This window comes from Pseudoalteromonas sp. Ps84H-4 (assembly GCF_024124645.1).
In the GTDB taxonomy this organism is placed as follows: domain Bacteria; phylum Pseudomonadota; class Gammaproteobacteria; order Enterobacterales; family Alteromonadaceae; genus Pseudoalteromonas; species Pseudoalteromonas lipolytica_C.
This window is the reverse complement of the sequence record NZ_JAMXSK010000016.1, coordinates 57,510-114,295: the sequence shown is the minus strand read 5'-3', so window position 1 is coordinate 114,295 and position 56,786 is coordinate 57,510. Positions and strand designations below refer to the sequence as shown.

60 protein-coding genes (2 of these 60 cut by a window edge) are annotated in these 56,786 nt (G+C 41.9%); 38 read left to right on the top strand and 22 right to left on the bottom strand.

What is annotated here, in order from left to right:
- On the bottom strand, positions 1–475 hold the start of the coding sequence (locus tag NH454_RS14615) for a hypothetical protein (protein ID WP_135922938.1). Its footprint begins 524 nt before the window's first position; the window shows 475 of its 999 coding nt (coding positions 1–475); it begins with the start codon at positions 473–475; its stop codon lies off the left edge, out of view.
- Positions 476–677: 202 nt separating this feature from the next.
- Here NH454_RS14615 and fkpA point away from each other — a divergent pair, with 202 nt between their 5' ends.
- A complete protein-coding gene (gene fkpA, locus NH454_RS14610) occupies positions 678–1,433 on the top strand; it encodes an FKBP-type peptidyl-prolyl cis-trans isomerase (protein WP_135922937.1) in 756 nt (251 codons plus the stop codon).
- Positions 1,434–1,488: 55 nt separating this feature from the next.
- Here the strand turns inward: fkpA and NH454_RS14605 are convergent, their stop codons facing one another.
- Both NH454_RS14605 and rsd read right to left on the bottom strand, forming a co-directional pair.
- Positions 1,489–2,535 carry an LD-carboxypeptidase gene (locus NH454_RS14605; protein WP_235382600.1) on the bottom strand — a complete coding sequence of 349 codons (1,047 nt, stop codon included), beginning with the start codon at positions 2,533–2,535 and terminating at the stop codon, positions 1,489–1,491.
- Positions 2,536–2,744: 209 nt separating this feature from the next.
- Positions 2,745–3,215, bottom strand: a complete 471-nt coding sequence (gene rsd / locus NH454_RS14600) for a sigma D regulator (RefSeq protein WP_135922935.1) — start codon at positions 3,213–3,215, stop codon at positions 2,745–2,747.
- 607 nt (positions 3,216–3,822) lie between these two features.
- Between rsd and hemE the strand changes: the two genes are divergently transcribed.
- Positions 3,823–4,887, top strand: coding sequence for a uroporphyrinogen decarboxylase (gene hemE / locus NH454_RS14595; RefSeq protein ID WP_253039434.1), 1,065 nt, complete (start codon positions 3,823–3,825; stop codon positions 4,885–4,887).
- Positions 4,888–4,933: 46 nt separating this feature from the next.
- Here the strand turns inward: hemE and sthA are convergent, their stop codons facing one another.
- Together sthA and NH454_RS14585 are read right to left on the bottom strand one after the other, a co-directional pair.
- Positions 4,934–6,364 (bottom strand): Si-specific NAD(P)(+) transhydrogenase, encoded by a 1,431-nt coding sequence (gene sthA / locus NH454_RS14590; RefSeq protein ID WP_135922934.1) that lies wholly within the window; start codon positions 6,362–6,364, stop codon positions 4,934–4,936.
- A gap of 13 nt (positions 6,365–6,377) precedes the next feature.
- Positions 6,378–7,511, bottom strand: a complete 1,134-nt coding sequence (locus NH454_RS14585; protein ID WP_135922933.1) for a fatty acid desaturase — start codon at positions 7,509–7,511, stop codon at positions 6,378–6,380.
- 115 nt (positions 7,512–7,626) lie between these two features.
- On the opposite strand from NH454_RS14585, the gene fabR reads away from it, so the two are divergent.
- The 6 genes from fabR to NH454_RS14555 all read left to right on the top strand — a co-directional run bounded on the left by fabR (position 7,627) and on the right by NH454_RS14555 (position 14,287).
- Entirely contained in the window at positions 7,627–8,244 is a 618-nt protein-coding gene (gene fabR, locus NH454_RS14580; RefSeq protein ID WP_135922932.1) for an HTH-type transcriptional repressor FabR, read from the top strand.
- A gap of 371 nt (positions 8,245–8,615) precedes the next feature.
- Positions 8,616–10,163, top strand: coding sequence for a 2-isopropylmalate synthase (gene leuA, locus NH454_RS14575; protein WP_063702502.1), 1,548 nt, complete (start codon positions 8,616–8,618; stop codon positions 10,161–10,163).
- Positions 10,160–11,236, top strand: coding sequence for a 3-isopropylmalate dehydrogenase (gene leuB, locus NH454_RS14570; RefSeq protein ID WP_062568366.1), 1,077 nt, complete (start codon positions 10,160–10,162; stop codon positions 11,234–11,236). The genes leuA and leuB overlap by 4 nt, the downstream gene beginning before the upstream one ends.
- Before the next feature lie 58 nt (positions 11,237–11,294).
- Positions 11,295–12,695, top strand: coding sequence for a 3-isopropylmalate dehydratase large subunit (leuC, locus tag NH454_RS14565; RefSeq protein WP_063702498.1), 1,401 nt, complete (start codon positions 11,295–11,297; stop codon positions 12,693–12,695).
- Positions 12,695–13,294, top strand: coding sequence for a 3-isopropylmalate dehydratase small subunit (leuD, locus tag NH454_RS14560; RefSeq protein ID WP_135922929.1), 600 nt, complete (start codon positions 12,695–12,697; stop codon positions 13,292–13,294). Before leuC ends, leuD begins: the two co-directional genes overlap by 1 nt.
- A gap of 399 nt (positions 13,295–13,693) precedes the next feature.
- Positions 13,694–14,287: a hypothetical protein gene (locus NH454_RS14555; protein WP_253039432.1), complete on the top strand. Its 594-nt coding sequence runs from the start codon at positions 13,694–13,696 to the stop codon at positions 14,285–14,287.
- A gap of 2 nt (positions 14,288–14,289) precedes the next feature.
- Here the strand turns inward: NH454_RS14555 and NH454_RS14550 are convergent, their stop codons facing one another.
- Positions 14,290–14,655: a hypothetical protein gene (locus NH454_RS14550; protein ID WP_135922927.1), complete on the bottom strand. Its 366-nt coding sequence runs from the start codon at positions 14,653–14,655 to the stop codon at positions 14,290–14,292.
- A gap of 127 nt (positions 14,656–14,782) precedes the next feature.
- Between NH454_RS14550 and NH454_RS14545 the strand changes: the two genes are divergently transcribed.
- A complete protein-coding gene (locus tag NH454_RS14545; protein WP_135922926.1) occupies positions 14,783–15,229 on the top strand; it encodes a TerB family tellurite resistance protein in 447 nt (148 codons plus the stop codon).
- Positions 15,230–15,497: 268 nt separating this feature from the next.
- On the opposite strand, the gene NH454_RS14540 is transcribed toward NH454_RS14545, so the two are convergent.
- Positions 15,498–16,067: an NAD(P)H-dependent oxidoreductase gene (locus NH454_RS14540; protein ID WP_253039430.1), complete on the bottom strand. Its 570-nt coding sequence runs from the start codon at positions 16,065–16,067 to the stop codon at positions 15,498–15,500.
- Positions 16,068–16,182: 115 nt separating this feature from the next.
- Between NH454_RS14540 and NH454_RS14535 the strand changes: the two genes are divergently transcribed.
- On the top strand, positions 16,183–17,076 hold the full coding sequence (locus NH454_RS14535; RefSeq protein WP_138558513.1) for a LysR family transcriptional regulator: 894 nt from the start codon (positions 16,183–16,185) through the stop codon (positions 17,074–17,076).
- On the opposite strand, the gene norR is transcribed toward NH454_RS14535, so the two are convergent.
- On the bottom strand, positions 17,073–18,635 hold the full coding sequence (gene norR, locus NH454_RS14530) for a nitric oxide reductase transcriptional regulator NorR (RefSeq protein WP_253039428.1): 1,563 nt from the start codon (positions 18,633–18,635) through the stop codon (positions 17,073–17,075). The genes NH454_RS14535 and norR overlap by 4 nt on opposite strands.
- Positions 18,636–18,791: 156 nt before the next feature.
- Here norR and NH454_RS14525 point away from each other — a divergent pair, with 156 nt between their 5' ends.
- Positions 18,792–20,024 (top strand): NnrS family protein, encoded by a 1,233-nt coding sequence (locus NH454_RS14525; RefSeq protein WP_253039426.1) that lies wholly within the window; start codon positions 18,792–18,794, stop codon positions 20,022–20,024.
- Between the two features lie 20 nt (positions 20,025–20,044).
- Positions 20,045–21,208: an NO-inducible flavohemoprotein gene (gene hmpA / locus NH454_RS14520; protein ID WP_253039425.1), complete on the top strand. Its 1,164-nt coding sequence runs from the start codon at positions 20,045–20,047 to the stop codon at positions 21,206–21,208.
- A gap of 39 nt (positions 21,209–21,247) precedes the next feature.
- Here hmpA and NH454_RS14515 read toward each other — a convergent pair whose 3' ends face one another.
- The 3 genes from NH454_RS14515 to NH454_RS14505 form a co-directional block, all read right to left on the bottom strand.
- The gene (locus NH454_RS14515) at positions 21,248–21,622 is read right to left on the bottom strand and encodes a hypothetical protein (RefSeq protein ID WP_253039424.1); all 375 of its coding nucleotides are present in this window, start codon (positions 21,620–21,622) and stop codon (positions 21,248–21,250) included.
- Positions 21,612–23,237, bottom strand: coding sequence for a S41 family peptidase (locus NH454_RS14510; RefSeq protein ID WP_138558518.1), 1,626 nt, complete (start codon positions 23,235–23,237; stop codon positions 21,612–21,614). The genes NH454_RS14515 and NH454_RS14510 overlap by 11 nt, the downstream gene beginning before the upstream one ends.
- Positions 23,238–23,337: 100 nt before the next feature.
- Entirely contained in the window at positions 23,338–23,991 is a 654-nt protein-coding gene (locus tag NH454_RS14505; protein ID WP_199527100.1) for an endonuclease, read from the bottom strand.
- Positions 23,992–24,106: 115 nt separating this feature from the next.
- Here NH454_RS14505 and NH454_RS14500 point away from each other — a divergent pair, with 115 nt between their 5' ends.
- Positions 24,107–24,460, top strand: coding sequence for a VOC family protein (locus NH454_RS14500; protein WP_135922917.1), 354 nt, complete (start codon positions 24,107–24,109; stop codon positions 24,458–24,460).
- On the opposite strand, the gene NH454_RS14495 is transcribed toward NH454_RS14500, so the two are convergent.
- Entirely contained in the window at positions 24,435–25,160 is a 726-nt protein-coding gene (locus NH454_RS14495; RefSeq protein WP_235382602.1) for a hypothetical protein, read from the bottom strand. The two genes, NH454_RS14500 and NH454_RS14495, sit on opposite strands and share 26 nt — an antisense overlap.
- 158 nt (positions 25,161–25,318) lie before the next feature.
- Here NH454_RS14495 and NH454_RS14490 point away from each other — a divergent pair, with 158 nt between their 5' ends.
- A complete protein-coding gene (locus tag NH454_RS14490) occupies positions 25,319–25,699 on the top strand; it encodes a hypothetical protein (RefSeq protein ID WP_135922915.1) in 381 nt (126 codons plus the stop codon).
- Positions 25,700–25,706: 7 nt separating this feature from the next.
- Here the strand turns inward: NH454_RS14490 and NH454_RS14485 are convergent, their stop codons facing one another.
- Positions 25,707–26,144 carry a PaaI family thioesterase gene (locus NH454_RS14485; protein ID WP_135922914.1) on the bottom strand — a complete coding sequence of 146 codons (438 nt, stop codon included), beginning with the start codon at positions 26,142–26,144 and terminating at the stop codon, positions 25,707–25,709.
- 160 nt (positions 26,145–26,304) lie between these two features.
- Here NH454_RS14485 and lexA point away from each other — a divergent pair, with 160 nt between their 5' ends.
- The 5 genes from lexA to NH454_RS14460 all read left to right on the top strand — a co-directional run bounded on the left by lexA (position 26,305) and on the right by NH454_RS14460 (position 31,535).
- Entirely contained in the window at positions 26,305–26,922 is a 618-nt protein-coding gene (gene lexA, locus NH454_RS14480; protein ID WP_063702469.1) for a transcriptional repressor LexA, read from the top strand.
- Between the two features lie 437 nt (positions 26,923–27,359).
- Entirely contained in the window at positions 27,360–28,505 is a 1,146-nt protein-coding gene (coxB, locus tag NH454_RS14475; protein ID WP_253039423.1) for a cytochrome c oxidase subunit II, read from the top strand.
- Positions 28,502–30,094, top strand: coding sequence for a cytochrome c oxidase subunit I (ctaD, locus tag NH454_RS14470; RefSeq protein ID WP_135922912.1), 1,593 nt, complete (start codon positions 28,502–28,504; stop codon positions 30,092–30,094). Before coxB ends, ctaD begins: the two co-directional genes overlap by 4 nt.
- Positions 30,094–30,624, top strand: a complete 531-nt coding sequence (locus tag NH454_RS14465; protein WP_235382589.1) for a cytochrome c oxidase assembly protein — start codon at positions 30,094–30,096, stop codon at positions 30,622–30,624. The genes ctaD and NH454_RS14465 overlap by 1 nt, the downstream gene beginning before the upstream one ends.
- Positions 30,625–30,659: 35 nt before the next feature.
- Positions 30,660–31,535, top strand: a complete 876-nt coding sequence (locus tag NH454_RS14460; RefSeq protein ID WP_135922910.1) for a cytochrome c oxidase subunit 3 — start codon at positions 30,660–30,662, stop codon at positions 31,533–31,535.
- Here NH454_RS14460 and NH454_RS22445 read toward each other — a convergent pair.
- Complete coding sequence (locus tag NH454_RS22445; protein WP_366030945.1) at positions 31,435–31,746, bottom strand: DUF2909 domain-containing protein; 312 nt, start codon at positions 31,744–31,746, stop codon at positions 31,435–31,437. The genes NH454_RS14460 and NH454_RS22445 overlap by 101 nt on opposite strands.
- A gap of 14 nt (positions 31,747–31,760) precedes the next feature.
- Between NH454_RS22445 and NH454_RS14450 the strand changes: the two genes are divergently transcribed.
- The 13 genes from NH454_RS14450 to NH454_RS14390 all read left to right on the top strand — a co-directional run bounded on the left by NH454_RS14450 (position 31,761) and on the right by NH454_RS14390 (position 43,814).
- Entirely contained in the window at positions 31,761–32,510 is a 750-nt protein-coding gene (locus tag NH454_RS14450; protein WP_253039422.1) for an SURF1 family protein, read from the top strand.
- Positions 32,491–32,985 carry a transmembrane cytochrome oxidase associated protein gene (locus NH454_RS14445; protein WP_253039421.1) on the top strand — a complete coding sequence of 165 codons (495 nt, stop codon included), beginning with the start codon at positions 32,491–32,493 and terminating at the stop codon, positions 32,983–32,985. The genes NH454_RS14450 and NH454_RS14445 overlap by 20 nt, the downstream gene beginning before the upstream one ends.
- A gap of 20 nt (positions 32,986–33,005) precedes the next feature.
- Positions 33,006–33,995 (top strand): COX15/CtaA family protein, encoded by a 990-nt coding sequence (locus NH454_RS14440; RefSeq protein ID WP_135922906.1) that lies wholly within the window; start codon positions 33,006–33,008, stop codon positions 33,993–33,995.
- A gap of 9 nt (positions 33,996–34,004) precedes the next feature.
- Complete coding sequence (cyoE, locus tag NH454_RS14435; protein WP_253039420.1) at positions 34,005–34,913, top strand: heme o synthase; 909 nt, start codon at positions 34,005–34,007, stop codon at positions 34,911–34,913.
- On the top strand, positions 34,910–35,527 hold the full coding sequence (locus NH454_RS14430; protein WP_235382588.1) for an SCO family protein: 618 nt from the start codon (positions 34,910–34,912) through the stop codon (positions 35,525–35,527). The genes cyoE and NH454_RS14430 overlap by 4 nt, the downstream gene beginning before the upstream one ends.
- 168 nt (positions 35,528–35,695) lie before the next feature.
- The gene (locus NH454_RS14425) at positions 35,696–35,968 is read left to right on the top strand and encodes an STAS domain-containing protein (RefSeq protein ID WP_135922903.1); all 273 of its coding nucleotides are present in this window, start codon (positions 35,696–35,698) and stop codon (positions 35,966–35,968) included.
- A 9-nt stretch (positions 35,969–35,977) separates the two neighbouring features.
- On the top strand, positions 35,978–36,340 hold the full coding sequence (locus tag NH454_RS14420; RefSeq protein ID WP_135922902.1) for a response regulator: 363 nt from the start codon (positions 35,978–35,980) through the stop codon (positions 36,338–36,340).
- Positions 36,341–36,355: 15 nt separating this feature from the next.
- The gene (locus NH454_RS14415) at positions 36,356–38,434 is read left to right on the top strand and encodes a chemotaxis protein CheA (protein WP_235382587.1); all 2,079 of its coding nucleotides are present in this window, start codon (positions 36,356–36,358) and stop codon (positions 38,432–38,434) included.
- Positions 38,431–38,916, top strand: a complete 486-nt coding sequence (locus NH454_RS14410; protein ID WP_135922900.1) for a chemotaxis protein CheW — start codon at positions 38,431–38,433, stop codon at positions 38,914–38,916. Before NH454_RS14415 ends, NH454_RS14410 begins: the two co-directional genes overlap by 4 nt.
- A gap of 29 nt (positions 38,917–38,945) precedes the next feature.
- Positions 38,946–41,273, top strand: a complete 2,328-nt coding sequence (locus NH454_RS14405; RefSeq protein WP_253039419.1) for a methyl-accepting chemotaxis protein — start codon at positions 38,946–38,948, stop codon at positions 41,271–41,273.
- Positions 41,274–41,338: 65 nt separating this feature from the next.
- Positions 41,339–42,157, top strand: coding sequence for a protein-glutamate O-methyltransferase CheR (locus tag NH454_RS14400; protein WP_062564789.1), 819 nt, complete (start codon positions 41,339–41,341; stop codon positions 42,155–42,157).
- Positions 42,154–42,771, top strand: coding sequence for a chemoreceptor glutamine deamidase CheD (gene cheD, locus NH454_RS14395; RefSeq protein ID WP_063702436.1), 618 nt, complete (start codon positions 42,154–42,156; stop codon positions 42,769–42,771). The genes NH454_RS14400 and cheD overlap by 4 nt, the downstream gene beginning before the upstream one ends.
- A gap of 8 nt (positions 42,772–42,779) precedes the next feature.
- Positions 42,780–43,814, top strand: a complete 1,035-nt coding sequence (locus NH454_RS14390; protein ID WP_175083005.1) for a chemotaxis response regulator protein-glutamate methylesterase — start codon at positions 42,780–42,782, stop codon at positions 43,812–43,814.
- Here NH454_RS14390 and NH454_RS14385 read toward each other — a convergent pair.
- Entirely contained in the window at positions 43,801–44,832 is a 1,032-nt protein-coding gene (locus NH454_RS14385) for a polysaccharide deacetylase family protein (RefSeq protein WP_253039418.1), read from the bottom strand. The two genes, NH454_RS14390 and NH454_RS14385, sit on opposite strands and share 14 nt — an antisense overlap.
- Between NH454_RS14385 and dinF the strand changes: the two genes are divergently transcribed.
- Positions 44,809–46,143, top strand: a complete 1,335-nt coding sequence (dinF, locus tag NH454_RS14380) for an MATE family efflux transporter DinF (protein WP_175083004.1) — start codon at positions 44,809–44,811, stop codon at positions 46,141–46,143. The two genes, NH454_RS14385 and dinF, sit on opposite strands and share 24 nt — an antisense overlap.
- Before the next feature lies 1 nt (position 46,144).
- Here the strand turns inward: dinF and NH454_RS14375 are convergent, their stop codons facing one another.
- Positions 46,145–46,414, bottom strand: a complete 270-nt coding sequence (locus NH454_RS14375; protein WP_054554438.1) for a hypothetical protein — start codon at positions 46,412–46,414, stop codon at positions 46,145–46,147.
- A 14-nt stretch (positions 46,415–46,428) separates the two neighbouring features.
- Positions 46,429–47,004, bottom strand: coding sequence for a Fe-S biogenesis protein NfuA (nfuA, locus tag NH454_RS14370; RefSeq protein ID WP_054554437.1), 576 nt, complete (start codon positions 47,002–47,004; stop codon positions 46,429–46,431).
- A gap of 144 nt (positions 47,005–47,148) precedes the next feature.
- On the opposite strand from nfuA, the gene NH454_RS14365 reads away from it, so the two are divergent.
- Entirely contained in the window at positions 47,149–49,698 is a 2,550-nt protein-coding gene (locus tag NH454_RS14365) for a M14 metallopeptidase family protein (RefSeq protein ID WP_253039416.1), read from the top strand.
- A 6-nt stretch (positions 49,699–49,704) separates the two neighbouring features.
- Here NH454_RS14365 and NH454_RS14360 read toward each other — a convergent pair whose 3' ends face one another.
- The gene (locus NH454_RS14360; RefSeq protein ID WP_253039415.1) at positions 49,705–50,412 is read right to left on the bottom strand and encodes a phosphoribosyltransferase family protein; all 708 of its coding nucleotides are present in this window, start codon (positions 50,410–50,412) and stop codon (positions 49,705–49,707) included.
- 58 nt (positions 50,413–50,470) lie between these two features.
- On the opposite strand from NH454_RS14360, the gene bioH reads away from it, so the two are divergent.
- From bioH to NH454_RS14345, 3 genes are all read left to right on the top strand, one after another.
- The gene (gene bioH / locus NH454_RS14355) at positions 50,471–51,208 is read left to right on the top strand and encodes a pimeloyl-ACP methyl ester esterase BioH (RefSeq protein ID WP_135922891.1); all 738 of its coding nucleotides are present in this window, start codon (positions 50,471–50,473) and stop codon (positions 51,206–51,208) included.
- Between the two features lie 101 nt (positions 51,209–51,309).
- Positions 51,310–51,618 (top strand): hypothetical protein, encoded by a 309-nt coding sequence (locus tag NH454_RS14350; RefSeq protein WP_054554434.1) that lies wholly within the window; start codon positions 51,310–51,312, stop codon positions 51,616–51,618.
- Between the two features lie 5 nt (positions 51,619–51,623).
- Positions 51,624–52,481: a putative metalloprotease CJM1_0395 family protein gene (locus NH454_RS14345; protein WP_135922890.1), complete on the top strand. Its 858-nt coding sequence runs from the start codon at positions 51,624–51,626 to the stop codon at positions 52,479–52,481.
- 72 nt (positions 52,482–52,553) lie between these two features.
- Here NH454_RS14345 and NH454_RS14340 read toward each other — a convergent pair whose 3' ends face one another.
- The 4 genes from NH454_RS14340 to greB all read right to left on the bottom strand — a co-directional run bounded on the left by NH454_RS14340 (position 52,554) and on the right by greB (position 56,542).
- Complete coding sequence (locus NH454_RS14340; RefSeq protein WP_253039414.1) at positions 52,554–54,872, bottom strand: Tex family protein; 2,319 nt, start codon at positions 54,870–54,872, stop codon at positions 52,554–52,556.
- Positions 54,873–55,007: 135 nt separating this feature from the next.
- Positions 55,008–55,589 carry a hypothetical protein gene (locus NH454_RS14335; RefSeq protein WP_135922888.1) on the bottom strand — a complete coding sequence of 194 codons (582 nt, stop codon included), beginning with the start codon at positions 55,587–55,589 and terminating at the stop codon, positions 55,008–55,010.
- Positions 55,590–55,639: 50 nt separating this feature from the next.
- Complete coding sequence (locus NH454_RS14330; protein ID WP_135922887.1) at positions 55,640–55,945, bottom strand: hypothetical protein; 306 nt, start codon at positions 55,943–55,945, stop codon at positions 55,640–55,642.
- A 114-nt stretch (positions 55,946–56,059) separates the two neighbouring features.
- Positions 56,060–56,542, bottom strand: a complete 483-nt coding sequence (gene greB, locus NH454_RS14325; RefSeq protein WP_135922886.1) for a transcription elongation factor GreB — start codon at positions 56,540–56,542, stop codon at positions 56,060–56,062.
- A gap of 156 nt (positions 56,543–56,698) precedes the next feature.
- Here greB and ompR point away from each other — a divergent pair, with 156 nt between their 5' ends.
- Positions 56,699–56,786, top strand: partial view of a two-component system response regulator OmpR gene (gene ompR, locus NH454_RS14320; protein ID WP_063702407.1) — the 5' end (the start) only. Its footprint extends 632 nt past the window's final position; only the first 88 of its 720 coding nucleotides appear in the window; the start codon lies at positions 56,699–56,701; the stop codon falls past the right edge of the window.

Below are 56,786 nucleotides of genomic sequence, written 5' to 3'. Positions count from 1 at the left end.
CAAGGAACTCTATACGACGTCCGGTCTCTAAGTTCAGGTATACAACAACACCATCGGCGCGACCATATAAAACACTCTGGCCTTGATTACTAATTGCGATATCTCTGATTGTTGAGGCGTGTATTTTGTAATAACCTGAGTTTTCACCTGTGGCGATGTCCCATACAGCAAAGGTTGATTTTTCTGCGGTAACAGCATGACTGTTGTCATAGGAAATTGCCACGGTATGAACAAGGCTATCTTGGTTTTGCTGTTGGAACCATTGGTATTTTAATACGTGCTGTTGATTATCCCACAGCGCGACCCCATGGTGTATTGATGAGATTAAGCTGTATTTACCATCGTGCGAAAGTGCAGAGGCAAATGCTCCTTGTGCAGCATGCTCGTAGCGTGCTGTAGATTGCTCATGTTGTTCTGAGCAAGCAACAACCAAGCCAAGGCTCAGTAGATACAAAAAAGTACGAAATATCGACATATTACGGGTATTTCCCCTTAACTCTTAGTGATTGAGAGGTTAGACTAGGTCTCATGGAAGGCCTAGGTTGTTAGTCTAATCACTAGCTTATGCATTTGCATGACGTTTAGTTATTAGACAAGCAGCCTACCACGTAGGTCGTAACTCTTTAACTAGTAATAATACAATAATTGACAACTGCAAAGTGTGTCGGAGATATAAAATGAGAAAGACGATTAAATTGTCATTGATTGCAGCGTCAGTTTTAGCGCTTACAGCTTGTAATCAGGAAGCAAAAAAAGAGCAGCAAGCTGAGGTTAAACTAGAGACTGAAGCACAACAACAAGCATACGGTATTGGTGCATCTGTTGGTAACTTCTTAAACCAAGACCTAGCAGAAAAGAAAGAATTAGGTGTTGAGCTTGATGAAGCGCTACTTAAGCGCGGCTTTGAAGACGCACTTGCTGGTAATGCTAAGCTTGATGATGAAAAAATTCGTGAAGTGTTAACTGCGCTTGATCAAAGCATTCGCACTAAACAACAAGAAAAAGCGAAAGTAGAAGCTGAAAAGAGCAAAGCTGAAGGCGAAAAATTCTTAGCTGAAAACGCGAAGAAAGAAGGCGTTACAGTAACTGAGTCTGGCCTACAGTACGAAGTGATCACACAAGGTGAAGGTGAAAAGCCAGTAGCAACTGACGTTGTTAAAGTACACTACAAAGGTACTTTACTAGACGGCACTGAGTTCGATAGCTCTTACTCACGTAATGAACCAACTACGTTCCCACTTAACCGTGTGATCCCAGGTTGGACTGAAGGTTTACAATTAATGCCAGTTGGCTCTAAGTACAAGTTCACTATTCCATCTGAACTTGCATACGGTGAGCGTGATCTTGGTAAGATCCCAGCTAACTCAACGCTTGTTTTCGAAGTAGAATTACTTGAAATCCAAAGCGATGAAAAAGCAGTACCAGCTGAGTAATATTTAACTCAATAAAAAAGGGCCGAATGGCCCTTTTTTTATGCGCGAATTGGTATTAACTAAATGCCGCTTCTGTCATTTTTAATGTGCCACCATCTGCATCAAGCTCAACCAAAGTGCCAACAGGCAAGATAAATTGGCGCTTAATATGGCCAATCATAGCCCCACGATAAGCAGGAATCCCCAGCGGTTTAATATAGTCTGCAAAAATATCATCTAGGGTTAATGAACCATAACCACGACCTGGCCTACAGTCATTACAATCGCCAAATACAAAGCCTGCAATCTTATCAAGTGCGCCCATAAGTTTTAGTGTGCTCATCATTCTGTCAATTCGATAGGGTGCTTCGTCGATATCTTCTAAAAATAAAATTGCGCCGTCAAAATCGGGTAAATAGCTTGATCCCGCAAGTGCGGTCAGTACCGTTAAATTACCTCCAATTAACTGTCCTGTAGCCTTTCCTGAAGTAATTGTTTGGGTCAGGTATTGTGTGTTAACGAGCTCATCATCGGCTTTCGGCAAATTTTGAAAATGCATTAGTTTACGGGCTTCGAACATGTCTTTAAATTGCGCTACATGAAACGGATTCCAATCACTCGATGCATTGGGACCATGAAAGCTGATCAGCCCTGCTTTAGAGAGTAACGCGTTATGCAATGCTGTAATATCCGAATAGCCCATTAGAGGTTTTGGGTTGTTACGGATCATTGCGTAGTCGAGTAAAGGTAAAATACGGGCAGCCCCTGAGCCGCCGCGTAAACACAAAATAGCATCAACATCGTTATCACTAAATAAACTGTTTAAATCACCGGCTCGCATCGCATCAGTGCCTGCTAAATGCCCTCGTCTTGCCAAAATGTTTGGTGCAAGCTTAGCTTTGTAACCCAGTGCCTCTATAACGCCTTGTGCTAATAAAATATCAGCGTGCGCAGCAGTGGCGGCAGAGGGGCTACATATGCCAATTGTGCCGCCTTTAGGAAGAGCTTTTGGCTTAATTAATGTTTGGGTACTGCTATTCTGAGCAGCCATTAAGGGAGCGGATGTTAGACTTGCGCCAGCGGCAAGGATTGAAAGTGACTTTAAAAATGACCGTTTGTTCATAGCGAACCTCATGTTTTTATAATATGAGTATCGCATTGAAAGAATTATTTCAAATTTTTGTTACGAAATGGAATAGTTGATTCTTTTGGAGGATGAAGTTTTACCACCAATCAAGCCGTTTTTAGACTTATATGGCGCAAGGTATTTATGGTTGGGTGCAAATTACTAGTACTTTCAGCAGAGAAATGCTTCTCTGCTGTCATCGCAAATTAGCTTGTATGATTCGAATAAAGGTTATCGATTAACTCATCTTCTAATTCAAAGCGTAACTCAAGTGCCTCACCTAATGTAGACAAGTCTTTATCAAACTCATCAAGTAAGTCATCTTTGTCAACTTCAGCATATTTATCATTAAAGTCGAGAGCGACGTCAGTTGTTTCTGAAATACGCGGGTAAAGAGCATTTGCTAGGTTTTGGCTTTCAGGGCCTTTCTCTTTGCAGGCTTTTGCGATGTCGTCATATATTTCAAAGTGACCAGCAGAAAGATAATCCATTAGAATTTGACAAAAATTCTGAATTTGCAGTTGATCCGGTAGGGCGTGATCTTTCTTCTCGTACGGTGAAAAGCCAGCAATACGACAGAATAACACCAATAATTCTTGGCGCTCTGTTAGCCATTTGTCTATTACAGAGTGACTGCCACCCCATTTTTGTTGAGCTTTTTCCAAACGCGTCAGCATATTTCATCTCCTCGCTGAGTAGGTTTTCCTTTGTATATATAAAAAGGAAATATGACACAAAGATCAACTAAATTCTTAGTGTCTAATTGCAACAGATTGTAAAAGCCATCCTAAGCACGTAATTTTTTACAATGAAATTGCAACGCAACGACACCTGAGGCTAGCTTTTATGCTCTAACAGCAGTGTATGGGAAATAAATCAAAACTACTAGTGTTAATTTTGCATTACTTATCTAATGGGAGAAGGGGGTAATTTGCTGATTCTAAAAAGAAAAAACCACCTATAAAGGTGGTTTAATTCTTTTTCTATGACTTGTTAAAACAAGCGTTCTTATTGTTATGGGAAGATTATTGTTCTTCTTGTTATAAGATTTTTATTGTTGTTATTGTTAACGCGGGATAAGTTATACCAAGCTTTTTGGTATGTTGCAAATTTATTAATGAAAAGTTTTAAAATTATTTTATTTTCGCTCAAAAAACGCACTATAGGCTTAGGCTGACCTAAAAAACATGATCTATATCTAGCCATGATTATCTATCCATAGTGAGACGTGTAATATGGTGGTACAATCTGCACAATTTCATTCAGTTCTAGGATTCTATACGCATGAGCGAATTAAAAAACGATCGTTATTTACGTGCACTACAAAAGCAACCTGTTGATGTCACACCGGTATGGATGATGCGCCAAGCTGGCCGTTATTTACCTGAGTACCGCGCTACACGTGCCCAAGCAGGCGACTTTATGAGTTTATGTAAAAATGCTGAACTTGCTTGTGAAGTAACGTTACAGCCATTACGTCGTTATCCGCTTGATGCTGCTATTCTATTCAGTGATATTTTAACTATTCCTGATGCTATGGGCTTAGGTCTTTACTTTGAAACAGGTGAAGGTCCGAAATTTGAACGTCCGATTTCTTCATTAGCAGATGTTAAAAAAATCCCAAATATCGATCCAACTGATGAGCTTGGTTATGTGATGAATGCGGTAAGTACGATTCGTCGCGAATTAAAAGGTGAAGTACCGCTAATTGGTTTCTCTGGTTCACCTTGGACACTTGCCACTTATATGGTTGAAGGTGGTAGTAGCAAAACATTCGGTAAAATCAAAAAAATGGCCTTTGCTGAGCCACAAACACTGCACTTACTACTTGATAAATTAGCTGACTCAGTCATTGACTATTTAAACGCGCAAGTTAAAGCGGGCGCGCAATCGTTAATGGTATTTGACTCATGGGGCGGTGTATTAAGCCCACGTGACTACAATGAGTTTTCATTACAGTACATGCACAAGATTGTTGAAGGCTTAATTCGCGAACACGATGGTCGTAAAGTGCCAGTGACGTTATTTACTAAAAATGGTGGTCAGTGGATTGAAGCAATTGCAGCAACAGGCTGTGATGCAGTAGGTCTGGACTGGACTATTAACATCGGTGATGCAAAACGTCGTGTTGGCGATAAAGTAGCGCTGCAAGGCAATATGGACCCAGCAATGCTGCATGGCACGCCTGAGCGTATTCGCCAAGAAGTTGCCACTATCCTAGAAGACTTTGGTACAGGCTCTGGCCATGTATTTAATCTAGGTCATGGTATTACACCAGATGTTGATCCAGAAAACGCAGGTGTATTTATTAACGCCGTTCATGAGTTCAGCGGTAAATACCACAAATAAGCAACAGCTAATCGTAAAAAAGCCCGCATTAAGCGGGCTTTTTTATTTATTTAAACAAACGATTTAAACCATTTAATGCGGCTACGCGATAGGCTTCGGCCATGGTCGGGTAGTTGAACGTGGTATTTACAAAGTAATCAATGTTATTGCCGCCGTTCTTTTGTTCCATAATTGCTTGCCCGATATGAACGATTTCAGAGGCACGCTCACCGAAGCAATGCACACCAAGAACTTCTTTGGTATCAACATGGAATAGAATCTTTAAGCTACCTACCTCGGTACCAGCTATTTGCGCACGCGCTAAATGCTTAAATTGAGCACGGCCTACCTCGTAAGGGATTTTCGCTGCAGTTAGCTCTTGCTCTGTTTTACCTACTGAGCTCATTTCAGGAATTGTATAAATACCCGCTGGAATATCAATGATCAGCTTCTCATCGCAATTACCACATGCAATCGCATCGGCAGCAATACGGCCTTGGTCAAATGCTGCACTTGCAAGGCTTGGGTAACCAATTACATCACCTACAGCATAAATATTATCGACTTCTGTTTGGTATGTTTCATTTACTCTAAGCTGGCCACGACCATCCGCTTTTAGGCCCACGGCTTCAAGGTTTAACGTATCTGTATTACCAGTACGACCATTAGCAAATAAAATACAGTCAGCTTTTACTCGCTTGCCTGATTTTAAGTGCATCACCACACAATCATCACGGGTTTCTACTCTATCAAACTCTTCGTTATGACGAATAACAATGCCGCTATTCCAAAAGTGATAGCTCAGAGCATCTGAGATTTCCGCATCCATAAAGGCAAGCAGGCGGTCGCGGGTATTCACTAGATCAACTTTTGCACCTAAACCTTTAAAGATAGAGGCGTACTCACAACCAATTACACCTGCACCATAAATTAGTACGCGATGAGGGTCATGCTCAAGGCCTAAAATTGTATCACTGTCGTAAATGCGTGGGTGGGCAAAGTCTACACCAGGTGGACGGTAAGGGCGCGAGCCAGTAGCAATAACGATTGTTTGTGCAGTGATAGTTTCAAATGAACCGTCTAAGTGAGTCACCTTAATGGTGTGTTTATCAATAAACTCAGCATCGCCTTGATACATATGAATGCGATTACGCTCATAAAAGCTGCTACGTAAATTAGATTGCTTTGAGATGACGTTACTTGCATGGTGCAAAATATCAGGGAAAGTTAAGCGGTTAGGACGCTCGCTGATATTAAATAGCGGGTTTGCTTTATATTCAATGTAACGGCTTACTGAATGACGTAATGCTTTAGACGGGATAGTACCCCAGTGCACACAGCCGCCACCGACCGCTTCTTGACGCTCAATAACAGCCACTTTCTTGTTACTTTTAGACAGGTTCATGGCAGTACCTTCACCGCCAGGACCTGTGCCTATGATGATCGCATCATATTGATAAGATGGAGTATCTTTTTGCTTTACTTGTTGTTTGGCCACAGCCGCTCCTATGTTAACTAAAAGAGGCTTTTAACAACCTCGCATTTAGTGCAAGCCAAGCCTGCTTTTGGTTTTCCCAAGCGGCTTCAAGCTCGTGATATTGTGTCATTAATGCTGATTTTTCGCATTGTTTCATCATTTTGCTTTTCTTGATGTCTAACACGCGTTTTTGCAAAGCACAGAAATGCTGCAACTTCTTCAGCAATAAATCATATTCAGATTGTAGTAATGTAAGCTTATCTTGCGCTAAAGGCAATTTTGCAAGGCGAACTTGGGTTTTATTCATTAAGGTTTCGGCTTTGGCTTTTTCAATACGTTCCACAGGGGTGCGTTTTAGTTTTGAAGCCAGGCCTAGCGCTGCTAATGAGCGGATCATCCACTTCGTAGGATCATAGTGATACCACTTAATACCATTGCGATAGTCACTAGCAAAAATATGGTGGAAGTTATGGTAGCCTTCACCGTAGGTGAATAATGCTAAAAAGCCATTATCACGTGCCGTGTTTTTTTCGGTGTAAGGGCGAGAACCCCAAATATGCGCAACTGAGTTAATGAAAAAAGTAAAGTGTTGACTTAATACTAAACGCAGTAAACCGGCTAGTAATAACATTCCCCATACATCGCCAAGCATTAAACCTAGCAATAAAGGAATACCAAAATTAGTCGCAATAACTAATTTCATATAATGACGATGTTGCCACATTACTACTTTATTTTTTTGTAAGTCACGGCAGTTGTTGTAGTTACTGTATTCTTCACCTTGATAATCGCGCAGCATCCAACCAATGTGGCTATACCAAAAGCCATTTGTTGCAGCGTAAGGGTCTTTGATTGGATCATCAACTTGACCATGGTGAATACGGTGATCGCTACTCCAGTGCAACGCACTGTTTTGTAGTGCAAATGCGCCACCAAAGGCAAAAATCACTTCAATAACTGGGTGAACATCATATGCTTTGTGCGCCCATAAGCGGTGATAACCTGCAGTAATCGATAGTCCTGCATAAAACATACAGCCAACAAATGCGATCCAGTGTGTACTGGTAAAACCGTAAGTCAGACCATACCAAGGTACAAGAGTGATCGCGGCTAAAAATGTCAGGCTAAAAAAGAGGACGTTAGTCCAAATAATAGGTGGTTTTTTCATCTAAATTAATCTCGGCGTACAACTGTACGCTAAAATAGTATTTCAAACTCTTCGCGTCAAGTATTAGACTGTCTCATTAACCGAAAATCATTAAAAGTTCACGCTGGGAGTTTCCATGTCGGGTGTTAGGGCACAACAGAAACAAAAAACACGACAAGCACTAATTGAAGCTGCATTTAATCAACTAAGTGCAGATCATAGTTTTTCAAACCTAAGCTTACGTGAAGTTGCCCGTGAAGCAGGGATAGCGCCAACCTCTTTTTATCGCCACTTTAAAGATATGAATGAACTTGGTTTAACCATGGTTGATGAAGCCGGATTAACGTTACGTCAACTAATGCGTCAAGCTCGTCGCCGAATCGCCAGTGGTGGCAGCGTTATAAGTACTTCCATAGTGACTTTTATGGAGTTTATAGATAATTCAAGTAACCAATTTAGGCTGTTATTACGTGAGCGCTCTGGCACTTCAAAAGCATTTCGTGCTGCAGTAGCACGCGAAATTAAACACTTTATTTTAGAGCTTGCCCATTATCTTGAAAGCGAAACTCCTTGCGATGCGACTCATGCTTATATTCAAGCAGAAGCCATGGTTACGCTCGTTTTTAATGCAGGTGCTGAAGCGTTAGATATCGAAGGCCAGCAACGTGAAGAATTAGTAGAGCGACTGATCTGGCAATTACGTTATATTGCCCGCGGTGCAACTTTGTATGTACGTGATAACCATCAATCTTAAAAGTTAATCTAAACAATACAGTGATTGCTGAACGAATATTTAAACGCCGTTCTCATTAGTTTTGGATATTATATTCATTTTCAATGATTCTTTAGGTTTGTTTTTTCTGTTTTGTGTAAATAAAAATGTGATTTTTGAAAAAATTATGCTTGCAAGCTGGTTTTTTGAATGTTAAAAATACAGCTCACTGAACACACATTTAGATAAATACAATGCAAATGATTCGTTTAATTACATTAAAACTAAACCTCTTACTGCTTAAATCAGTGAGCGGGGCTTAGTGTATTTGCATTTGTAGAACATTAAAAAACCCCGCAAACGCGGGGTTTTTTTTATCTCGCTAATGGGTCATTGGGAACGAGGACAGTTTTATGAAAGATAAGGTTTGGATTTTTGACACAACGTTACGTGATGGTGAGCAAGCATTAAAAGCAAGCCTAACCGAAGACGACAAAATTCAACTTGCGCATACCATTAGCCGCTTAAATGTGGATGTAATGGAAGTAGGTTTTCCGGTATCAAGCCCGGCGGATTTTCGCTCAGTACAGCGAATTGCGACTGAAGTGAAAGGGCCAATTATTTGTGGCTTAGCTCGCGCTGTAGCAAAAGACATAGAAGCCTGTGGTGAAGCACTTCGCCCGGCAGAGCAAGGCCGTATCCACACTTTTATCGCAACCAGCCCATTACACCTTGAACACAAATTACGTATGAGCTTAGACGATGCAACAGCGATGGCTGTTAAGTCGATTAAACTTGCGCGTAACTACACGGATGACGTTGAATTTTCTTGTGAAGATGCTGGCCGCACACCGCATTGGGATTTATGCCGTATCGTTGAAAGTGCTATTGATGCGGGTGCATCAACTATCAACTTACCTGACACCGTAGGTTATGTAACGCCAGACGAATACGCTGCGATGATCCATCACTTAATGAACAATGTGCCAAATATCGACAAGGCGCGTTTAAGTGTGCATTGCCATAACGATTTAGGCTTAGCGGTTGCTAACTCAATTGCTGCGGTACAAGCCGGTGCTCGCCAAATCGAATGTACTATTAATGGTATTGGTGAGCGTGCAGGTAACTGCTCGCTTGAAGAAGTGGCGATGATCATGAAGATGCGTGAAGACCACTTAAAAGTGCATACTGATATTCGCAGTGAAGAAATATACCGTGCTTCGCGCCAAGTCGCGAAGATTTGTAATATGCCAGTGCAGCCAAACAAAGCAATTGTTGGTGAAAATGCCTTTGCACATAGCTCAGGGATCCACCAAGACGGCGTATTAAAAGCGCAAAACACTTACGAAATTATGTCGCCAGAAAGTGTCGGTGTACCAAATAACCAATTAAACATGACCTCGCGTTCAGGTCGTCATGTTATTGAGCATCGTTTAGAAGAGTTAGGCTATCAAAAATCTGATTATGATATGGATAGCTTGTATGAAAGTTTCTTAGCATTAGCAGACCAAAAAGGCACTGTGTATGACTACGACTTAGAAGCGATGATTTACTTTAATCAAATCAAAGATAAAGACGAGAAGTACCAACTTGAGTTTGTTAACTCGACGTCTAACTCGCAATCAGTGGCGAGCTCAACAATCGGCATGACAATTGATGGCGAGTCTAAGCAAGAGGCCGCAACGGGTAATGGTCCTGTTGAAGCATCATTCTTAGCAATTGAGCGCTTAACGGGTATGTCGGTCGAAATGATTGAATACAACCTAGAAGCAACAGGCCAAGGTGCCAGCTCACTGGGGCAAGTGAATATTATCGCTAAATACGATGGTCGCCCTTATCACGGCGCGGGCATTGCAGCGGATGTGGTTGAAGCGTCAGTACGCGCCATGATCCGCGTTTATAACTTAATTTATCGTGCACAAAAAGTGTCTGATTTAAAACAACAGAGGAAAGCAGGATGAGTCAATCGAATTACAGTATCGCAGTATTAGCAGGCGACGGGATTGGTCCAGAAGTTATGGCAGCAGCAGAAACCGTCTTGGATGCTGTAAGCGAAAAGTTTGGTTTTACTTTGACTCGTCATCACCACGCGATTGGTGGTGCTGCCATTGATGAGTTTGGTCAGGCACTGCCGCAAAGCACTCTTAGTGCTTGTGAAAATGCCGATGCGATTTTATTTGGCTCGGTAGGTGGTCCTAAGTGGGAAAACTTACCACCGAACGAGCAACCTGAACGAGCTTCGTTGTTGCCACTTCGTAAGCATTTTGGTTTGTTCTGTAATTTACGCCCAGCACAATTATTACCAGCACTAAGTGCTGCATCACCGCTGCGTGCAGATATCAGCGCACAAGGCTTTGATATCTTATGTGTGCGCGAGTTAACCGGTGGTATTTATTTCGGTGAAAAAGGCCGCAGTGGCGAAGGGGAGCAAGAAGCCGCTTTCGATACCCAAACATACTCACGTAAAGAAATTGAGCGCATCGCCCGCTTTGCATTTGAAGCCGCTAAGCTGCGTAGCAATCACGTTACTTCGGTTGATAAAGCGAATGTGTTAGCGTCAAGTGTACTTTGGCGTGAAGTGGTCACTGAAGTGAGTAAAGACTACCCAGAAGTGAGCCTTGACTACATATATGTTGATAACGCGGCGATGCAATTAGTAAAACAGCCAAGCCAGTTTGATGTACTACTTTGCGATAACTTATTTGGTGACATTTTGTCTGATGAGTGCGCGATGATCACAGGTTCTATGGGCTTATTACCATCAGCAAGTTTGAATCAGTCTGGCTTTGGTTTATATGAGCCAGCTGGTGGCTCAGCACCTGATATCGCAGGTAAAGGGGTAGCAAACCCTATCGCACAAATTTTAAGTGCTGCGCTTATGCTGCGCTACTCACTAGGGCAAGATGAAGCGGCTCGTACCATTGAAAAAGCGGTAGCAGAAGCAGTTGAAGCCGGTGTGGGTACGCCAGATATCTACCCAAATGCAGGGTATACCACCAGTGATGTTGCTGCGGCAATTGTGGCACGTATTTAATTAAAAATTGTTTGCGCTGAGCTCGTCACTCAGCGTAACTAAAATGAGGGAATAGCAAGTGGCCCAAACCTTATACGATAAAATCTGGCAAGCTCATGTAGTCGCCAGCATTAATGATCAAACCGATTTGCTTTATATCGACCGTCACCTAGTTCATGAAGTTACATCGCCGCAAGCCTTTGCTGGTTTACGTGAGAAAAACCGCAAAGTACGTTGCCCAGAAAAAACCTTTGCGACCATGGACCATAACGTTTCAACAAAAAGCCGCTCATTAGATGCTGCGAGTGAAGTGTCGAAAAATCAATTAATGGCACTGGATGCAAACTGTAAAGAGTTTGGTATTCAACTTTATGATTTAAATTCGATTAATCAAGGTATTGTGCATGTAATGGGGCCTGAGCAGGGCATTACTTTGCCGGGCACAACCATAGTGTGTGGTGACAGCCATACCTCTACCCATGGTGCATTTGGCGCACTAGCGCACGGTATTGGTACTTCAGAAGTTGAGCATGTTCTAGCCACTCAAACGCTACAGCAGAAAAAAGCCAAGTCGTTAAAAATTCAAATTAATGGTCGCCTGCGCCCAACCGTTACTGCTAAAGATTTAATCATGGCGGTGATTGGTAAATTAGGCACTGCGGGTGGTACTGGCTATGTTGCTGAGTTTTGTGGCGAAGGGATCGAAGCGCTGTCTATGGAAGCGCGTATGACGCTTTGTAATATGAGTATTGAAATGGGCGCAAAAGCGGGTTTAATCGCACCAGATCAAACAACTTATGATTATTTAAAAGGTCGCCCATTTGCACCACAAGGTGCTGACTTTGATAGTGCCGTTGCCTATTGGCAAACTCTAAAAACTGATGAAGGCGCAGAGTTTGATCATGTTGTTGAATTGGAGGCTGCTGACATTCAACCGCAAATTACTTGGGGTACCAGCCCTGAGCAAGTGATTGGCGTAGATGAATGCATTCCTGATCCTGAGCAAGAACCAGATCTAATCAAAGCTGATGCAATTCGTAGCGCACTAAAATATATGGGCTTAAAAGCGGGTGATAAATTATCTTCAGCGACTGTTGATACCGTATTTATTGGCTCATGTACAAATAGCCGTATTGAAGATTTACGTGCTGCCGCGCAGATTGTAGAAGGCAAGCAAGTTGCAGCGGGTGTTGAAGCTCTGATTGTTCCAGGTTCTGGCCTTGTTAAAAAACAAGCCGAAGACGAAGGCCTTGCTGATATCTTCAAAGCGGCTGGTTTTGAATGGCGTGAGCCGGGTTGTTCAATGTGCTTAGCAATGAATGATGACAGATTAGAAGCTGGTAAACGCTGTGCATCTACTTCAAATCGTAACTTTGAAGGTCGCCAAGGTCGCGGTGGACGCACGCACTTAGTGAGCCCAGCAATGGCTGCGGCAGCGGCTATTCATGGTCGTTTTGTTGATATCAGAGGAGAAGCCTAATGAGCGTATTTTTTAGTGGCTTAATGGCCCCGTTAGATAAAAACAATGTTGATACTGACCAAATAATTCCAAAGCAGTTTTTAACGTCGACCAGCCGTGATGGCTTTGATGCGGCGCTTTTTTACGATTGGCGTTATTTAGATAACGGCGAGCCAAATCCTGAGTTTATTTTGAACCGTCCTTGTTACCAAGGTGCGCAAATTCTTTTAACTCGCGACAATTTTGGTTGTGGTTCATCGCGTGAGCACGCGCCATGGGCATTAAAGCAATATGGTTTTGAAGTGATCTTAGCGGAAAGCTTTGCCGATATTTTCTTTAATAACTGCGGCAATAACCAAATGCTTGCTATCGCATTACCAGCAGAAACACTTGAGCAATTATTTGTGCTGAGTGAACAGCATGATGATATTCATATTGAAGTTGATTTAGAAAACCAACAACTTCGTAGCGATAAGTTTGACACTATTCACTTTGATATTCGCCATGATATTAAAGAGCGCTTATTAAGCGGCTTAGACTTTATCGGTGTGACTGAAACACTTAACAGCCAAATTGATGCCTTTGAGCAGCAACTTAAAGCTGAGCGTCCTTGGCAATAAGTAGGTTTTACATGTGGAACTTAAACGCGGCGAGAGCCGCGTTTTTATTTTTGGGAACATTTTAGCCAATAACTATGTAAGGTTATGATTGATAGAAGCTTTGCTTTTGGTGATTGGCACTCTTTATTAGTCTTGTAGTCAAAATAAAATAACTCAGCTGTTTAAATTGTCTGTGTTATTTCTGCAAATGATACTCATGTATCTAAATCTTTTAAGAATTAATGGTTTGGTTGTTTTGTATGAGCGCACTCATTTTTAGTAGTTGTTTTATATTGCAACTTGTTGGCGCTATATGAGCGTGCTCACCAGATGGTTTTAGGTTGTTTAGCTAATTTATTTCCTTTCTGCTTAGGGGCAGGCTAGGCTAGCGACATTATAATTCAAATAAAGGAGCACACCATGAAATACTTAGTGGCATCGATACTCGTAGCAGCATCATCAGTAGCGGCTGCACGACCTGCGCCGTTAGTGTCAATTCCAAGCCATGACGGCTTTTTTGATAACATTGCGGCCCATTGCGGTAAAGCTTACGAAGGTAAAGTGAGCGTTGATAACGCTGCAGGCCCTAGCTCGTTTGCGGGCAAAAAGTTAGTAATGCATGTACGTCGTTGTAACGAGCGTGAGTTACAAGTGCCATTTCATGTGGGTGATGATGCATCTCGTACTTGGATCATCACAAAAACGGGCAGTGGACTTAGTTTAAAGCATGATCATCGCCATGAAGATGGCAGCGATGACAAATCAACCATGTATGGTGGTCATACCCTTGATGCGGGTTTTGCTAATGCGCAGTCATTCCCGGCTGATCAATATTCAAAAGAATTGTTTGCAAGCCAAGGTATTCCCCAATCAATGGGTAACACGTGGCAAATGTATATTTATCCAAAGCAATTTACGTATCGCTTAGTACGTGAAGGACGTGAGTTTCGCGTTGATTTTGATTTAACTAAACCTATTACGCCGCCAAGCGCACCATGGGGATATGAAGACTAGTACTATTTAGCTTCGTCTTCACATTGCAAAACAACCGTTAAAGGTGGCTGGTAGGCACGTGGTTTAGTTGGAAAACGTTCATACTCCTGCACCCCATCAGTCACCCTTAACATAAACGGTTCATCTTTACAGAGCCGACTTGCGTGACGTAATAAAAAAACGCTTTGGTTTTTGAAGTGTGCGTAATCATCCGATTGAATTTCTAGATGATAGCGGCCATCTGCTAGTTTGGTTTGATAGTAGTGCACCTTTTCGTCGAAATCGTAGAGCTTTTCTGTTTCGTCTTTTGCTGCGTGCGCATTACTGCAAACCACTAACATTAAAAAGGCGCTAATTAATAGTGCTGGTGTACTTCTCACTTCACTCATAAACACTTAACTCCATGTGATTAAAACCTTGTTTCATAATGATGTTGAACCTGAATTAGCATCCATAGTCAAACTAAGGTAACGTAATGTCTTATACGTAGTCTAACACCCATAGGGGACAAATGTGATGCTCAACAAAATAAAACAACTTTTTTCAACTATGAGTGAGTCGCAATCTAGTATCAGTGAGCATGATCTCAAAACTGCTGTTGCTGCGCTGTTAATTGAGGTTATGCGTGCCGATGATGAATTACAGGATGATGAGCAACAGACCCTGAATGAGACCTTAAAAAAATATTTTTCTTTAACGGATGAAGCTGTTGAAGAGCTTATTGATGGTGCTTCACAAAGCTTAGATGATGCTATTGATTACTTTCAGTTTTCTAAGCAAATTAATGCTCAGTGCAGCGCCGAGCAACGTATTGATATCATCGAACTGTTGTGGCGATTAGCCTACGCAGATGGCAATTTAGATAAGCATGAGGAAATGGTTATTCGCCGCGTCGCAAGCTTACTGTATGTAACCCATGAAGACTTTATCGCTGCTAAGCTAGCAGCGACAAAGCTAAGCTAGGACGTGTTGACCTTTGTGGATTAAAATTTGTTCACTCTAGGGGCGATTTTATCGCGGCGCGAGATTTGTAACCTAGTGGGCTAAGTAAAAATCGAGCAACAAAGAGTTAATCGTCCCTAGGAAGAACCCGAAGGGCAGCGCGTGTTTGGCATTGATACTGCGTTATCGCCTATTTATGTGGAACAACCACACTACATAGGCTCTGCCTTGCCTAAATACCAAACACACTGCTGCAAAATTAATCATAAAAGGTCAACACGCCCTTATATTACTTATTTAATTTGCTCGCTACGCTGACAAGTTGCTGGGCAAGGCTAGCAACTTTTTCGGCTGTATCAGCATCGCTGATGCGGCCTTGCTCATCTAATTTAGTGTGGATAGCAGCCACTGCGAGTTGATCGGCAAGCACTAAACTACCAATACCCGATAAAATATCACGTACGTGATTTAAACCACGTAAGCCACCTAAGCCACCCGGCGAAGCTGCATAAAGTGCTGTAACTTTATTGCGAAATGCAGGTACTGCACCTTGCTCTGTTCGAGATGCCCAATCGATTGCGTTTTTAAGTGGTGCTGTAATTGAGCCATTATATTCTGGGCTTGCTAATAAAATGCCATCAGCTGCGCGAAGCTTATCTTTTAATAATTGTGCGCCAGTAGGTGTACCTTGCGCTTCAATATCTTCATCAAATAAAGGTAAGTCTAAATCACTTAATTTAATCACTTCTACTTCAGCACCACTTTCGAGGGCGAAGCGTGCAGCTTCATTAATCAGTTTTTGATTAAAGCTGTCTTTACGTAGGCTGCCTGCTAGGGCAATAATTTTTGGTGCTGTCATGATGGCTTCCTTTTTTAAGCTTCACTGTTGATATGCTCACTTTAGCAAAAAACAGCTTGCAGAAAAGCCAAATAAACGCAAAACTTATGTGCGTATATGCACACTAGGAGCCGTTATGGCGATTCAATTTGATGATTGGCAAGATGTAAAAGTCGCTTATGAGGTGGCAAGGCTCGGCACGTTAACCGCTGCTGCCGAATCGTTAGGTGTTCATCACAGCACAGTGCTTAGAAGAATCAACAATTTAGAAGATAACCTTGATGCGCGGTTATTTCACCGTCATGCTCGGGGTTATACAGTGACAGAAATTGGCGCTAAGTTGTTTGCCACTGCAAAATCGATTAACGCTGAACTTGAAAAGCTTCATAACGATATTGTTGCTGCAGATAGCCAATTGCGAGGCAGTTTATTATTAACTACGGTCAGTGGTTTTATTGATGTGCTGAGCGATGTGTGTGAGCAGTTTCAAAGTCTGCACCCGCAAGTGCAACTCGAAGTTATTCTTGATCAAAACCGTTTACGCCTTGATCACGGTCAAGCGCATATTGCTGTGCGAGCGGGCCCTCGCCCTGACGAAGGTGACTATATTGCCCAGCATTTAGCTGAGCTTTCATCAGGATTTTATGCTTCTAAGAGCTATATTGAAAAGTATGGTATGCCAAAAAACCTTCAGCAGTTGCAGCAGCATAGTTTTGTATCTGGGGTGGCTGGCTATAACGGTAAAGTCCCTTATTTTGCATGGGTAGATCAGCACATTGAGCCGGCGCAAATTAAGTTGCGGGTGTCTGAAACATCAGAAGCAACACGGGCGATTGTCAGAGGCTTAGGAATTGGTGGTCTACAGCATGAAGTGGCAAGCCAATACCCTGATCTGCTTCCAGTGCTTCCTAAAGAGCTAAACTGGCCAACAGACCTTTGGCTGGTGACACATCACTTGGTGCATCGCACAGCCAAAGTACAAGCATTTAGTCAGCTTTTAAAAGCGTATTTTAAAGCGTTAAAAGCTTAAACAGACTTTTTAACGCTAATGCCTAGCCGTTTGGCTAGGCGCACAAGGTTGGCTCTATCAACGCTTAAGCTGCGTGCTGTGGCTGCCCAGTTGAGGTTATTTAACTCAAGCTGTTGCATAATCAACTGATAGCTAAACGCATCGGTTGCCTCTTTCAGCGATAAGCGAGCGGTTTTTTGTTCGTTAACAGCAATTGGACTTGGTGTTGCAACCGCTGTTTTAGCAATATCACAATGCTCAGGCTCAATAGTAACAATGCTTTGTTGCCATTGCTGTTGCTTGGCTTTGAGTGCTGCGCGGCTGATCACATGTTCAAGCTCTCTCACATTGCCCGGCCAATTATATTGGCGCAGCAGTAATTGTGTATCGCTACTTAGCTTAAGTTGTTTAATCCCTAGTTTTTTAGACGTTTGTTCAACAAAAAAGCCTGCCAGTAAAATAACATCGTTGTCGCGCTCTTTTAATGGTGCAACATGCAATGGGTAGACGCTTAATCGGTGATAAAGGTCTGCACGAAAGCGTCCTGCAGCGACTTCTTGTTTTAAGTTTCGGTTGGTTGCTGCAATCACTCTAACATCGACATAACGGCTTTGGTCTTCTCCCACCGTTTGTACTTCACCACTTTGTAAAACGCGCAATAACTTACTTTGCATCGCAAGCGGAAGCTCGCCGATTTCATCTAGAAATAGCGTGCCGCCATCGGCAAGTTGAAACTTACCCTGGCGCGCAGTATGTGCGCCAGTAAACGCGCCTTTACTATGACCAAAAAATTCACTTTCGGCTAAGTTCTCTGGTAATGATGCGCAGTTTAAGTGGATCAACGGCATATCACGGCGTTTTGAGTTTAAATGGATATTGCGTGCAACCAGCTCTTTACCGACGCCTGTGTCGCCTTGTATCAATACGCTAAATTCTGAGGCAGCTACGAGCTGGATATCATTTTTAAGGGTCTGCATTGCTTGGCTATTGCCAATAATTTCGACACCTTCTCGTGTTAGCGCTTCAAGATTAAGCTGTTGTGCAACTTGATGACTGTGCTGTGCGTGTTGCATAAGATGCTGCAAGGTTAGGGCATGCTCAACATAGCCTGCTGCTAGCTGTTTTAGTTGATTGAGCTCGTTCACTGTTAAAGCGTCAAAGGCATGTTCATCTAAACTATCAAAGGTTAAAACACCGAGTAATTCAGTGTTGTCTTTGCTGCTCTGCAGCGGCACACCCATGCAGGCATGAACAGGAAAGTCTCCATGCTGGCTTTGTAATAAACCATCGTAGGGATCGGGTAGGCCACAATCTTTGGCAAATTTTAGCGGTTCACTGCCACGGCATATTTCAAATAAGCGCGGATGCTCCGCTATTTTAAAGCGTCTTCCTAACGTATCGTCCGACAATCCATGTAGGGCTACGGGCTTTAACACATCGCCTTGTTTCAATAATAAGGCAACTGCATCACATTCAAGCCAATCATTAATGCAACTCAACAAGTAGCTGAAATTATGATCAACACTGCTTGCTTTGGTAAGTGCAAGTGCAACATCAAGAAGGGATTTTTTGAACGTCATGTCAATTTGACCTGAATGTGTTTTATTGATGTTTTTAATGGTGTGTCATTTTGACTTGCTTATCAAGTGTTTAAATTTAATGCATTGATATTTAATGGTTTTTATTTTTGGCTTGAACTGTGCAATAGCTAGGGAAATTAAACGCTGAGAGCACGAATGAAAGTCATTAATTTAACTGAACCTATGCCAACTAAGATCAAATTTTATCAACTCAGCCAGTGGCCGTTATGGGCATTAGCATTTCGGCCTTTTTTCTTGGCGGCAGGTGCCTTAGCTGTATTTGCTATGAGTTACTGGTTTTTAATTTTGGCGGGCTATGCACAGTGGCACCTAACAATGCCCGCAACGCTTTGGCATGCTCATGAAATGCTGTTTGGCTTTGCAGGCGTGGTTGCCATGGGCTTTTTGCTAACCGCCGCACAAACATGGACAGGTGTGGCGAGTGTAAGTGGTATTAAGCTTTGTTTGCTTAGCATGATTTGGCTTGCTGCAAGGCTTAGTTTTTTTATTGAGATTGCAGGGGTCGAGCAGCTAAACCTTTATATTGTTAGTGCGCTACAACTCGTTTGGTGGCTAGCTGGAATTATTATCTTAGCTGACATGCTGATACAGGCAAAAAGCAGCCATAACTACTTATTTGTTGTCATCGCATCTTTGCTCTGTGCGCTCAATGTGATTTTTTTGAGCTTAGTTGTACTTAATAAAATGTCGCTGGCACTGGGGGTTGTTGATACCGCTGTACTTATCATGACACTGCTAGTTGGCGTTGTGGCTGGGCGAGTTGTGCCATTTTTTACCGCACGCGGTCTTAACTTAAGTGAACAAGTTAGCACCCCCAAACTCGATAAATTAGTCGTTGTTAGCTCATTTTTCGCCATTGCGTGGTTCTTTATGAGTCAGCTATTTTTTAGTGCAATGAGTACTGGTTGGATCTTTGCTTGGCTTGCTTGTTTACATGGGGCTCGGTGTGTTTTGTGGTGGCATAAAGGGATTTTAAAAGTACCTTTGCTATGGTCATTACACGTGGCTTATTGGGCTTTATCGGTTGGTTTAATACTCATCGCGCTGAGTTATTGCAGCCCTATTATCTTATTCAAAGATGCGCTTCATCTGATCACTGTTGGCACCATAGGTGTGATGATCATCGCCATGATGGTTCGTGTCTCTCACGGTCATACAGGGCGTGCATTACAAGCCCCTGCGTTTATTAGTTTGGCATTTTTACTCATTGCGTTAGCTGCCATTGTACGTTCGTTACTTCCCGTTTATTTAGGTCATCACCTTGCATGGCAGTTAAGTGCGTTGCTTTGGATTGCTGGCTTTAGCTTATTTTTATTTCATTGTGCGCCCATTTTAGTCAATCGTCGTGTTGATGGTCGCCGCGGTTAATCTCTCCAATAGGAAAAACTATGTTATCTGAAAAAACGATCCAGATTGTTAAAAGTACTTTGCCTTTGCTTGCACAAGCAGGACCTCAAGTGACTGAGTATTTTTATGATCGTATGTTTAGCTACAACCCAGAGCTTAAAAATATTTTTAATATGACACATCAGCAATCGGGCACTCAGCAATTCGCGTTGTTTAATGCTTTGGCGGCCTATGCTGCAAATATTGATAACTTGGCAGTGTTAAAAGGAGCGCTTGCGCGCATTAATCACAAACACACCAGCTATCATATTTTGCCAGAGCATTACCCTATTGTTGGTGGGCATTTGATTGCGACTTTAAAAGAGTTGCTGCCTGAGCAATTTACCCCTGAGGTCGAGTACGCATGGCGTGAAGCTTATTCTTTATTAGCGGATGTATGTATCACCGAAGAGATGGCGTTATACCAAACGACCAAAAAGGCGGCGGGAGGCTGGTTTGGTACCCGTACTTTCACCATTACAGAAAAACGGATGGAATCAGCGCAAATATGTAGTTTTACATTAACACCTGTCGATGCAAAACCTGTTGTGGCGTATTTACCGGGCCAATATTTAGGGATAAAAGTTTCGCCAGTAAACAGCGACTTAACTCAAGTTAGGCAATACTCATTGTCGCAACAAAGTAACGGTCGAAATTATCGAATTAGCGTGAAAAAAGAAGGCTTAGTATCTAATTACTTACATAGCTTAGCAGAGGGAGATGAGGTAGAGATTTACCCACCTGCTGGAGACTTTGTGCTTCGCGAAATTGATTTTCCTGTCGTGTTGGTTTCGGCAGGTGTTGGTCAAACCCCAATGATGGCCATGCTCGAGACATTATTAAGTAATCAACATAACCAGCCAATTCATTACCTGCATGCTTGTGACAGTGAGACGCAGTTTGCCTTTAAAGAGTATTTATTAAAACAACAGCAAGCGCACGCTTCATTACATTGTGTTACTTGGTTTAAAGATGGCAAGGGGGGAGATTTTGCGGGTTTGATGGATGTAAATCACATTGCTGCCAGCTTACCAATTAGTAAAGGTGATTTTTACCTGTGTGGTCCAATCGCATTTATGGCAATGATAAAAGAGCAGCTACTTAGTTTAGGGGTTGCAAGTGAGCGAATTCATTATGAGGTGTTTGGCCCCCATCAACAGTTATAAAACAACGAAAGGCGCAGTGTGTTACTGCGCCTTTATTGTCTATTCTGCTTCACATTCTACATTCGGTAGTGGTACTCGGAGCTCTTTTTTGGGGTAGTAAAGCTGACATTGCTCGCCCGCCTTTTGCAACACAAACTTCTCAGAAGGAATTGAATGAGCGCCCATAATTGGCAAGCCATCAGGCCCTTTATTTGTTCCATGATCTATCAATAGTTCAGCACTTTTAGTAAACACGTTATCAGCTAAAGTAACCAATGGGCCCCCTTTAGCTGATTGAATCGCTTGTTGTATTTCAGTGATTACGCCAGGATTTACGCGCGTTAACGTGGCGTTTTGTGGCTCCTCTGCTTGGGTGCTTTTACAGCCCGTTAAACTCACTAATAGTGCGCAAGTGAAAAGTGCTTTATTGTTCATTGTTGTCGTCCTTAGCCGGTGATGGACGTGTTAAGTCCATGTTTTCCTTATAAAGCGGTTGTTTATAAGAAAGTGGGATTCCACTGGCTTGTTCTGCTTGAGAGGCATAGCTTGGTTGTTTGATGCTATTTGTTTGTACAACAATTGGACAGCTGCCATTCTCAATATGATGTATTGCTGTTGAAAATAAGCGTTCTTGTGTATCACCTAGTTTGTTATCAAAATCATCAGCAACTACACAGCCTTTAACATCTGCATCAAACTGAGGTGAAGGAGTTGGTTTAAAACCGTCAGCATATTCCCCAAAGCCTTTATCATTAGCTCCAGAGAATTGGATAGTGTAGTAAGTGGTGGCGCAATTATGAGTGGGTGTAAAGCCATAAGGCTTGCCGCAGGTCGTATCACCAATAAGTATGACTTCTGCATCTATACCTTTTAAACCATTTATAAACGCTTCTGACGCAGAACAAGTTCCTGCTGTACTTAGTACATATACTTTAGATAAGTTGAGATCAGGAAGTCGGCTATTGGTTGTTTGAAATGTAGAGTAATCTATTTCACGGTCAATAAATGGGTAAGGAGCCTCTTGTGGTTGCTTGTCGTTTTTGATGGTTTGATAGTAGTAATAGTCATCAGTATTAGCTGGGCCGGCAACCATATAAGCTAGCTGAGATGATAACGCTAATAAGCCGCCACCATTATACCTAAAGTCAATTACTAGCTCGTCAATGTTATCGCTTTTAAACTTATTAACAGCGCTTATTAGCTCTGGTTGAGCAATACTAATAAAACTATTAAATTGCATATAGCCGACTTTTGTACCATTGGCGGTAGTGATGGTATTAACATTCTGAACAGGTGTTTGCGCGATATTGCCCGCTACAAGTGTGAATGATTTTTCACTGCCATCGTTACTGCGCACAACAAAGTTATGCGAATCACCCGCTGTTGGTCCAAAAAGCGCTTCATTTAAAATATCTACGCCTTCTTGGGTATTAGTGTTAATACTAACGCCGTCGACCATTAAAATAGTATCACCGCGCTGTAATCCGACATTTTTAGCTGGTGAATCATCTTCTAAATAAGCAATACGTAATTCACGAGGGGGGACATTGCTTAAAAATGCCCAGTTAATACCGTAGCCAGAAACCACGCCTGATTGTGCTTCTTTATAGTACTCTTCGGTTGGGCGACTGAAGTGGAAGTTATCTTTATATGCCCCTGAGTCAGTTGTTTGATATGTTTTTAATTGCGCAAAATAAGCGGCGACAGAGTTGAAGTTGTCTGGGTCGTTATCTTCAATCTCATCGTACCAAAGGTAAGTTTCATCACTCCATGAACGTAACCACATTTTTTCTGTAAACTCACTGCCAGCAGTATCTGGGTAAGGTCTATTATTATTGTAAGGGTCATTGCCTGTTCGAGGAACCGCACATTGGTTTTTAAATTCACTTGATGGGGCGAAAACTCCTGCCGTCCAAGATGGCTCAGAAGTTGTTGGCGGTGGCGGATTAGTTGTACTATCAGACGAGCCACTTCCTCCTCCGCATCCTGTTAATGAGAAGCCAGACACTGCCAAAAACACCGCTAGAGCAAGTTTATTACAATTAAACATATGAATTACTTTCCTGTAAATATTTGCTTAAAACGTATCAATAACTATAGTCCATAGCAATAGATAGCCGCCCCTTTTTTATGAACATTATTGCTCTAAACTAGAGTGCTTTACGGTCATTTACTTGAGCCACTTCAAGTCGTTGCCATGCCTCGAATAGCTGTCGTTGTTTATCAGAAATTTTTAATCCGTAGGTTTGCTGCATGTAGAAATAGGCATCAGCGATACGTTTTCGTGCATAAATAGGAGGCTCAAACACCCGTTGCTTAAAATCTATTTTAATAGGACAAGCACCGTATTTAGGACTATGGGATGTGACCATTCCATAGCGAAAATTAGAGCGATCAGCGTTGATTTCACCTATTGCAGGTGCCAGATTATTGATATCAGCTTCCATTTTACGGAACTTTTCGCTGACTTTTCGGCAATTTTTGCGTCCGCCGTTTTGCCAACATTGTAACTGATGGCCGAATTCCCACGCAGGTACTATGTGCTCCCACTCAATTCGTTTTGCGCGAACATTTTCTTTGCCTGAACGTGTCATTGCATTTCGAGGTATATAGCCACATCCACTAGGATCTGGGACAAGTTTCTTACCTTGGCGTTTTATGTCACATCCACAGTAAAGGCTTTTACTATTGTCTGGTAGGGTTTTTATTAAGTGCTTTTTGGCACTAGAAAAGCTTGAAAATTGCTCTGCATTTACAGAGAAATTGATTATTAAACAAAGGGTAAAGTAGAGAAATAAACGCATATCCATCACATCAGTGAACTACAGGAAAGCTCATTTTAGAGTGACTATTCTAAAAGGAAAAGTTTTTCAACTCAGCTATAGTTGTTAGGCCGTTTTTATTAAAGGAATTACTACTATGTTACTAGGTGCTTTTTCTGTGAGTTTAAATGTAAAAGATATCCATGCCTCTAAGCTGTTTTATGAAAAGCTGGGTTTTAAAGAGTTTGCCGGCGAAATAGAGCAGCATTGGCTAATTATGAAAAACGGTGAACATTTAATTGGTTTGTTTCAAGGAATGTTTGATAAAACCATGCTGACCTTTAACCCCGGTTGGGATCAAAATGCTAAAACGTTGGCTGAGTTTGCTACTTTTGAGCAATTAGCTCTGCATTTTCAGCAGCAAGGTTTAGCAATTCAAAAGGCCGGTGAAGCGAGCTTTATTATCACCGACCCAGATGGCAACCCTATTTTGATAGACCAACACGTGTAGCTGGTTTTTTACGCTTTATACGAACGTTTTGCAGTAACAAAACAATTCCGGTAATACAAAACAGCACGCTGGTGGCTGAGAAGCTGATAAGCAGTGGGTTATTAAAGTTTTCTCGCTCGTCGTAATCCATAATATGCAGCATCCAGAAAAAGTCGAAAATACGCCACAGGGTGCTGCGCACAGTGATGACTTTACCGTTTTGGCTGTCTAAATATATGGTTGTCGCAAGCCAATCATCGAAACGAACTTGCCATATGTTTTGTTTATGTGCAGCTTCGCGGGGTCCTTGTTTTAATTGCTGTACTTGCAAAACATTGGCATCAATCAGTAAGTGTGCTTTGGCGTTCGCGATAATTTCAGCCTCACTGGGTTTTGCCATGGGAGCTCCAGTATGACCATTAAAGCTGACAGTGCTTTGCTCAGTAGTAACTTCAATGATTGGTGCATTTAAAAAGTGACTATAGTTAATCGCTTTTATTTGTTGAAATTGGGCGGTTATCCGATCAACTGATGCTGTGTAATCAGCCATCATAAATGGATTATCTAAACTGCGTTTTGCTAAATGTTTACCATGGACTTTTTCGAGGGGGAGTGAACTCATTACTAAGCCTCCCGATAGCCATAGAAGTAGCTGAATGGCTAGCAGATAGCCAAGCCATTTATGCCCTTTGCGAGCATATTTGAACATGCGTTTATTCATCATTACTCCGTTATTATTGTTGTATGGGAGCTATTTTAGGTTGTTTAACTGTATTGCCAATGCGGCATAATGTCGCATTAACTGTATTCTAGATTTGGTATATATACAAAACTGAGTTAAAGTTTCAGTCGATATCAATAGAGGGTAAAAACGAGAGTATGTCGGAAATTCAATTTTTAAATGTGGATCTGGAGCTTGAATCAAAGCACGATATTAGTGCACTTGTTGCTGATTTAAAGAAAAATGCCATGGTTTTACATTACGACCAAGATGAATACCGTCAACTAGCGCGTATTGAGGCTGCTGCTGATATCAGTACACCAGACAAAGCGATTAATCAGTTGTGTGAATTAATTGAATCGTGTTCACGAAATGCTCTTAAGCAGTGGTTGTCGTGCTCTAAACGTACATTTGATATTGGCTTTGAATCAGGCGTTTCACCAAAATGTTTTAATCAAGCCCTGCATGCTGATACTTTGTTGCGTATTTCAGCGATTGGCGCAGGGGTTGAAATTACGATTTATCCAGTCGAAAAATAGCCTGAGCTTAGCGCTCTACAACAGCTGCTGTCATTCTTGATACGCAGCAAAGCTCTCCTGCGGCATTGGTAATTTTAATATCCCACACTGAAGTGCGCTTACCTAAATGAAGAGGCTTTGCTGTGGCCGTTAATACACCCTTACGAGATGCTTTCATGTGGTTGGCATTAATTTCTTGGCCAACAGCATAAAATTTATTGAAATCAACCACAAAGTTAGCCGCATAGCTTGCCACTGTCTCTGCTAACACAACGTTCGCTCCGCCATGTACCATGCCCATAGGGTTATGATGCTCAGGAATGGCAGGCATAGTCGCCACTAAATAATCATCACCAATTTCAGTCACCTCAATGCCCATGGTTTTCATTAAAGTACCTTGCCCGGTGATCCCTTGCTCTAAACTTTTACAAAGCTCTAGTGTGATTGGTTGATGCCAAATACTCATTGTATTTCCTTGCGTGCAAATTAAAAATAATACCTTATGGCATCTTTATACCTGGTTCAATCTTAGTTTTGTAGCAATATGATGGCGTTAATTTAAATTTGCGATTTTCAGATAACTGTATATACTCACAGTTAAATGTACTGTATGGAAAACCAGTTGTATGCGCCCATTAACAAAACGCCAATCGCAAATTTTAGAACTAATTAAAGTCTTTATTAAAGATACAGGCATGCCACCTACGCGTGCTGAAATAGCTCAAACATTGGGTTTTAAAAGTGCCAATGCTGCCGAAGAGCATCTAAAAGCACTGGCAAAAAAAGGCATGATCAAAATGAAGCCTGGGGCGAGTCGTGGTATTCAATTAATTGAAGAAGACGAACCTGAGCAATTAGGTTTACCTTTAATTGGACGAGTTGCAGCGGGTGAGCCCATTTTGGCGCAAGAACATGTTGAAAGTCATTGTCAGGTTGATCCTTCACTATTTAAACCTGCGGCTGACTTTTTACTGCGTGTAAATGGTATGAGTATGAAAGACATTGGCATCATGGATGGTGATTTACTCGCAGTACATAGAACGCAAGTTGCTGAAAATGGTCAGGTTGTTGTTGCTCGTGTTGATGAAGATGTAACTGTTAAGCGTCTTGAAAAAGCTGGGCGTAAAGTATTTTTACATGCTGAAAACGAAGAATTTTCGCCAATTGAAGTTGATCTTGAGCATGAATCTTTCAATATTGAAGGGTTAGCGGTGGGTGTTATTCGTAATGCCGACTGGATGTAACTGTTTCTAAAATAGTGCACCAAATTGCTGTAATTTGGTGCGTTGCTTGTTTTTTATTATTTAGCATCGATTTGTAAACCCTTACTCTTTGTATAAAGCCTTATATGGCGCAGTTTTTCACTCTTTTTTTACTCTCACTCTGCCTCTCATTTTAAAATAACGCGCTGATTATAGTTGTTATTTTTGCACCAAAATAAACATTTATTACTACTAAAACTTGCTTATTGCTCATTTTTTAACTAATTGGTTAATACAGTGTATTAACACCTGATTAATAAAAATACACTCAAATGTGCTAGGTGTTAAACATAGGGTTGGTATCATCGCTGGGTCAAAATGATACGTAGTCGCTCTGAACAATAAAAAAAACGAATGGGCACCTTGTTGTATCGCCTTTTCGCTTTGCGTCTTGCAATAGCATTAAAAGGAGCCGTCACATGGGTAAACTGCGTTATGCCTTGTGGCTTATATTACTCGCACCTGTGCAGTTAGCATTGGCAAATAGCCAATTTAATATGCGCAAAGGGGTGACTGATATAAGTAATAGTGTTTATGAATTACACATGACGATATTCATTATCTGTTGTGTGATAGGCATCATCGTTTTTGCGGTGATGTTTTGGGCTTTGATCCACCATCGAAAGTCGAAAGGAGCCAAGCCTGCACAATTCCACGAAAGTACCAAGGTTGAAATTCTTTGGACTGCCATACCATTTGTGATCTTAATCGCCATGGCAATTCCAGCTACAAAAACACTGATAGCGATGGAAGATGCTTCTAAAGCCGATATTACAATTAAAGTAACGGGCTCACAGTGGAAATGGCATTACGAGTACATGGGCGAAGACATTGCTTATTACTCAATTCTATCTACTCCAAAAGACCAAATAGATAACCAAGCTGACAAAACAGAACATTACTTACTTGAGGTTGATAAGCCTTTAGTACTTCCTATCAATAAAAAAGTTCGTTTTCTAATGACCTCAGATGATGTTATTCACTCATGGTGGGTGCCTGACTTTGCGGTTAAAAAAGATGCGAACCCGGGCTTTATCAATGAGGCATGGACACGCATAAATGAGCCAGGCATCTACCGGGGTCAGTGTGCTGAGTTGTGTGGTAAAGATCATGGTTTCATGCCTGTTGTTGTGCAAGCGTTGCCTGAAGACGAATTTGCTAACTGGCTAGCAGAAGCTAAGCAAGAAAAGGCCAATGCTGCAGCAGCTGATGCGGCTTTATTAGATCAAACACTACCGAAAGAAGAATTAATGGTTCTTGGGGAGCAAGTTTATATGGCAAGTTGTGCGGCTTGTCATCAGCCTACAGGAATGGGCTTGCCGGGAGTGTTTCCTGCTCTTAAGGGGAGTCCAATTGTGCTTGGAGATGTAAAAGACCACATCGACATCGTATTACATGGTAAGCCGGGTACAGCGATGCAAGCATTTGATAAACAGCTTTCAATTAAGCAACTTGCTGCGGTTATCACATATAAGCGAAATGCATGGGGTAACGACACAGGCGATGTGATTCAACCAAGTCAAATTCAAGCAGCTATCGATGCAGCAACGGAGGCGAAAGAATGAGCAACGTTATTAATGAACAAGCCACTGAGCATGCGCATCATGACCATCATCCTGCAAAAGGTTTCAAACGTTGGCTTTACACCACCAATCATAAAGATATTGGCAGTTTATACCTGATATTTTCGCTCACTATGTTTTTAATTGGTGGCGCGATGGCAATGGTGATCCGCGCTGAATTGTTTCAACCTGGTTTACAACTAGTCGATCCACACTTTTTTAACCAAATGACCACAGTGCATGGTTTGATAATGGTATTTGGTGCGGTAATGCCGGCATTTACAGGGCTTGCTAACTGGATGGTGCCTATGATGATCGGTGCACCCGATATGGCGCTACCACGGATGAATAACTGGAGTTTTTGGATATTACCATTCGCGTTTTTAATCTTGTTGGCTTCGTTACTTATGCCGGGTGGTGGCCCTGCATTTGGTTGGACTTTTTATGCGCCACTTTCAACGACCTATAGTAACGATAATACAGCCTTGTTTGTGTTTGCTATACATATCATGGGTATTAGTTCAATCATGGGGGCGATTAACGTTATTGTGACTATCGTTAATATGCGAGCGCCCGGCATGACATGGATGAAGTTACCACTGTTTGTGTGGACTTGGCTTATTACGGCATTTTTGTTGATTGCTGTGATGCCTGTTTTAGCAGGGGCGGTCACTATGGTGTTGACCGATAAATACTTTGCAACCAGCTTTTTTGATGCGGCGGGGGGCGGTGACCCTGTGATGTTCCAGCACATCTTTTGGTTTTTCGGTCACCCTGAAGTGTACATCATGATTTTGCCGGCATTTGGTATTATTTCAACCATCGTGCCGACCTTCTCACGCAAGAAGTTATTTGGCTACGCTTCTATGGTGTATGCGACCTCGTCGATTGCACTTTTGAGCTTTATTGTATGGGCACACCACATGTTCACCACAGGGATGCCTGTAGCCGGTGAGCTGTTCTTCATGTATGCAACCATGCTCATTTCGGTACCAACTGGGGTTAAAGTGTTTAACTGGGTTGCAACCATGTGGCGAGGCTCAATTAGCTTTGAAATTCCGATGATGTTTGCCATTGCCTTTATTGTGCTGTTCACCTTAGGTGGGTTCTCTGGCTTGATGCTGGCGATTACACCGGCAGATTTCCAGTATCACGATACTTACTTTGTGGTTGCGCATTTCCATTATGTATTAGTGACAGGGGCTGTGTTCTCAATTATGGCAGGAGCCTACTACTGGCTACCTAAATGGACTGGCAACATGTACAACGAAACACTTGCGAAATGGCATTTCTGGCTATCGCTGATCAGTGTCAACGTGTTGTTCTTCCCTATGCACTTTGTTGGCCTTGCGGGTATGCCGCGCCGTATTCCTGATTACGCTCTTCAATTTGCTGACTTTAACGCCATTATCAGTATTGGTGGTTTTGCCTTCGGTTTATCACAGCTACTGTTCGTGCTTGTTGTTTTTAAATGCGCACGAGGCGGCGAAAAAGCACCTGCTAAGGTATGGGACGGTGCAGAAGGTTTAGAGTGGGAAGTTGATTCGCCCGCACCGTATCACACCTTTGAAACACCGCCGGAGATCAAATAATGAACCATGCACCTTTGCTCAAAAAGCTGTTGTTAGCATGCTTAGGTATGTTTGCATTCGCCTTTGCATTGGTGCCACTTTACGATGTGTTTTGTGATGTCACAGGTTTAAATGGTAAGCCATCACTCGAACAAGCAAAAGAGAGTGAAACGGTAAGCATAGACCGTCAAGTTGATGTGAGTTTTACAACGCATGCGCAAAGTGGTGCGCCTTTTGATGTGCAATCAGCTCAGTACAGTGTGGTTGTTCAACCAGGAGCGATGCGAGAAGTAAAGTTTACAGCAAAAAACACCAGTAATAACGACAAAGTGATGCAGGCTATTCCGTCTGTATCACCGGGAAAAGCAGCAAAATACTTACATAAAATCGCGTGTTTTTGTTTTGATCAACAACCACTAAAAGCGGGCGAAGAAGTTGAGTTTACCTTGTTGTTTTATGTTGATACGGAATTACCCGACGATGTAGAAGAGCTGACATTGTCCTATACCGTGTTTGATATTAGCGGGCAAGTTGTGGCTAAAAACGATTAAGCCGCCAAGCTAATTGCTAATTGGGAGCAAACAAAATGAGTCAAAATTACGAAAAATATTATGTTCCGGCCCAGAGCCCATGGCCAATAGTTGGTGCGATTGCAATGTTCTTAATTGCTGTCGGGGCAGGCCTGACAGTGATGCAAGTAAGCGCAGAAGCTAGCAGTGGTCAATATGTGTTGTATTTAGGCATTGCGATACTATGTTACATGCTGTTTAGCTGGTTTAAAAACGTCATCGAAGAATCACACAGTGGTTTATATTCAGCGCAAATGGATCGTTCATTTAGACAAGGAATGAGCTGGTTTATTTTTTCTGAAGTTATGTTTTTTATGGCATTTTTTGGTGCTCTGTTTTATGCCCGTATGATTTCAGTACCTTGGCTTGGTGGTGCTGGAAATAATGCCATGACCAATGAGGTACTCTGGCCAACGTTTGAAGCAGTATGGCCGTTGTTAACTACGCCTGCAGGTGATACAACTCAAGCAATGGGGTGGCAAGGTCTACCTCTTATTAATACGCTCATCCTACTCACCTCATCAGTCACTATCCACTTTGCTCACGTTGCAATGGAAAACAATAAGCGTGGTGCTTTAAAAGCATTTTTATCACTTACCGTGCTATTAGGCGCAATCTTTCTGGGTTTGCAAGTGTATGAATATATGCATGCATACCAAGATTTAGGTTTAACACTGGATGCTGGCGTTTATGGAAATACCTTCTTTTTATTAACGGGTTTTCATGGCATGCATGTGACGCTTGGAACCATTATTTTATTTGTCGTACTGCTTAGAATTTTTAAAGGCCACTTTACGAGCGAAAAGCATTTTGCATTTCAAGCGGCTGCTTGGTATTGGCACTTTGTAGATGTGGTGTGGTTGTGTTTATTTGTATTTGTGTACGTGCTGTAGCTTTGTGAAGCGGCGACGGGTTGGTGTAAATAAAGCCCAATTTCATTGCGGCAATAATGAGGAGCAGCACAATACCTGAAAACAGCACCCGACGACCTAAGTAATGCGACATGGGTTTCGAGTGCTCTTTTGCTGACATCATCACAAACAGCGCTCTAAATAGATTGAACAGAATATAAAGTAATAACAAAACAATAATGATTTTAATCATATTAGGTATTCCAAATGCAGTTAATTTTATGGCGTAAACAAAAGCTTAGCTCAATTATCGCAATTTGCGTTGTGGTTATTGCAGTGCTTATTTGTTTACGACTAAGCGTTTGGCAATACCAGCGAGGCGAGCAAAAACAGCAGCAACTAAGCCAGTTAGCCGTTTCGAAAGAGCAAGGAGTTTTGAGCTGGCAAGAGCTGCAAAATTTACCTAGAGAGCTGAATAAAACGGGCTTGCAAGTCAAGGTCTCTGGCGAGGTAAATAAACAGCAGTACTGGTTACTTGATAATCAAATTTATCAGGGGCAAGTGGGCTATGACTTACTAGGCGCGATGACAATTGCAGGTGAAACCGCACCTTTAATCGTTAACTTTGGTTGGCTAAAAGCTCCAACAAACCGTAACCAGTTGCCAACCGTTGTGTGGCCAGAATCAACAAGGCTTACGGCCACAGTGCAATTGAAACAAGGCAACTTACAAGGTTTTACACTTGCCGATGATATTGGTGCAGAGCAAGGCTGGCCCAAGCGCATTCAAGGCATCGATTTAGCAATTTTTAGTGCTCAATTAGCAAAGCCCTTACAAGGCTTTATTGGTTATCGCAATGAAGCAGATGGTATAGCAACCCCGCATTATCAGAGTGTTGTGATGGGACCAGATAAACATTACGCCTATGCCGTGCAGTGGTTATTAATTGGCTTGGCTTGTGTGGTTATTGCTTATTTTGCGATGAGAAGGAGAGGTTATGAAAATAAACCCGCTTAGTTTATTCGTTTTATGCTGCTTTGTGCCGCTGGCACTTGCTTATGCAGCATTAAAGCTTGAGTGGTTACCGAGTGGTTCGAGTAATCATGGTGAGCTTTTAAGGGAAGAAGTGAAACTAGCTGATTGGCAACAAGGCGAGCCTAAACAATGGACTATTGCGCTCAATTATCCAAAAGAGTGCAGTGAAGTGTGTGAAAACCAATTAGCAAGTTTAGACAACCTATACGTCGCTTTAGGGAAAAATCAGCAAAAAGTAGATGTGGCGGTACTGACGAATCAACAGCAGGTATCGGCTAATTGGCGTCAATTAGCAGTAAGTCCAGCGCTCAGAGCGGGAGACTTATATTTGGTTGATCACATGGGCTTGGTGGTTTTGCATTACCCCTATACGGCTGAGCCCGAACAAAACAGACTTATTCAAAAAGGCTTACTTAAAGATTTAAAAAAACTACTTAACTATGCGCGTTCAAGTTAAACCTCATTAAGGGGATAAAGATGTATAAAAATTATAAATATTTAGTCTTAATTACGGTTTTCTTTTCTATTTTGGTTGTTGGGCTCGGTGCTTATACACGGCTTAGTGATGCAGGGCTTGGTTGTCCTGATTGGCCAGGGTGCTATGGGTTTTTGACTGTACCAAAACATGAAACTGCTCTGTTACATGTTGAACAAAACTACCCTGATATGATGTTTGAGGCAGCAAAAGCCTGGAAAGAGATGATCCATCGCTATTTTGCTGGTGCCCTTGGTCTACTGATTCTAGCTTTGTTTGTTTTTGCATGGTTAAAACGTCAATATCCAAATACGCCAGTTAAACTGCCATTAGCGCTATTACTGCTGGTGATTTTCCAGGCTGCATTAGGCATGTGGACAGTCACCATGAATTTACAACCCTTGGTCGTAATGGGGCATTTGCTAGGCGGCTTTAGTATTCTATCCTTGCTTTTTCTTCTTTATTTACGGCTAACAACAAAGCCGATTGCAGGAGGTGATGCAGGAGCAAGACCATATTATCGCTTAGCGCTTGTTGGTTTAGTGGTTTTGGTTTTACAAATCGCATTAGGCGGTTGGTTGGCTGCAAACTATGCAGCTCCTCATTGTAATGGCTTACCTTTATGTAGCTACGGACAACCGTTTTCGTTAAAGAGTGTGTTTCAGCTTCCACTTGAACATAGCACTTACGAGTATGGTGTGCTGTCACAACAGGCTCGTATGTCGATTCACTTACTGCATCGCATTTGGGCGTTAGTCACTTGTGTGGTGCTAGCGCTTATTATGTGGCGTATATATTCACAGAGTTTTTCCAGAAAAATTAAGCATTGTACAGTAACAGTATTAGTCGCCTTATTGTGCCAAATCTGTCTCGGCCTTGCTGTTGTGCATTGGCACTTTCCATTAAGTGTAGCGCTTGCTCATAACCTGATGGCTGCACTGTTATTGTTGAGCATGGTACGTCTGTGCTTTCATTTAAAAGCAAGAACTTAGGAGGCTATTATGGCGATATTATTAAGCACAGAGAAGTCGTTAATCAGTCAATCAACAGAGCGATTGAAGGATTATCTTGCCATTAGTAAGTTTAAAGTTGTTGCTATGCTCGTTTTAACTGCATGGGTCGGTTTAGCGCTTGCGCCTGATGTGGGGCGAGGGTTGTTTGTTCAATTAGCCAGTTTGCTTGGAATTGGCCTGTTATCTGCGGCAGCAGCGGTGATAAATCATGTTGTAGATAGTGAAATAGATAGCAAAATGGCGCGAACCCGTCATCGCCCTGTTGCTAAAGGACGTTTAAGTAAGCAGCATGCGCTGAGTTTTGCTGCGATAATTGGCTCACTTGGTTTCACTATGCTCATAGTCTGGGCAAATACATTAACTGCCGTGCTAACTTTATTTGCACTGGTTGGTTATGCCTTTATTTATACCTCTTTTTTAAAGCGAGCAACACCGCAGAATATTGTGATTGGTGGCTTAGCTGGCGCGATGCCACCGTTATTGGGCTGGGTGTCTGAAACAGGTCATATGGCAGCAGCGCCTTGGCTGTTGGTAATGATTATTTTTACTTGGACACCGCCGCACTTTTGGGCACTCGCGATTGCTCGAAAAAGCGATTATGAACGGGCAAAAATTCCAATGCTGCCCGTGACTCATGGTATTGAATTTTGTAAAACCTGCGTTGTAGCTTATTCAATATTGTTAGCCTTGGTCTGCGTATTACCATACCTGATTGGAATGTCGGGAGTAATTTACTTACTTGCGGCATGTGCCTTGAATACGGTGTTTATTTACAAAGCGCTGAAACTAAAAATTGCCCCTAAAGATGACACCGCAATGGATTTATTTCGTTTTTCAATTGTCCATTTAATGCTACTCTTCATCGCCTTATTTATTGATAAATGGTTAGTTTTATGATTCGAATAGGCGCTTTTTTGTGTTTGAGTGCGGTATTGTTTTTAACCGGTTGTGGTAAAAGCAACACCGCTCCTGAGGTCGAAGCACTGGTGTATGAGCAAGCAAAGCCGATTAGTCCGTTTTTATTAACCGATCAACATGGTGAGCCCGCTGATAACAGCCAGTTTATGGGACATTGGAATTTAGTCTTTTTAGGCTACACCAGTTGCCCAGATATTTGCCCAATGACATTGGCAAAGTTAACAGCAGTACAAAAGCAGTTAAGCCAAGATTACCAAGTGCAAGTGTGGTTTGTAGCTGTTGATCCAAAGCGCGATACCACTGAAAAACGAAAAGCCTATATTGATTACTTTAACCCTGAGTTTCTTGCTGTATCAGGCCCCCATAAGCAACTTTTCCCCTTTGTTAGGGAGCTTGGCTTAATTTACGCAATTAATGATAGTGATGAGCAGGAATATGCCGTTGACCACAGTGCCTCTGTGGTGATGGTTGATGCAAACGGCGCCGTTCGAGCTATTTTTAAGCCTGAGTTTAAGGCTGGTAGTGTGCCATTAATCAACGCCACGACATTGACTGAAGAGTTCCGAAAAATTGCAGATTATTACGTAAATTGATTTTTTTAATATTTTGTAAAAGTTTGCTCGAAAGAAAAGCTTTATTTTTTGCAATAAATGTCTAAGCTACTAAAAAATTTTACTATTTTTTGATTCAAATTATGGCATTTTCATTAACTAGGACTAAGCTTTTGTTATGAGTTGCTTTGAACGGGGAAAGTATTAAGAATGTTAAAGCTCCCTACAGAATTAGCTATTACTCAGGTCGAGTCATTACATCAAGATTTACTGCATGAATTATCTGCAAACGATGATATCTGTCTTGATATTAGTGAGGTTACTCGGGCTGACACGGCGTCGGTTCAGCTGTTATGTGCGTTACAAAAACATTTACTCTCTGTGCATCATAAAATTATATGGGTGGGCGAGAGCGAGCCATTGCAGCAGGCAATAAATAGTTTGGGTTTAGGCCATTATCTTGTGCTTGAAAATGCCAATTAAGAGGTTTATATGAAAAGAATTTTAGCAGTTGATGATTCAGCATCTATGCGCCAAATGGTTGGCTTTACGCTTAAAAAGGCAGGGTTTGATGTAACGGAAGCAAAAGATGGCAGTGAGGCATTAAGTATTGCCAAACAGCAAGGTTTTGATGCTGTTATTTCCGACGTTAACATGCCGGTAATGGATGGTATTACACTGATTCGCGAGTTACGCAGCTTACCTAACTATAAGTTTACGCCATTGCTAATGCTCACCACTGAGTCAGGTTTAGACAAAAAAACAGAAGGTAAAGCAGCGGGTGCTACTGGGTGGATTGTTAAACCTTTTAACCCAGAGCAATTGTTAGCGGTATTGAAAAAAGTGATTCGCTAACAATAGGAGCGAGGCATGAGTATAGATCTAAGCCAATTTTTTGAAGTGTTCTTCGAAGAAAGCTTTGAAGGACTTGATGCGATGGAAGCTGAGTTATTAAACTTGGTTCCCGGCGAAGAAGATCAGGAAACTATAAATACCATTTTCCGTGCCGCGCATTCAATTAAAGGAGGTAGTGGTACTTTTGGTTTTAGTGCTGTTGCAGATTTTACTCATGTCCTAGAAACTCTGTTAGATCAAATACGTGAAGGTACACGAGACTTAACAGCGGAACATGTTAATTTACTCCTAAAGTCAGTCGATTGTTTACGTGCATTACTCAGAGCCTTACAAGCTGAACAACAACCTGATTTAGCGGAAGCGGATGAACTTCGAATAAAATTTGAAGAAATCCTTGGTATGCGTGCAGCGAGTCAGGCATCGGAACAAGTCGAAGAAACAGTTGCCGAAAGCAGCTTTAATACTTACCAAATCGACTTTAAACCCCATCATCATTTATTCAAAACGGGTAATGAACCTCTTTATATGATCAGCGAGTTAGCTGAACTTGGTGAGCTTGAAACACATGCTTTTCAAGATGGTATTCCCGACATTACTAATTACGCACCAGAAGATTGCTTTTTAGCCTGGCGATTCTTCTTAACCACAGACAAAGAGCAAAGCAGTATTGAAGAAATCTTTGAGTGGGTCGAAGATGATGCCGATATCTCTATTACACTGTGTGGGGGTTTGTTTGGTGCTGAGGTAGAGCCATCATCAGCAAGTGAGCCGGCAAAGGAAACGAACACCAACACAGTTGAACCGATTGCTAAAGCAAGTACTGATGCTAAAAAAGCGGCGCCAGTAAAAACGGCGACCGCAAATGCAGAGTCAACGTCTATACGGGTTGGTATCGACAAAGTTGATTCACTCATCAATATGGTGGGTGAGTTAGTTATCACACAAGCTATGTTAAGCCAGCTTGGTGAGCAGGAGATAACCGAAGCAACGATCGCCTCGTTGCAAGAAGGTTTGGCTCAATTGGCACATAACACACGTGATTTACAAGAAAACGTCATGCGTATTCGCATGTTACCGATTAGTTTTGTATTTAGTCGCTTTCCGCGCTTGGTTCGAGATATCTCACAAAAGCTTGATAAACAGGTTGAATTGAAATTACTTGGTGAACAAACCGAGCTTGATAAAACAGTGATGGAAAAGCTGTCTGATCCTATGGTCCACCTCGTAAGAAACTCTCTTGATCATGGCTTAGAAACCGTAGATAAACGTGTTGCGGCAGGTAAGGATCCTGTTGGTACCGTGACACTTAATGCGTTTCATCAAGGTGGCAATATCGTTATCGAAATTATGGATGATGGACAAGGCCTAAATACTACCAAAATACGTGAAAAAGCGATTAAAAATGGTCTGATCTCAGAATCAGATGATTTATCTGACAATGAAGTTAATGAGCTTATATTTTTACCTGGCTTTTCCACCGCAGATCAAGTGAGTGATTTGTCTGGCCGTGGTGTGGGTATGGATGTTGTACGTCGCAATATTGAAGCACTGAGTGGCTCTGTTGAAGTGTCATCTGCCCCAGGTGTTGGTTCAACCTTCACAATTCGCTTGCCATTGACGTTAGCAATTCTCGATGGGCAATTAGTACGTGTTGCCGAGCACACTTATATTATTCCACTGATTTCGATTATCGAGTCACTGCAAATAGATATCACAAAAGTTAGCCGAGTTGGGAAAGATCTCGACGTATTGCGCTTACGTGATGAATACATTCCTATTTTACGGTTGTACAACATATTTAATCACCAAGGAGCGATTGAAACGTTGGATAAGACCTTGCTGGTGGTTGTAGAAAGCGATAACCAAAAAGTGGGCTTGTTAGTTGATGACTTATTGTCGCAACAACAAGTCGTTATAAAAAGTTTAGAGGCTAATTATCAAAAAGTAGATGGTGTCTCAGGGGCAACAATTTTGGGCGATGGTCGAGTTTCATTAATTGTAGATATTAGTGGCTTAATTAAATTGTCAGGACTGAGAAAACCTGGCAGCCAAGAATTAATCATCGAGTCAAAAGCGAATTTGGAGGCATCATGATAGCACAGCACGATGACCTGCATAACAAGCTTAATTTAGAACAAAATCAAGATGTAAAACAGTTTCTAACTTTCTTTATGGCTGAAGAAGAGTACGGAGTTGATATTTTAACGGTGCAAGAAATTCGCAGTTGGGAAGAGATCACTGTAATCCCTAACTCCCCAGATTTTGTTAAAGGGGTAATCAATTTGCGCGGCACCATAGTGCCTATTATCGATTTGCGACTTCGCTTTGGTATTCCAGCCATTGAGTATGGGCCATTGACTGTTGTTATTGTTTTAAAAGTAAAGTTAGAAAACGCGAGTAAAATTATGGGCATCGTTGTCGATGCTGTTTCGGATGTCTATAGCATTGCTGAGCATGAAGCTAAAGCGGTGCCGCATTTGTCAGACTCAGATAATGCGCAATATGTTGCGGGTTTGGTCAATGTGGGTGAGAAAATGGTTGCGCTATTGGACCTACAAAAAACAATGGACATTTAACTGGGTAGATTAACAAGAAGGTGAAGGGTATGGGTTGGTTTAGCAGTCCTAAAAATGTTGAGTCGAGCAATGATTTAATTGTTACGGCACTAAACAAGTCGCTTGCAGTAATTGAATTTCAGCCGACAGGATCGATTATCACAGCCAATGCTAATTTTTTAAGCGTAATGGGCTATCGACTTGAAGAAATTCAGGGACAACATCATGCTATATTTGTCGCTGATGATGAATCAAAAAGCCCTGAGTACCAGCAGTTTTGGCAGCGCTTACGAAACGGTGAATTTATTTCTGACGAATTCAAACGTTTTGGTAAAGGTGGCAAAGAAATCTGGATTCAAGCCACATATAACCCGATTATTGATGGTAACGGCAATGTCATCAAAGTCATCAAATTTGCAACCGATATCTCCGCACAGAAAGAGTTAGAAAAACAATCGAAACGTGATGCTGATCTGTCTAATGCATTACGAGTATGCCAAGCGAATGTGATGATTGCCGATAACGATCTGAAAATTATATTCGTGAATGAGCAAGTAAAACAAATGCTACAAGCACGCGAGTCGACCTTACAGACAGTGCTGCCAAGCTTTTCAGTGTCTAACTTAATCGGTACATGTGTTGACGATTTTCATAAACAGCCAAGCCATCAACGTGAGTTATTGAAATCATTAAAAGAACCTTATAAAACAACGTTACGTTTGGCTGGTCTTATTTTTAGCCTGATTGCAACGCCTTGGTTAAGTGCATCAGGTAAGCGTTTAGGAACAATTGTTGAATGGCAAGATATCACTGATCGAGTGAATAAAGCCGAAGCTGAAAAACGTGAAGCGGAAGAGAATTTGCGCGTACGTCGCGCACTTGACCGTGTAGCTACTAACACTATGATTGCAGACTCTGGGAATAACATCATTTATATGAACGAGGCCGTTCTTAATATGATGAAAATCGCAGAAAGTGATTTACGGAAAGACTTGCCGAATTTCAACAGCAATAATTTGATTGGTCAAAATATTGATGTATTTCACAAAAATCCGGCACATCAACGCAACATGCTAGCTAAATTAAGCAGTACTTACAGTACGGAAATTCAAGTCGGTGGTCGCACCTTTGGTTTGGTTGCGAACCCTATTTTCACTCCTGAAAATGAGCGTATTGGTACTGTTGTTGAGTGGGAAGATAGAACGGCTGAAGTCGCGATTGAAAAAGAGATTGCGGGTCTTGTTTCTGCTGCAGGTAAAGGTGACTTAGAAGCCCGTGTTGAAGAGACGGGTAAACAAGGCTTCTTCTTACGGTTAGCGCAAGGTTTAAATAGCCTTGTAAGCATTGTTGATGATGCAGTTAAAGATACAGGCAATATGCTGGATGCCATGGCGAATGGTGACTTATCAAAACGTATTGAGCAAGACTACCAAGGTTCATTTGAGAAGCTAAAACGTGATGCAAATGCCACGGCTGATAAGCTTACTGAAGTGATTAATCGCATTAATACCTCAGCAACTCTGGTTGCAAGTGGCGCAGAAGAAATCTCACAAGGTAATGCTGATTTAAGTCAACGAACTGAAGAGCAAGCTTCATCACTTGAAGAAACAGCATCTAGTATGGAAGAGATGACCAGTACGGTTCGCCAAAATGCGGATAACGCAAAAGAAGTGAACGAGCTGGCAGAAGAAACACGCACGAAAGCACAAAAAGGCGGTGAAGTTGTAAACCGTGCTGTAGTGAGTATGTCTGCAATTAACGAATCAAGTAAGAAAATTGCAGATATCATTAGTGTTATTGATGAAATCGCTTTCCAAACAAATTTACTCGCATTGAATGCTGCTGTTGAAGCTGCACGAGCAGGTGAACAAGGCCGAGGTTTCGCGGTTGTTGCTGGTGAGGTTCGTAATTTAGCGCAACGTTCAGCTGCTGCAGCAAAAGAAATCAAAGAATTGATCCGAGACAGTGTTGGCAAAGTTGAGGATGGTACATTACTGGTTAATGAATCGGGTTCAACATTACAAGAAATTGTTACGGCGGTGCAAAGAGTTACAGCAATGATTTCTGATATTGCTCAAGCTTCTGAAGAGCAAAGCTCTGGTATTGAACAAGTTAATAAAGCCATTGCTCAAATGGATGAAATGACTCAGCAAAATGCTGCTTTAGTTGAGCAAGCATCTGCCGCAGGTGAATCAATGGCTGAGCAAGCGAATGATATGAGCCGCTTATTAAACTTCTTCTCGTTATCAAATAACGAGATGGATATTACAAGCCGCGCAAGTTCAGCCCCAGCTCCTAAAACGCCAAGCTCACCTGTGCGTTCAGCGCCAAAAGGCAATAACTTTGTTGACCCTAGTGATGAGTGGGAAGAGTTTTAAAACTCTTCCCAACTAAATTCTAACTAGTTAATTGCATCTAATGTTACAGCTGCAGGGTCAGGCTCATGAAAGAGTTTTTATTAACGGATAGTGATTTTAAAGCTATTTCGTCACAAGTGTACGATGCTTGCGGCATTGTCTTAGCAGAACACAAACGCGAGATGGTTTACTCGCGTTTAGCAAGACGTATTCGCCAACATAAGCTTAAGAACTTTAAAGAATATTTAGACTTTCTTGAAGAGAATAAAGAGCAAGAGTTTAGTGAGTTTATTAATGCCATAACCACTAATCTGACTTCTTTCTTTCGTGAGCCACATCACTTTAGTTATCTAAAAAATACCATAGTCCCCAAACTGCTGATTAGTAATGCTAAACAAAAGCGTGTAAGGGTGTGGTCTGCTGGTTGCTCGACCGGCGAAGAGCCTTATACCATTGCTATGACCTTAAGCGGTTTATTCCCATCTGACTGGGATGTGAAAATCCTAGCTACTGACTTAGACTCAAATGTGCTTGCTAAAGCACAGGCTGGCACCTATACCGCTGCCAATGTGAATGGTTTAGACAAAAGCCAACTTAAGCGCTGGTTTCTAAAAAGCCATGACGGTCAGTTATATAAAGTAAAACCCGAACTACAAAAGAATATTTTCTTTAAACGTCTAAACTTATTACAAAGCTGGCCTATGAAAGGGCCGTTTGATGTTATTTTTTGTCGCAATGTAGTTATCTACTTCGATAAGCCGACGAAAGATACTCTATTTAAACGTTATTACGATTTGTTGACCGATTCAGGTCATTTATTCTTGGGGCATTCCGAAACACTGGGTAAAGACCATAAAGAGTTTAAGAATTTAGGCCAAACTATCTATCAAAAAGGTGGTCTATGAGTAGTCATTTTAAACCTGTACTTCCCGGTTTTGATCACGTTAAGCGGTTTTGGGATGGCAAGCGCCATAAAGTGGTTGCTAAAGTATTACCAGGCGAGTTTTATGTTTCCAAGTCTGATGAGCTAATTACAACGGTGCTAGGCTCATGTATTGCTGCATGCATTTACGATGAAGGATTAGGCATTGGTGGGATGAATCACTTCATGCTGCCAGCAGAAAAAGGCGTTGATCCGAGCAACGCACACAGCCTTAACTGTCGTTATGGCAACTGGGCAATGGAATACTTGATCAATGAAATCCTAAAAAATGGTGCTTCTAGACGCAACCTCAAAGTAAAGCTGTTTGGCGGCGGGAAAATAATCCGTTCAATGACAGATATTGGTGTTGGCAACATTCGTTTTGCAAATGCCTATGTACTTGAAGAGGGTTTGGATTTAGTATCCCATGATGTTGGCGGACCTTGGCCACGTAAGGTGATGTTTGATCCGCAAACAGGCAAGGCTCAGGTCAAAAAAATGCGTGAATTGCACTCTGATAAACTCGAAAAACGTGAAATTAAATACTTACACGATATTGAGCAGCAAGATGCAGAAACGGATATTGAATTATTTTAGGAGAGCATATGATCAAAGTACTCATAGTTGATGATTCTGCTCTGATCCGTGGTTTACTCAAGGAAGTTCTCGAGCAAGCGCAAGACATTCAAGTTGTTGGTGCGGCTGAAGACCCTTATCAAGCCCGAGATTTAATTAAGCGCCTTAATCCCGATGTCTTAACATTAGATATCGAAATGCCGAAAATGGATGGGTTAAGTTTTTTGAAAAACTTGATGCGCCTGCGACCTATGCCAGTGGTAATGATTTCAACATTAACTCAAAAAGGTTCACCCATCACATTGGAAGCCCTTGAAATTGGTGCTGTTGATTTTATTGCTAAGCCAACCATCAATGTTACAGAAAACCTGCAGCGTTATGCCCATTTATTACATCAAAAAGTTCGCACTGCCGCAGGTGCCAGAATACGCGCTTTTAAAGAAACAAAAGTTGAAGACGATAGCTCTTTAACAGCATTGCAATTTAAGGCCAATAGCGTACTAGCCATTGGGGCTTCAACGGGTGGCACCGAGGCAATTAAAGAAGTACTCGTGCGCATGCCAGAAAATTGCCCACCGATTGTAATTACTCAGCATATTCCGCCGGTCTTTAGTACTTCGTTTGCGATGCGCATGGATAGAACGTGCAAAATAAACGTTAAAGAAGCTGAACATGGCGATAAATTACAACCTGGCTGGGCGTATATTGCACCGGGCGATCAGCATTTGAGTGTGGTGAAAAAAGCCGGAGGCCTGTTTTGTCAGCTTGATTCGAGTGAGCTGGTTAATCGCCATCGCCCAGCAGTCGATGTGCTATTTAACTCCCTCGTTGTTGCTTGCCCTAAAGCGACAGTAGCGGCGTTATTGACCGGTATGGGCAGTGATGGCGCGCAAGGCTTATTAGCATTAAATCAAGCAGGAGCCTACACCATAGCGCAAGATGAATTATCGTCTGTGGTATGGGGCATGCCAAAAGCCGCTGTAGAGCTTAATGCGGCTAATGAAGTGGTTCGCCTAGATAAAATCACAGCGCAAATGCTAAAACAAGCGGTTAAGGTACAATAACCCAAGGTTGAGAGAACCAATAATAGCTGCCTTTCTTCGCGATAGAAGGGGCCGTGCAGTTAAAGCGAGAGCGGCCCTTTTTCAGCTTTTCAGGTGATGTGATCTTCACCGTATCTTTACTAAGCCAGGTTAAATCAGCTTGACCAATACCTGATACATAACAAGCAAACTGGCTTTTATGAAAGTCCTGCATATCAAATTGAATGCTTAAACTTGGCGGGTTTTCGTCCGTCACGCTATCTGAATAGCTGAGCTGTTTGATAGTGAATGCTTGAGAGTCGAGTTTAGTGGCAAGCGTATCAAGCTTTGAATAAAAGCCCGATGCCGGAAAGCGTGGTAACCGGGTAAAGTCAGAATGGATACCTACAGCCCCTGAATGCTGACCTATACCAACAAATCCTAGCGATTTTACTAGTTGTTGCAGTGAGTTATTAAACTCGCCATAAGGGTAAGCAAGGTATTTGTAATCATGGCCAATTTCTTCTTTAATGCGCTGCTGGGCAGATAAAATGTCTTCTTTAGTACGTGCAAGCCATACTTCTTCAGTCTCGCCTGGTTGTTTGCGGTGTAAGTAATTATGAACTTGTGTGTGGTTGCTAATTAAGGCGCCTTTTTTCGATAGCTCCTTTAACTGCTGCCACGTCATTACATAGCTTTTGCCTTCATCAATTAGCTCGGGATTTACGAAAATAGTGTACGGATAGTCAAATTTTTCTAAGATGGGCGCAGCTTCTTCATAGTTATTTTTGTAGCCATCATCGAAGGTTATTGCGACGGTTTTATCTGTTAGCGGTTGGCCTGCTTGTAACGAGGTAATGAGTTCATCTAGTGGAATAACGTTGAAGTTATTATCTTTTAAATATTGCATGTGTTCAGTGAATGTTTCGCTGCTGACACTGGTTACCGCAGGAAGGCTTTCACTGACGTGGTGATACTGTAGAATGACTGCGCCATGGGCACGCAAAGATAAACCTAACAGGACTGCAAATACTAAATGAAACATTTTCTTAAACGTCATAAGGCACACCATAAAAGTTTACTGTTATTAGCCGGTCCGATGATTTTATCAAATATTACCGTGCCAATGTTAGGTTTAGTTGATACCGCTGTAATCGGCCACTTAGGAAGCGCTCACTATTTAGCTGGTATTGCGCTCGGTTCAGCAGTTATCTCGTTATTATTTTGGCTAGCAGGCTTTTTGCGCATGAGCACCACAGGATTAGTTGCCCAGGCCTATGGTAAAAGCGATCACACCTTACTTGCTGAGCTATTAAAGCGCAGCTTGTTACTAGCAACAGCGGTAGCGCTGTTATTAATAGCGCTGAGTATACCTATTCAATCCTTAATGGCATATTTATCAAATGCGAATGAAGCTGTTTTAGAACAAGCAAATAGCTATTTTTCGATTCGTATTTTTAGTGCACCCGCTGCTTTGTGTAACTTGGTTTTACTTGGTTGGATGCTAGGTGTTCATTATGGTCGAGGGCCGTTTTATTTATTACTTATCACCAATATAACCAATATTGTGCTTGATATTTATTTTGTGGTGTTTCTTGATTGGGGTGTGGCTGGAGCTGCGTGGGCGTCTTTAATCGCTGATTATATCGCCCTTGCTTATGCACTTATGTTAGTTGCACAACTAGCTAAAAAACAAGGTGTTAACCTTGCTGTGAAAGCCTGGTTAAGTGTTGCTAAGTTACTTGATTTAGTAAGCTTAAATCGCGATATTTTTATTCGCTCATTAGCACTCCAGCTATGTTTTAGCTTTATGACTTTTTATGGCGCACGTATCGGCGAAACAACCTTAGCGGCTAATGCCGTGTTACTAAACTTTTTAATGTTGGTGAGCTTTGCGCTTGATGGTATTGCTTATGCAAGTGAGGCAAAGGTCGGTAAAGCGAAAGGTGAGCACAGCGCTAAGCAGATTAAGTTATGGGTTAATTTGAGCTTGTTTTGGGGCGGGTTATTTGCGTTGTTTTATAGCCTTATATTTTTATTATTTGGTGAGGCAATTATTCGCTTACTCACCGATGTGCCCGAAGTTATCAGCCTTGCAACGGTTTACCTTCCTTGGGTGATTATATTGCCTATCGCGGCGATGGGCTGCTTCTTATTTGATGGTGTATTTGTCGGTTTAACCCGTGCTAAAGACATGCGTAATACTATGCTATTTAGTGCTCTAGTGGGCTTTTTTGGACTGTTTTGGGTAGTGAGTAGCTGGCAAAATCATGGTTTGTGGTTTGCGATGACCAGCTTTATGCTAATGCGCGGGTTAACGTTGTGGTTTCGCTACCGTAAAATTGTCAATAATCAGCAATTATTAGATTAAATTACTTCCACAAATCAGGGTCGTGATTTTTGGGTGAAGAGCGCTCTAAAACTTGCGCAAAGCGGTTGGCAAAAATACCTAAGTAGCCCCAACCAGCAAAGAATAAAGCCACAGCTAGTATGACTAGGCCAATTAATTGAAATAGTGCGGGTCCATAGTAACCTATGGCAATAAAAATCACGGCTAGCACAAACAGTGCTAGGCCGCGAAGAAAGCGTTTTAAGCTTAACTTGGGGTCGCTGCCTAAGCGAAATACCCATTTTTTAAGCATGCTTAATATACCGGTTAGTAGTAAGAGTGCTCACCAGATTGGTGATCAGTAATGTCTCTTACACCGTTGATTTCGTCAAACTTGGCGATCATTTCTTTCTCGATGCCTTCTTTAAGTGTGACGTCAATCATTGAACAACCGTTACAGCCACCGCCAAATTGCAGTACCGCGATACCGTCAGCAGTAATTTCTACTAGGCTTACTTGACCGCCGTGGTTAGCGAGCTGAGGATTAACTTCGGTTTCAAGCATGTGTTGAACACGCTCTTGTAGTGATGCATCATCGCTAAGTTTACGTGCTTTCGCATTTGGTGCTTTAAGCGTTAACTGAGTACCCATTTTGTCAGTTACAAAATCGATTTCAGCTTCTTCTAAGAAAGGGGCGCTTTCTGCATCAACAACGGCATCAAAACCATTGAATGGTAGACGAATATCAGTCGCTTCAACGGCGTCTTCTGGGCAGTAAGAAACACCACACTCAGCCTGCGAAGTACCTGGGTTTACTACAAACACACGAATGTTTGTTTGTTCAGCTTGGTCTGCTAAAAGTTTAGCAAAATGAGATTGTGCAGATTCAGAAATAGAGATCATAAAACGGACTATACTTGACTAAATTACTCGGATACTGTGTATCATACTCCGCTCATCGTGTTGTCGCCAGTGTTGAGCGTAAAAAGTTGCATCTATTTTATCGAATGGTAGCGTTAAAACATCAAATAATTACGGGTGCTATCTATGCGTTTCATAATAACAATATTAACCATGCTAGTGAGCGTTAGCGCATTAGCAAAACCTCTTTCTTATTACTTTGAACAAGATGTGAAATTTGATCCAAGTATTCCGACTCCTGAGCAGGTGTTAGGCTACGAAGTGGGTGAGTGGCATGTACGTCACGATCAACTTGTGCAATATATGCAAATTCTTGCTGAAAAAAGTGACCGAATGAACTTTAAAGTAATTGGTCGCACTCACGAGCAACGTCCGCTGGTGATGTTAACGATTACTGCACCAGACAAGCTAGGCCAAGTTGAATCTATTCGTAAAGCTCATTTAGCGCGTTTAAATGGTGGTGCTACAGACTCAAGCAAACAGCCAGCGGTTGTTTGGATGGGTTACAGCGTACATGGCAATGAATCATCAGGTAGCAATGCATCGCTATTGGTTGCCTATTATTTGGCCGCTGCACAAGGGCCAGAAATTGACACCTTACTGAATAACACGGTTATTTTGCTCGACCCATCATTAAATCCTGATGGCTTAGCGCGTTTTGCAAATTGGGCAAACAGCAACCGTGGTATGAAGTTGTCATCAGATCCACAAACTCGCGAGCATATTGAAAGCTGGCCAAGCAGTCGTACTAACCATTACTTGTTTGATTTAAACCGTGATTGGTTATTGCTGCAACACCCTGAATCACGTGCACGTATCGCACAGTTTCACCAGTGGAAGCCAAATATTCTGACTGACTTCCACGAAATGGGCCCGAATAGCACGTATTTTTTTCAGCCAGGGATCCCAACTCGTAAACACCCAATCACGCCTGAAGAAAACGTTACGCTGACTAAAGCAATTGCAAATTATCATGCAAAGACACTTGATGAGCATAATGCGCTTTACTTCACTGAAGAAAGCTTTGATGACTTTTACTATGGTAAAGGCTCAACTTACCCAGACGTAAATGGCGGTGTAGGTATTTTATTTGAACAAGCAAGCTCACGTGGTCACTTACAAGAAACCATCAACGGCCCGTTAAGTTTTCCGTTTACGATTAAAAATCAGTTATTAACTAGCTTGTCGACGTTCCAAGCGGCGATTGATAACCGTGCTGACTTACTTGATTATCAAGCCAAATTTTACAACAAAGCGATAGATCTTGCTGGCGATGAAGACTTCAAAGGTTATGTTGTTAAAGGTGGTGCTGATACGAGTCGCATGCAGTACTTCCTTGATTTATTGAAGCAACATCAAATTAATGCGTATGTGCTCGAAGAGCCGTTAAAAGTAAATGGTCAAAGCTTTTCTGAAAAAAGTTACTATGTGCCATTAGCACAGCCGCAATTTCGTTTAATTAAAGCGATTTTTAGTGAGCAACAGCGTTTTGTCGATAACACGTTTTATGATGTATCTGGCTGGACTCTTGCGCATGCTTTCAATCTAGAGTTTGCAAAAGTAAGCAGCAATTGGGGCTTAAATGTTGCTAAAGAGCCTTGGCAACAGCCTGTAAAATCAAGCTATGCAGCATTACCACAAAGCTATGCTTATGCATTCAAATGGGATGATTATTTAGCGCCAAAAATGCTTAATAGCTTACTCGAACAAGGTGTCAAAGCGCGTGTGGCATTAAGCCCACTCACAGCAAAAACGCCTATGGGTGAGATTGCTTTTGAGCCTGGAAGTATCCTTGTGCCTGCAGGTCTGCAAACAGATAGCAACTGGGTTAGCTATTTAAACCAAGCACAAAACGAGTTTGGCATTGAAATTACACCAATTAGTTCAGGCTTAACGGTGAAAGGTGCTGACTTGGGCTCTCGTTCAATGGCGGTAGTGAAAGCGCCGAAAGTGCTATTAGTCGGTGGTGAAGGGAGCAGCCAGTATGAGCTTGGCGAGGTATGGTATTACCTAGACCGTTTCGTTGGCACAGCGCCAAGCATTGTTGAAATGCAACGTCTTGATGATATTGATCTTGAAAACTACAGCCATATCATTCTAGCGCACGGTAATTACAACCGTCTTGATGATGCAACGAAAGTGGCAATTAAGTCGTGGGTTCGTAAAGGCGGAGTTATTTGGGGACACAAAGGCGGAGCTAAGTTCCTAGCCGATCAACAATTATTAAAGGCTAATTACTTATCTCGTCGTGATGTAGCCAGCGCCTTTGATACAACAGGGCTTACCTATGCTGATAAGGATGACCTCGCTGGTCGTCAGCGTATTGCGGGTGCAATTTTTAATACTTCAGTGGACTTATCTCACCCACTGACGTATTCGATTAACCGTAATACATTACCTGTATTTAAGAATAGCACTTGGTTGCTTGAGAAATCAGACGCACCTTTTGTTAACGTACTTACTTACACAGACAAGCCGCTTTTAGCTGGCTTTACTGATGACGTAAACGTGGAGCAAGTAGCGGGTGCAGCAGGACTGATTGCACACTCATACGGTAAGGGTAGTGTCATTGGTATGACTGATAACCCAGTATTTCGTGGTTACTGGTACGGCACTAGTCGCTTACTGAGCAATGCATTATTTTTTGGTAACGCATTCTATGCCTCAGCTGACTAATCACCTTTAATGTGCACCTAACGGAGTTAAGCAGGTAAGCATAGCCCACACCTGTTTAGCTCCGGCTTCTTTAATGACCTCAGTCGCTGCATTTAAAGTTGCGCCAGAGGTCATCACATCATCAATGATTGCCACGGTTTTTGCAGACAAATCCTGCTGGCAAATAAACGCACCCTTTAAGTTTTTAATTCTGTTCGTTTTACTGAGCTTTGATTGTGCTTTTGTAGCTTTTAGCTTTTGAAGAGGCGAAATAATAGGCTCATTTTGTGTTTGGAGTACAGGCAACCATGTTTGACTGACTTGGTTGAAGCCACGGGTTAAAAATCGCTGTTTATGTAAGGGCATTATAATAAAAGCGTCTGGCCAGTGGATATTTACTTTGCGAGCAACTGCAAGTTGCTGGCTAATGATTTGTTGTAGAGCAATCTTATAATACTGTTGGTCATTAAATTTTAACTGCTTTAACCATTGATTTAAGGGCACTTGGTACCAAGCGCAGGCAATTAAGTGGTCAAACTGACAGTCAGGAAAAGCATCACAGACATCAGGCCTGTGTAACAGGTTTGGGTGGCGTTCTAAATCAAATAAGCTTAGATCTTGCAAACAATAACTGCATAAAGCATGGTTAGGATTAATATGGCTGTTACAGCCAATACAAAAGTTTGGAAATAATGTGTCTAAACCTAGTTTTAAAGCATGAGTTAAACGAGACATTGCATTCATTCCTTTAAACGCTATCATGAGCGCTAAGTGTGGTCCGGAATGATGAAATATGCAAAATGATATGGTGTTACTACATGGTTGGGGAATGAACCAAGGCGTGTGGCAAGTAATAATGCCTGAACTGGAATTTTTCCATGATGGTGAGGTTCGTTGCTTGGATTTACCGGGATTTGGTAATGCACAAAACTGCCCAGCCCCTTACACCTTGCATGCCGCTGCTGAGCAACTTAGTGAGCAATTGAATGAAGGGTCATTACTCGTTGGATGGTCATTAGGTGGATTATTTGCTTTGTACATTGCAGCTCATTGGCCAGAAAAGGTGGCTAAAGTTGTGCTTGTTGCATCAACGCCTTTCTTTGCCGAGCAGAATGACTGGCCAGGTATTAAACCGAATGTATTAAATACCTTCAAAGAGCAACTTGTTAGTCACCGCGAAAAAACCATTGAGCGATTTTTAGCAATCCAGGCGATGGGCAGTGAATCGGCCCGTGACGATATTAAACAACTAAAAACTTTATTAAATCAGTATCCAGCACCACAAGAGCAGGCTTTAAGCGCAGGTTTAGAAATTTTGCAGCATGACGATTTACGCTCACTGTTTGCTGAGCTAAGTGTGCCAGTATGTGGCATTTTTGGTCGCTTAGATTCACTGGTTCCTTATCGAGCAATTGAAAAAATGCATGCTTTACAGCCTGAGTTTGAGTATGAAGTATTAGATAAAGCATCGCATGCCCCATTTATCTCCCATAAAAAAGCATTTATAACAGCACTGAAATCAATGTGTTAATTTAAACTCGGCCATAGGCCACAAAAATAGCGGGATTTAGCTTTATTTTGCTCGTTTTATGAGCGATACTTAGCTAGTGAATCTCACTGTTGGAGGGTGTTATGCCAATCAGTTCTGTTTTTAATAATGCGGTAGAAGGTTATAACCGTGCAAGCCAAGGTATCGAAAAGGCGAGCGCTGAGATTAGCCGTGCCTCAATTGATCAGCAAGATGATGCCCAACTAGCTCAACAACGCCAATTACAAGCGGCAACTCCAAATGAAGCTGTAACTCCGCCAGTTTCACAACCTGCCCCAATCGATGAGTCGCTTGTTAATTTGAAAGTTGAAGAATTTAATGCAAAAGCAAACATCAACACCATTCAAACTGCTGATGAAGTGCTGGGTACGTTAATTGATATCAAAGTTTAGCACTTATGAATATCGTTACTCCGTTTCCCTCGATTAATATCAACACGGCGAATGTGCACACCGAAAGTGCTCGCCGTGATAATCAGTTACGTGAAGTAATCCCGCCACCTGCTGCTACTAAACCAAGTAATGCCGAAAATAAAACGCTTAGCGATGGTGATAAAACCAAGCAACCGGGTTCTGAGGCTGGTACTTATGATGCCAAAGGTCGTTTATCAGAAGATAAAGTGATTGAGGAGCGTCAACAAGGCAGTGAACAAGGCGATCCAGAGCAATCAGAACAAGACGCTAAACAAGAACAGAAAAAAGAGCAAAAGGTTGCTGAGCAAGAGCAACAAGACGCTGAACAAATAAAAGAATTAAAAGCGCGTGATACCGAAGTGCGTATTCATGAGCAAGCGCATGCCACAGTAGGGGGGCAGTATGCGGGCTCTCCTAGCTACGAGTATCAACGTGGCCCCGATGGTACAAACTATGCTGTTGGCGGTGAGGTGCAAATTGATGTTGCTGAAATAAAAGGTGACCCACAAGCCACAATCGAAAAAATGCAGACGGTGCGTGCAGCGGCACTTGCACCACAAGAACCTTCAAGTGCTGATCGCTCAATTGCTGCAGATGCCACACAAAAGCTTATGGCAGCGCAGGCTGAGCTTGCCAGCCAATCAGCTGATGGCGATGCTGACTCAGGCAAATCGACCTTCAAAATAAACAGTGAGTATGCCGAAGATAGCGCAACTCAAAGCAGTGAAACAAAAACAGCAAAGCGTGATGTTGAAGTAGATGAGCGTGCCGCACGTATTGCTAATTTTTATCAAGCAGCTACCTCGCCCACTAATCAAAACCAGTTCTCTGCTTTTATTTAAGCTTCTTAAATTAAAAAACCGCGTAAGTTAAACTCACGCGGTTTTTTATTATCGATTTACACCTATAGGGTATTATTTTTTCACTTTTGCATTGGCAAATGCATCAGCAAAGGCATTACCCATTGCTGCATTACCAAAATCACGTTTTTGTTTAGGTGCTGCACTTTTCGCTTTCGCAACTGCCTTAGGTTTGCTAGCTGGTGTTGCTTTATTACTAGTATCAACATCATCGTCTAAACGCATAGTAAAGCTGATACGTTTGCGTGCTGCATCTACTTCAAGTACTTTTACTTTAACAATATCGCCAGCTTTAACTACTTCGCGTGGATCTGAGATGAACTTGTTGGTAATAGCAGAAATATGCACTAAACCGTCTTGGTGAACACCCACATCAACAAAGGCACCGAAGTTCGCAACATTCGACACTACACCTTCTAGAATCATACCCGGTTTTAGGTCGTTGATGGTTTCAACACCGGCTTTAAATTCAGCTGTTTTAAACTCAGGACGCGGGTCACGACCCGGTTTATCAAGCTCTTTAATAATATCGGTAACTGTTGGTAAACCAAACTTTTCGTCTGTGTAGTCGTTAGCAACCAGTTTATTTAAGATATCAGAGTTACCAATTAAGCTATTTACATCGATGTTGTTCTTTTCGCAGATGCGTTTAACAACCGGGTAAGCTTCAGGGTGAACAGATGACTTATCAAGAGGATCTGTACCATTAGTGATACGTAAGAAACCAGCCGCTTGTTCAAAGGCTTTTGGCCCTAAGCGCTCTACTTTTTTCAGTTCAGAGCGTTTGCTAAATGAACCATTCGCATCACGGTAGCTAACAATATTTTGTGCTAACGTTTTATTTAAGCCCGATACGCGAGTAAGTAGTGGCACCGAGGCCATATTTAAATCTACACCTACTGAGTTTACACAGTCCTCTACAACGGATGTTAGCGTTTGTCCTAGCTGGCTTTGTGATACGTCGTGCTGGTATTGGCCCACACCGATTGATTTAGGCTCAATTTTTACCAGCTCAGCAAGAGGGTCTTGTAAGCGACGCGCAATTGACACCGCACCACGCAGTGAAACATCAAGGTTAGGGAACTCGTTGGCAGCAAATTCAGACGCTGAATAAACAGATGCACCCGCTTCACTGACCATGATTTTATTTAGTTTAAGTTCACTGTTCGCTTTGATAAGTTCAGCAACTAACTTATCAGATTCACGTGAAGCTGTTCCATTACCGATGGCGATTAGCTCAACTTTGTGCTGGCGACATAACTGCTCTAAGGTACGTAATGATTTTTCCCAGTGGTTTTGGGGGGCATGAGGGAAAATGGTTTGCGTGGTTAAAAGCTTACCAGTGCTGTCTACAACGGCAATTTTACAACCTGTACGTAAACCAGGATCAAGACCTAGAGTAGTACGCGGGCCTGCAGGTGCAGCCATTAATAAATCTTTTAAGTTTTTCGCAAAAACGTCAATTGCGCCAGTTTCAGCTTTTTCACGCATTGCGCCTAAAAACTCATTCTCAAGGTGAAGGCTTAATTTAATCTTCCATGCCCATTGCACCACACTCATCAGCCAGCTACTTGCAGCAGAGTTGCTTACATCTAAGCGATAATGATCGGCAATCATCTGTGCGCACACTTGGGCTGGGTTTTCTGCGCTTGGTTCAGGGTTGATACTGAGTTGTAAAACCCCCTCATTGCGAGCACGAAGCATAGCAAGTGCACGGTGTGATGGTACTTTCTTAAGTGGCTCTTGATGCTCAAAGTAGTCGCGGTACTTAGCGCCATTATTTTCTTGGCCTGCTATTATTGTGCTTTCTATTTGACCATGCTGTGAGATGTGGCTGCGGAATTTAGCCAATAACTTAGCATCTTCTGCAAAGCGTTCCATCAGAATAAATTTAGCGCCATCAAGTACAGCCTTACTATCAGCAAAGCCTGCATCAGCATTTATGTAATCAGCTGCGAGTTGTTCTGGATCGAGGTTTGGATCATTAAATAATGCATCGGCAAGCGGCTCAATGCCGGCTTCAATAGCAATTTGACCTTTCGTGCGACGCTTAGGCTTGAACGGTAAATATAAATCTTCAAGCTCAGTTTTACTGTCAGCGTTATTAATATCAGCATTTAGCTCTGCTGTTAATTTGCCTTGTTCTTCAATGGTGGCAAGAATAAAACTGCGGCGTTCTTCTAATTCGCGTAAATAAGATAAACGTTGTTCAAGTAAACGTAATTGTGTGTCGTCTAGACCACCAGTTACTTCTTTACGATAACGGGCGATAAAAGGGACTGTGGCACCTTCATCAAGTAATTTGATTGCAGCAACAACTTGTGTTTGCTGGGCATTTAGCTCGGTCGCTAAGCGTGCAGAGATATTGCTCATGCATAAACCTTTTTAGAAATAGAAAATCAGTAAAACTGAAGATTAATTGCCTGAATAATATCACAATAAGAAGGCCTTAAAAGCACTGCTTTTAAGGCCCGCAAAAATAGTTTTACACAACGCTGATTTTAGGCGTTAGTGTGGGTGGTCAATCTGCTGCATGACTTCACTGAAGCTGTTAGCTATTGGATTGATATTGACCGGAATATGGAGTTTCTTAGCGATTTCTCGCGCAGAAATCAAACCGCAAATTTCATGGTTTGCACTAGTCACTAATAAGAACATCATACCTTGATGCTCCATAGTTTGCAGTGCATCTCCAATACATGCATAGCTGATGCTCTGCAAGCTTACTCCCGCTAAATTGCTAAGTGGTGTCATTACATCGTGTAGTGTTAATTCATCACGGTGTAAGTTTAAACGCTGCGCAAGAATCATAATCTTTGAGCTTTGCAAGTCTGCGCTAGAGGTGATCCCGAGCAGTTTATCTTCGCCATCAATCACTAAAATAAAATCTGAACAGCAACTATTTGTTTGTTTTAACGCATCAACGATAGATGTGCCATAGTGGGCACGAAGCGGGTCTTTTTTAGTAAAGCTATTAAGTACTTTAAGTGCAGAAGAAGTGAGATCTAGTGTTGGCTCAACTTCATTTACTGCATTAGATAATGCGCCATTAGAGATATCTTGTAGACGTAATTCTTTGAATTTATTCATTTTGTTCACCATACATTTTAATAAAACTGAAATAGAAAAATTTGAGTTAATTAAAAAGCAGGTGGCCCTCGCTGGTGTGCGCTATAAACAGACGCCTTGTTACAAGGTTGAGCATACAACACAACACGTGCATCTGGCAGTGGTTGGGCTACATTGGCGATGTACGCAGGTGTATGTTTGTCTAGGTCGGTATCTAGATTGGCAGGGTCTGCACTATCACACGCAATAAAATGTGCGGTTGGTGTAACACTGTCTGAGTGGCTTTCTATATCGTTGGCATAAGATATCAAACTCACACTTATTAAAAGTGCGAATACAATTGCATTACTTATTATGCGTTGCATTGCGTTTGACATAATTACTACCTTCTAAAACTCAAGTAATGATTTATCTTGAGTATCTTTAGTTATAGATCACATTTTTAGACTAAACAATCATTAATTAACGCTTTCTGAATTTTCTGGGAAAAATTATTTTGCATCAGGATAGGTTATCTCATTGATGAACCACTCTTTTGTACCTTCAGGCGTGTTTACCGTAAAGTCATCATCGACCTGTTTGCCAAGCAGTGCCCGAGCCATTGGTGCATCGATAGATATGTAGTCTTTACGCTCGTAAATTTCATCAGGACCAACAATACGAAAGCGTTTTGTCTCGCCTTGTTCGTTTTCAATTTCGACCCAAGCACCAAAAAATACTTTGCCAGCTTGTTGTGGGTTGTAGTCAACAATTTTAAGGTCAGGCATACGCTTGCGCAAATAACGAACTCTGCGATCGATTTGTCGTAAAACACGTTTATTAAATTGATAATCGGCATTTTCAGAGCGGTCGCCCAAACTTGCTGCCCAAGTCACTATTTTGGTAATTTCGGGGCGTTTTTCATGCCATAAATAATCATGTTCTTGTTGTAATTGCTGATACCCTTCTCGGGTTATTAAATTTGTCTTTGCCATTTTATTCAGCCTAAAAAGAAAACCAGCCGCAAAGTATACCCTTTGTCGAGCAGGATTTTGAAATGTTCAGTAACAATCTAAGCGCGTAATTCGTTTTTTATTCTTAACTTTTTCATTTATATTAATAAGTAACATATTACAAAAAGAATGAAAGTTATGGGACACGAAACGACAAAAGTATTGGTTGTTGATGATGATATGCGCTTACGCAGTTTGCTAGAGCGTTACCTTGTAGAACAAGGTT

Bases quoted from the DNA above. Each gene is read 5' to 3' on its own strand.
- leuB (WP_062568366.1), top strand. From the start codon at position 10,160: ATGAGTCAATCGAATTACAGTATCGCAGTATTAGCAGGCGACGGGATT.
- NH454_RS14360 (WP_253039415.1), bottom strand. From the start codon at position 50,412: ATGTCTCGTTTAACTCATGCTTTAAAACTAGGTTTAGACACATTATTT.
- NH454_RS14365 (WP_253039416.1), top strand. From the start codon at position 47,149: ATGCGTTTCATAATAACAATATTAACCATGCTAGTGAGCGTTAGCGCA.
- cyoE (WP_253039420.1), top strand. From the start codon at position 34,005: ATGGCGATATTATTAAGCACAGAGAAGTCGTTAATCAGTCAATCAACA.
- NH454_RS14440 (WP_135922906.1), top strand. From the start codon at position 33,006: ATGTATAAAAATTATAAATATTTAGTCTTAATTACGGTTTTCTTTTCT.
- NH454_RS14500 (WP_135922917.1), top strand. From the start codon at position 24,107: ATGTTACTAGGTGCTTTTTCTGTGAGTTTAAATGTAAAAGATATCCAT.
- lexA (WP_063702469.1), top strand. From the start codon at position 26,305: ATGCGCCCATTAACAAAACGCCAATCGCAAATTTTAGAACTAATTAAA.
- rsd (WP_135922935.1), bottom strand. From the start codon at position 3,215: ATGCTGACGCGTTTGGAAAAAGCTCAACAAAAATGGGGTGGCAGTCAC.
- ctaD (WP_135922912.1), top strand. From the start codon at position 28,502: ATGAGCAACGTTATTAATGAACAAGCCACTGAGCATGCGCATCATGAC.
- NH454_RS14430 (WP_235382588.1), top strand. From the start codon at position 34,910: ATGATTCGAATAGGCGCTTTTTTGTGTTTGAGTGCGGTATTGTTTTTA.
- leuA (WP_063702502.1), top strand. From the start codon at position 8,616: ATGAAAGATAAGGTTTGGATTTTTGACACAACGTTACGTGATGGTGAG.
- leuD (WP_135922929.1), top strand. From the start codon at position 12,695: ATGAGCGTATTTTTTAGTGGCTTAATGGCCCCGTTAGATAAAAACAAT.
- NH454_RS14460 (WP_135922910.1), top strand. From the start codon at position 30,660: ATGAGTCAAAATTACGAAAAATATTATGTTCCGGCCCAGAGCCCATGG.
- NH454_RS14540 (WP_253039430.1), bottom strand. From the start codon at position 16,067: ATGACAGCACCAAAAATTATTGCCCTAGCAGGCAGCCTACGTAAAGAC.
- hemE (WP_253039434.1), top strand. From the start codon at position 3,823: ATGAGCGAATTAAAAAACGATCGTTATTTACGTGCACTACAAAAGCAA.
- NH454_RS14345 (WP_135922890.1), top strand. From the start codon at position 51,624: ATGAATATCGTTACTCCGTTTCCCTCGATTAATATCAACACGGCGAAT.
- greB (WP_135922886.1), bottom strand. From the start codon at position 56,542: ATGGCAAAGACAAATTTAATAACCCGAGAAGGGTATCAGCAATTACAA.
- NH454_RS14420 (WP_135922902.1), top strand. From the start codon at position 35,978: ATGAAAAGAATTTTAGCAGTTGATGATTCAGCATCTATGCGCCAAATG.
- NH454_RS14545 (WP_135922926.1), top strand. From the start codon at position 14,783: ATGCTCAACAAAATAAAACAACTTTTTTCAACTATGAGTGAGTCGCAA.
- hmpA (WP_253039425.1), top strand. From the start codon at position 20,045: ATGTTATCTGAAAAAACGATCCAGATTGTTAAAAGTACTTTGCCTTTG.
- coxB (WP_253039423.1), top strand. From the start codon at position 27,360: ATGGGTAAACTGCGTTATGCCTTGTGGCTTATATTACTCGCACCTGTG.
- bioH (WP_135922891.1), top strand. From the start codon at position 50,471: ATGCAAAATGATATGGTGTTACTACATGGTTGGGGAATGAACCAAGGC.
- NH454_RS14385 (WP_253039418.1), bottom strand. From the start codon at position 44,832: ATGACGTTTAAGAAAATGTTTCATTTAGTATTTGCAGTCCTGTTAGGT.
- NH454_RS14515 (WP_253039424.1), bottom strand. From the start codon at position 21,622: ATGAACAATAAAGCACTTTTCACTTGCGCACTATTAGTGAGTTTAACG.
- NH454_RS14350 (WP_054554434.1), top strand. From the start codon at position 51,310: ATGCCAATCAGTTCTGTTTTTAATAATGCGGTAGAAGGTTATAACCGT.
- NH454_RS14490 (WP_135922915.1), top strand. From the start codon at position 25,319: ATGTCGGAAATTCAATTTTTAAATGTGGATCTGGAGCTTGAATCAAAG.
- norR (WP_253039428.1), bottom strand. From the start codon at position 18,635: ATGACGTTCAAAAAATCCCTTCTTGATGTTGCACTTGCACTTACCAAA.
- cheD (WP_063702436.1), top strand. From the start codon at position 42,154: ATGAGTAGTCATTTTAAACCTGTACTTCCCGGTTTTGATCACGTTAAG.
- NH454_RS14425 (WP_135922903.1), top strand. From the start codon at position 35,696: ATGTTAAAGCTCCCTACAGAATTAGCTATTACTCAGGTCGAGTCATTA.
- dinF (WP_175083004.1), top strand. From the start codon at position 44,809: ATGAAACATTTTCTTAAACGTCATAAGGCACACCATAAAAGTTTACTG.
- NH454_RS14415 (WP_235382587.1), top strand. From the start codon at position 36,356: ATGAGTATAGATCTAAGCCAATTTTTTGAAGTGTTCTTCGAAGAAAGC.
- NH454_RS14390 (WP_175083005.1), top strand. From the start codon at position 42,780: ATGATCAAAGTACTCATAGTTGATGATTCTGCTCTGATCCGTGGTTTA.
- NH454_RS14525 (WP_253039426.1), top strand. From the start codon at position 18,792: ATGAAAGTCATTAATTTAACTGAACCTATGCCAACTAAGATCAAATTT.
- NH454_RS14445 (WP_253039421.1), top strand. From the start codon at position 32,491: ATGAAAATAAACCCGCTTAGTTTATTCGTTTTATGCTGCTTTGTGCCG.
- NH454_RS22445 (WP_366030945.1), bottom strand. From the start codon at position 31,746: ATGATTAAAATCATTATTGTTTTGTTATTACTTTATATTCTGTTCAAT.
- fkpA (WP_135922937.1), top strand. From the start codon at position 678: ATGAGAAAGACGATTAAATTGTCATTGATTGCAGCGTCAGTTTTAGCG.
- nfuA (WP_054554437.1), bottom strand. From the start codon at position 47,004: ATGATCTCTATTTCTGAATCTGCACAATCTCATTTTGCTAAACTTTTA.
- NH454_RS14510 (WP_138558518.1), bottom strand. From the start codon at position 23,237: ATGTTTAATTGTAATAAACTTGCTCTAGCGGTGTTTTTGGCAGTGTCT.
- NH454_RS14330 (WP_135922887.1), bottom strand. From the start codon at position 55,945: ATGTCAAACGCAATGCAACGCATAATAAGTAATGCAATTGTATTCGCA.
- NH454_RS14340 (WP_253039414.1), bottom strand. From the start codon at position 54,872: ATGAGCAATATCTCTGCACGCTTAGCGACCGAGCTAAATGCCCAGCAA.
- NH454_RS14410 (WP_135922900.1), top strand. From the start codon at position 38,431: ATGATAGCACAGCACGATGACCTGCATAACAAGCTTAATTTAGAACAA.
- NH454_RS14375 (WP_054554438.1), bottom strand. From the start codon at position 46,414: ATGCTTAAAAAATGGGTATTTCGCTTAGGCAGCGACCCCAAGTTAAGC.
- NH454_RS14450 (WP_253039422.1), top strand. From the start codon at position 31,761: ATGCAGTTAATTTTATGGCGTAAACAAAAGCTTAGCTCAATTATCGCA.
- NH454_RS14550 (WP_135922927.1), bottom strand. From the start codon at position 14,655: ATGAGTGAAGTGAGAAGTACACCAGCACTATTAATTAGCGCCTTTTTA.
- NH454_RS14485 (WP_135922914.1), bottom strand. From the start codon at position 26,144: ATGAGTATTTGGCATCAACCAATCACACTAGAGCTTTGTAAAAGTTTA.
- NH454_RS14535 (WP_138558513.1), top strand. From the start codon at position 16,183: ATGGCGATTCAATTTGATGATTGGCAAGATGTAAAAGTCGCTTATGAG.
- NH454_RS14400 (WP_062564789.1), top strand. From the start codon at position 41,339: ATGAAAGAGTTTTTATTAACGGATAGTGATTTTAAAGCTATTTCGTCA.
- NH454_RS14605 (WP_235382600.1), bottom strand. From the start codon at position 2,535: ATGAACAAACGGTCATTTTTAAAGTCACTTTCAATCCTTGCCGCTGGC.
- NH454_RS14335 (WP_135922888.1), bottom strand. From the start codon at position 55,589: ATGAATAAATTCAAAGAATTACGTCTACAAGATATCTCTAATGGCGCA.
- NH454_RS14505 (WP_199527100.1), bottom strand. From the start codon at position 23,991: ATGCGTTTATTTCTCTACTTTACCCTTTGTTTAATAATCAATTTCTCT.
- NH454_RS14405 (WP_253039419.1), top strand. From the start codon at position 38,946: ATGGGTTGGTTTAGCAGTCCTAAAAATGTTGAGTCGAGCAATGATTTA.
- NH454_RS14585 (WP_135922933.1), bottom strand. From the start codon at position 7,511: ATGAAAAAACCACCTATTATTTGGACTAACGTCCTCTTTTTTAGCCTG.
- NH454_RS14555 (WP_253039432.1), top strand. From the start codon at position 13,694: ATGAAATACTTAGTGGCATCGATACTCGTAGCAGCATCATCAGTAGCG.
- NH454_RS14465 (WP_235382589.1), top strand. From the start codon at position 30,094: ATGAACCATGCACCTTTGCTCAAAAAGCTGTTGTTAGCATGCTTAGGT.
- fabR (WP_135922932.1), top strand. From the start codon at position 7,627: ATGTCGGGTGTTAGGGCACAACAGAAACAAAAAACACGACAAGCACTA.
- NH454_RS14495 (WP_235382602.1), bottom strand. From the start codon at position 25,160: ATGAATAAACGCATGTTCAAATATGCTCGCAAAGGGCATAAATGGCTT.